Annotated in this window: 49 protein-coding genes (2 of these 49 only partly in view); 37 read left to right on the top strand and 12 right to left on the bottom strand. The window is 40.8% G+C overall.

Translation table 11 applies throughout. The features are described 5' to 3' along the window. The 3 genes in view from F3059_RS03355 to F3059_RS03345 are tightly spaced (at most 55 nt apart) and all read left to right on the top strand, a layout consistent with a single transcriptional unit that may run on beyond the window. On the top strand, positions 1–644 hold the 3' portion of the coding sequence (locus tag F3059_RS03355) for an O-antigen ligase family protein (RefSeq protein WP_151166532.1). 562 nt of this gene lie to the left of the window's left edge; the window shows 644 of its 1206 coding nt (coding positions 563–1206); the start codon falls outside the window, past its left edge; it ends in the stop codon at positions 642–644. Between the two features lie 55 nt (positions 645–699). After that, positions 700–1935 (top strand): DegT/DnrJ/EryC1/StrS family aminotransferase, encoded by a 1236-nt coding sequence (locus F3059_RS03350; RefSeq protein WP_151166531.1) that lies wholly within the window; start codon positions 700–702, stop codon positions 1933–1935. Beyond that, complete coding sequence (locus tag F3059_RS03345; protein WP_151166530.1) at positions 1916–2503, top strand: sugar transferase; 588 nt, start codon at positions 1916–1918, stop codon at positions 2501–2503. Before F3059_RS03350 ends, F3059_RS03345 begins: the two co-directional genes overlap by 20 nt. Here the strand turns inward: F3059_RS03345 and F3059_RS03340 are convergent. Beyond that, positions 2493–3365 carry a transglutaminase-like domain-containing protein gene (locus tag F3059_RS03340; protein ID WP_151166529.1) on the bottom strand — a complete coding sequence of 291 codons (873 nt, stop codon included), beginning with the start codon at positions 3363–3365 and terminating at the stop codon, positions 2493–2495. The genes F3059_RS03345 and F3059_RS03340 overlap by 11 nt on opposite strands. A gap of 81 nt (positions 3366–3446) precedes the next feature. Continuing rightward, on the bottom strand, positions 3447–4343 hold the full coding sequence (locus tag F3059_RS03335; RefSeq protein WP_151166528.1) for a nucleoside phosphorylase: 897 nt from the start codon (positions 4341–4343) through the stop codon (positions 3447–3449). Positions 4344–4413: 70 nt separating this feature from the next. Between F3059_RS03335 and F3059_RS03330 the strand changes: the two genes are divergently transcribed. The 13 genes from F3059_RS03330 (at position 4414) to F3059_RS03270 (ending at position 19978) form a co-directional block, all read left to right on the top strand. Continuing rightward, on the top strand, positions 4414–5661 hold the full coding sequence (locus F3059_RS03330; RefSeq protein WP_151166527.1) for a competence/damage-inducible protein A: 1248 nt from the start codon (positions 4414–4416) through the stop codon (positions 5659–5661). A 61-nt stretch (positions 5662–5722) separates the two neighbouring features. Further along, complete coding sequence (gene rpmB, locus F3059_RS03325; protein WP_151166526.1) at positions 5723–5962, top strand: 50S ribosomal protein L28; 240 nt, start codon at positions 5723–5725, stop codon at positions 5960–5962. Positions 5963–5976: 14 nt separating this feature from the next. Beyond that, the gene (gene rpmG, locus F3059_RS03320; RefSeq protein WP_151166525.1) at positions 5977–6162 is read left to right on the top strand and encodes a 50S ribosomal protein L33; all 186 of its coding nucleotides are present in this window, start codon (positions 5977–5979) and stop codon (positions 6160–6162) included. Positions 6163–6174: 12 nt separating this feature from the next. After that, positions 6175–6327: a DUF4295 domain-containing protein gene (locus F3059_RS03315; RefSeq protein WP_151166524.1), complete on the top strand. Its 153-nt coding sequence runs from the start codon at positions 6175–6177 to the stop codon at positions 6325–6327. Between the two features lie 91 nt (positions 6328–6418). Beyond that, complete coding sequence (ftsY, locus tag F3059_RS03310; protein ID WP_151166523.1) at positions 6419–7384, top strand: signal recognition particle-docking protein FtsY; 966 nt, start codon at positions 6419–6421, stop codon at positions 7382–7384. Beyond that, positions 7384–8697 carry a 30S ribosomal protein S12 methylthiotransferase RimO gene (rimO, locus tag F3059_RS03305; protein WP_151166522.1) on the top strand — a complete coding sequence of 438 codons (1314 nt, stop codon included), beginning with the start codon at positions 7384–7386 and terminating at the stop codon, positions 8695–8697. The genes ftsY and rimO overlap by 1 nt, the downstream gene beginning before the upstream one ends. 134 nt (positions 8698–8831) lie before the next feature. After that, positions 8832–9473 carry a hypothetical protein gene (locus tag F3059_RS03300; protein WP_151166521.1) on the top strand — a complete coding sequence of 214 codons (642 nt, stop codon included), beginning with the start codon at positions 8832–8834 and terminating at the stop codon, positions 9471–9473. Between the two features lie 128 nt (positions 9474–9601). Beyond that, the gene (locus F3059_RS03295) at positions 9602–10093 is read left to right on the top strand and encodes a GbsR/MarR family transcriptional regulator (RefSeq protein WP_151166520.1); all 492 of its coding nucleotides are present in this window, start codon (positions 9602–9604) and stop codon (positions 10091–10093) included. Beyond that, positions 10086–11243 carry an efflux RND transporter periplasmic adaptor subunit gene (locus F3059_RS03290; protein ID WP_151166519.1) on the top strand — a complete coding sequence of 386 codons (1158 nt, stop codon included), beginning with the start codon at positions 10086–10088 and terminating at the stop codon, positions 11241–11243. Before F3059_RS03295 ends, F3059_RS03290 begins: the two co-directional genes overlap by 8 nt. Before the next feature lie 5 nt (positions 11244–11248). Next, positions 11249–14359, top strand: a complete 3111-nt coding sequence (locus F3059_RS03285; RefSeq protein ID WP_151166518.1) for an efflux RND transporter permease subunit — start codon at positions 11249–11251, stop codon at positions 14357–14359. A 9-nt stretch (positions 14360–14368) separates the two neighbouring features. Continuing rightward, on the top strand, positions 14369–15787 hold the full coding sequence (locus F3059_RS03280; protein ID WP_151166517.1) for an efflux transporter outer membrane subunit: 1419 nt from the start codon (positions 14369–14371) through the stop codon (positions 15785–15787). An 88-nt stretch (positions 15788–15875) separates the two neighbouring features. Beyond that, entirely contained in the window at positions 15876–17873 is a 1998-nt protein-coding gene (locus F3059_RS03275; protein WP_151166516.1) for a tetratricopeptide repeat protein, read from the top strand. A gap of 353 nt (positions 17874–18226) precedes the next feature. Further along, positions 18227–19978 carry a tetratricopeptide repeat protein gene (locus F3059_RS03270; RefSeq protein ID WP_151166515.1) on the top strand — a complete coding sequence of 584 codons (1752 nt, stop codon included), beginning with the start codon at positions 18227–18229 and terminating at the stop codon, positions 19976–19978. 12 nt (positions 19979–19990) lie between these two features. Here the strand turns inward: F3059_RS03270 and F3059_RS03265 are convergent, their stop codons facing one another. From F3059_RS03265 to F3059_RS03250, 4 genes are all read right to left on the bottom strand, one after another. Continuing rightward, complete coding sequence (locus tag F3059_RS03265; protein ID WP_151166514.1) at positions 19991–20545, bottom strand: nucleoside 2-deoxyribosyltransferase domain-containing protein; 555 nt, start codon at positions 20543–20545, stop codon at positions 19991–19993. 127 nt (positions 20546–20672) lie between these two features. After that, a complete protein-coding gene (locus F3059_RS03260) occupies positions 20673–21356 on the bottom strand; it encodes an aspartate/glutamate racemase family protein (RefSeq protein ID WP_151166513.1) in 684 nt (227 codons plus the stop codon). 211 nt (positions 21357–21567) lie between these two features. Further along, positions 21568–22878, bottom strand: a complete 1311-nt coding sequence (locus F3059_RS03255; protein ID WP_151166512.1) for a DUF4886 domain-containing protein — start codon at positions 22876–22878, stop codon at positions 21568–21570. Positions 22879–23228: 350 nt separating this feature from the next. Further along, the gene (locus F3059_RS03250) at positions 23229–23762 is read right to left on the bottom strand and encodes a hypothetical protein (protein WP_151166511.1); all 534 of its coding nucleotides are present in this window, start codon (positions 23760–23762) and stop codon (positions 23229–23231) included. Positions 23763–24625: 863 nt separating this feature from the next. Here F3059_RS03250 and F3059_RS03245 point away from each other — a divergent pair. The 4 genes from F3059_RS03245 (at position 24626) to F3059_RS03230 (ending at position 29226) form a co-directional block, all read left to right on the top strand. Next, positions 24626–24832 carry a hypothetical protein gene (locus F3059_RS03245; protein WP_151166510.1) on the top strand — a complete coding sequence of 69 codons (207 nt, stop codon included), beginning with the start codon at positions 24626–24628 and terminating at the stop codon, positions 24830–24832. A gap of 587 nt (positions 24833–25419) precedes the next feature. Further along, positions 25420–26253: a LytR/AlgR family response regulator transcription factor gene (locus F3059_RS03240; protein WP_170265019.1), complete on the top strand. Its 834-nt coding sequence runs from the start codon at positions 25420–25422 to the stop codon at positions 26251–26253. 1067 nt (positions 26254–27320) lie between these two features. After that, positions 27321–27956, top strand: coding sequence for a DUF2306 domain-containing protein (locus F3059_RS03235; protein ID WP_151166508.1), 636 nt, complete (start codon positions 27321–27323; stop codon positions 27954–27956). A gap of 1 nt (position 27957) precedes the next feature. Further along, positions 27958–29226, top strand: coding sequence for a hypothetical protein (locus F3059_RS03230; RefSeq protein WP_151166507.1), 1269 nt, complete (start codon positions 27958–27960; stop codon positions 29224–29226). Here the strand turns inward: F3059_RS03230 and F3059_RS03225 are convergent. Next, entirely contained in the window at positions 29223–30848 is a 1626-nt protein-coding gene (locus F3059_RS03225) for a LuxR family transcriptional regulator (protein WP_151166506.1), read from the bottom strand. The two genes, F3059_RS03230 and F3059_RS03225, sit on opposite strands and share 4 nt — an antisense overlap. A 174-nt stretch (positions 30849–31022) precedes the next feature. On the opposite strand from F3059_RS03225, the gene F3059_RS03220 reads away from it, so the two are divergent. The 6 genes from F3059_RS03220 (at position 31023) to F3059_RS03195 (ending at position 39361) form a co-directional block, all read left to right on the top strand. Continuing rightward, a complete protein-coding gene (locus F3059_RS03220; protein WP_151166505.1) occupies positions 31023–33272 on the top strand; it encodes a T9SS type A sorting domain-containing protein in 2250 nt (749 codons plus the stop codon). A 175-nt stretch (positions 33273–33447) separates the two neighbouring features. Continuing rightward, a complete protein-coding gene (locus tag F3059_RS03215) occupies positions 33448–33936 on the top strand; it encodes a T9SS type A sorting domain-containing protein (RefSeq protein WP_151166504.1) in 489 nt (162 codons plus the stop codon). Positions 33937–34040: 104 nt separating this feature from the next. Further along, positions 34041–35132 (top strand): DUF1566 domain-containing protein, encoded by a 1092-nt coding sequence (locus F3059_RS13770; protein ID WP_151166503.1) that lies wholly within the window; start codon positions 34041–34043, stop codon positions 35130–35132. A 335-nt stretch (positions 35133–35467) separates the two neighbouring features. Continuing rightward, on the top strand, positions 35468–36424 hold the full coding sequence (locus tag F3059_RS03205; protein ID WP_151166502.1) for an NAD(P)H-dependent flavin oxidoreductase: 957 nt from the start codon (positions 35468–35470) through the stop codon (positions 36422–36424). A gap of 38 nt (positions 36425–36462) precedes the next feature. Further along, positions 36463–38532, top strand: coding sequence for a T9SS type B sorting domain-containing protein (locus tag F3059_RS03200; RefSeq protein ID WP_151166501.1), 2070 nt, complete (start codon positions 36463–36465; stop codon positions 38530–38532). A 100-nt stretch (positions 38533–38632) separates the two neighbouring features. Continuing rightward, a complete protein-coding gene (locus tag F3059_RS03195; RefSeq protein WP_151166500.1) occupies positions 38633–39361 on the top strand; it encodes an outer membrane beta-barrel protein in 729 nt (242 codons plus the stop codon). Here F3059_RS03195 and F3059_RS03190 read toward each other — a convergent pair. Continuing rightward, positions 39324–40649, bottom strand: a complete 1326-nt coding sequence (locus tag F3059_RS03190; protein ID WP_170265017.1) for a mechanosensitive ion channel family protein — start codon at positions 40647–40649, stop codon at positions 39324–39326. The two genes, F3059_RS03195 and F3059_RS03190, sit on opposite strands and share 38 nt — an antisense overlap. Positions 40650–40759: 110 nt before the next feature. Here F3059_RS03190 and F3059_RS03185 point away from each other — a divergent pair, with 110 nt between their 5' ends. Genes F3059_RS03185 through F3059_RS03175 form a run of 3 tightly spaced genes read left to right on the top strand, consistent with a single transcriptional unit; the run spans position 40760 to position 44114 of the window. After that, positions 40760–41875, top strand: a complete 1116-nt coding sequence (locus F3059_RS03185) for a vWA domain-containing protein (protein WP_151166498.1) — start codon at positions 40760–40762, stop codon at positions 41873–41875. A 16-nt stretch (positions 41876–41891) separates the two neighbouring features. Further along, positions 41892–43376 (top strand): sigma 54-interacting transcriptional regulator, encoded by a 1485-nt coding sequence (locus tag F3059_RS03180; protein WP_151166497.1) that lies wholly within the window; start codon positions 41892–41894, stop codon positions 43374–43376. 9 nt (positions 43377–43385) lie between these two features. Next, positions 43386–44114: a rhomboid family intramembrane serine protease gene (locus tag F3059_RS03175; RefSeq protein ID WP_151166496.1), complete on the top strand. Its 729-nt coding sequence runs from the start codon at positions 43386–43388 to the stop codon at positions 44112–44114. Here the strand turns inward: F3059_RS03175 and F3059_RS03170 are convergent. The 3 genes from F3059_RS03170 to F3059_RS03160 all read right to left on the bottom strand — a co-directional run bounded on the left by F3059_RS03170 (position 44108) and on the right by F3059_RS03160 (position 49568). Beyond that, complete coding sequence (locus F3059_RS03170; RefSeq protein WP_151166495.1) at positions 44108–47635, bottom strand: PAS domain S-box protein; 3528 nt, start codon at positions 47633–47635, stop codon at positions 44108–44110. The two genes, F3059_RS03175 and F3059_RS03170, sit on opposite strands and share 7 nt — an antisense overlap. A gap of 138 nt (positions 47636–47773) precedes the next feature. Then, complete coding sequence (locus tag F3059_RS03165; RefSeq protein ID WP_151166494.1) at positions 47774–48238, bottom strand: YciI family protein; 465 nt, start codon at positions 48236–48238, stop codon at positions 47774–47776. An 82-nt stretch (positions 48239–48320) separates the two neighbouring features. Continuing rightward, positions 48321–49568, bottom strand: a complete 1248-nt coding sequence (locus tag F3059_RS03160) for an aminotransferase class I/II-fold pyridoxal phosphate-dependent enzyme (RefSeq protein ID WP_223274531.1) — start codon at positions 49566–49568, stop codon at positions 48321–48323. A 161-nt stretch (positions 49569–49729) separates the two neighbouring features. Here F3059_RS03160 and F3059_RS03155 point away from each other — a divergent pair, with 161 nt between their 5' ends. The 6 genes from F3059_RS03155 to F3059_RS03130 all read left to right on the top strand — a co-directional run bounded on the left by F3059_RS03155 (position 49730) and on the right by F3059_RS03130 (position 54488). Beyond that, positions 49730–50548 (top strand): outer membrane protein assembly factor BamD, encoded by an 819-nt coding sequence (locus tag F3059_RS03155; RefSeq protein ID WP_170265015.1) that lies wholly within the window; start codon positions 49730–49732, stop codon positions 50546–50548. Between the two features lie 5 nt (positions 50549–50553). Then, a complete protein-coding gene (locus F3059_RS03150) occupies positions 50554–50889 on the top strand; it encodes a DNA-directed RNA polymerase subunit omega (RefSeq protein WP_151166491.1) in 336 nt (111 codons plus the stop codon). 9 nt (positions 50890–50898) lie between these two features. Beyond that, a complete protein-coding gene (coaBC, locus tag F3059_RS03145) occupies positions 50899–52095 on the top strand; it encodes a bifunctional phosphopantothenoylcysteine decarboxylase/phosphopantothenate--cysteine ligase CoaBC (protein WP_151166490.1) in 1197 nt (398 codons plus the stop codon). Further along, the gene (gene porD, locus F3059_RS03140; protein ID WP_151166489.1) at positions 52076–52981 is read left to right on the top strand and encodes a type IX secretion system protein PorD; all 906 of its coding nucleotides are present in this window, start codon (positions 52076–52078) and stop codon (positions 52979–52981) included. Before coaBC ends, porD begins: the two co-directional genes overlap by 20 nt. A 28-nt stretch (positions 52982–53009) precedes the next feature. Then, positions 53010–53744 (top strand): class I SAM-dependent methyltransferase, encoded by a 735-nt coding sequence (locus F3059_RS03135; protein ID WP_223274529.1) that lies wholly within the window; start codon positions 53010–53012, stop codon positions 53742–53744. Positions 53745–53855: 111 nt separating this feature from the next. Beyond that, positions 53856–54488, top strand: coding sequence for a peroxiredoxin (locus F3059_RS03130; protein WP_151166487.1), 633 nt, complete (start codon positions 53856–53858; stop codon positions 54486–54488). Between the two features lie 76 nt (positions 54489–54564). Here F3059_RS03130 and F3059_RS03125 read toward each other — a convergent pair whose 3' ends face one another. Then, positions 54565–55011 (bottom strand): DUF4625 domain-containing protein, encoded by a 447-nt coding sequence (locus F3059_RS03125; protein ID WP_151166486.1) that lies wholly within the window; start codon positions 55009–55011, stop codon positions 54565–54567. Between the two features lie 85 nt (positions 55012–55096). Between F3059_RS03125 and F3059_RS03120 the strand changes: the two genes are divergently transcribed. Together F3059_RS03120 and F3059_RS03115 are read left to right on the top strand one after the other, a co-directional pair. Next, positions 55097–55510: a Fur family transcriptional regulator gene (locus tag F3059_RS03120; RefSeq protein ID WP_151166485.1), complete on the top strand. Its 414-nt coding sequence runs from the start codon at positions 55097–55099 to the stop codon at positions 55508–55510. After that, positions 55503–57671, top strand: the 5' portion of a protein-coding gene (locus F3059_RS03115) for a TonB-dependent receptor (RefSeq protein WP_151166484.1). It continues 165 nt past the right edge of the window; the window shows 2169 of its 2334 coding nt (coding positions 1–2169); it begins with the start codon at positions 55503–55505; its stop codon lies beyond the right edge, outside the window. The genes F3059_RS03120 and F3059_RS03115 overlap by 8 nt, the downstream gene beginning before the upstream one ends.

The following is a 57671-nucleotide window of genomic DNA, read 5'->3' as shown; positions in this document are numbered from 1 at the left end:
AGCTTCACAATTACTTGATGCTAACTTTTTTGATTATCACAGTTTACCAACTATCCGCAAGGATGGGAATTATCGTGCTAGGCTTTTTGCTAGCTTATGCATTTAGCTATTTAGTATTTCCCCGCATACGGTTCAAAAATCCACTTATAGCACTCACATTAGTAGTAGTTTTTACCGCAGGATTTATAGCCGTTAGCATTAAGTATGTCGATCGGTTTAAGGACGTTACAGAAAATGTAATGAACGAGGAGAGCAGCTCTGGATCCAGGCCATTGTTGTGGAAGTACAGTTGGGAGCTTTTTCAGGAAAAGCCATTGTTAGGTTACGGAACAGGGGATGTAAGCGAGGTGATGAATGATAAATGGGAAAAAGAAAATTTCGATTACGCAGAGGAAAGGCACCTCAATGCACACAACCAGTTTGTTCAATCTGGAGTTGCTTTGGGCCTGCTCGGTTTACTACCCCTCATTGGAATGCTAGTAATCCCGTTATTCAAAGTAAATATTCATTCCAACTTCATCTTCCCGTTATTCGTTTTTATCATAACTATGAGCTGTTTGACAGAAGCTATTTTTGAACGGCAGGATGGAGTCGTTTTTTACGCCATATTTAACGCATTTTTGTACTTCACATACAGCGATTAAAGCACGGTGATTAGAATTGATTAATTTTGTAGCGCTAAAAATAAAAGGAGAGTAAATGATACCATTTTCACCCCCCAGGGTAGATGATAGAATTGTAGAGGAAGTAGTTGACGCATTGAAATCAGGATGGATCACAACCGGCCCAAAAACGAAACTTTTTGAAAAGAGGCTCGCAGAGTTTACCACAGCAAGTAAAATTGTTTGCCTCAACAGTGGTACAGCCGGTATGGAGTTGATGCTTAGCTGGTTTGGCGTTGGAGAAGGGGATGAAGTGATTATACCTTCATACACTTACACAGCAACCGCAAATGCTGTTGTTCACAAAGGAGCAACACCAGTCATGTGTGATGTTGGTGATGACTTCAACATAGATGTCAACAAGATTGAATCACTGATTACCGAACGCACTAAAGTCATTATACCAGTTGATGTTGGCGGAATGCCATGTGATTATGACGAACTCTACTCACTTGTCAGATCCAAAAAAATTCGCTCACTTTTTACACCCAACAATGAGAGGCAGGAACTGCTAGGACGAGTTTTAATTCTGGCTGATGCAGCTCACAGTATTGGAGCTAAATACAAAGGCCAAAACTCTGGAGTTTTAGCCGATGCTTCAGCATTTTCCTTTCACGCAGTAAAAAACCTCACAACTGCTGAGGGTGGCGCACTCGCAGTCAACATGCCAGATAGATTCGATCACGAAAGAATCTACAAAGAGCTAAATGTAAAAGCACTTCACGGGCAAACGAAAGATGCTTTTGCCAAAGTGAAAAAAGGTGGCTGGCGATACGATGTAATTGAGCCCGGTTACAAGTACAACATGACTGATATATTGGCTTCAATTGGATTAGTTGAACTGGAACGATACGAAGAAGATACGCTAGCAAAAAGAAGATACATCTTTGATCGCTACACGAAAGAACTCGGGAAAAACGACTGGGCAATAACGCCAACTTACGAAACCGATGATAAGATTTCAAACTACCATCTTTACATGTTGCGTATCAAAGGTATTACTGAACACGAGCGCAATTTGATCATCTACGAAATCTACGAGCAGGATGTAGCAGTGAACGTTCACTATCAGCCATTACCGATGCTTACCTATTACAAGAAAATGGGCTTTAACGTTGATCATTACCCAAAAGCCTTTGAAAATTATACGCATGAGATTTCACTCCCCGTTTATTACGATTTGAGTGATGAAGATATCGATACAGTCATTAATGCTGTAGTTACTGCGTATGAAAAAGTAATGGAGAAGTCTCGTGCTCAAAAGGCTGTTTGATCTAGTAAGTGCAGGACTCGTCCTCGTTTTGCTATTTCCGGTTCTGACCGTAATAGCTCTCGCAATTGTGTTAGACTCAAAAGGTGGAATTTTTTACCGCCAAACAAGAGTTGGGAAAAACGGCAAAACATTTAGGCTCTACAAGTTCAGAACCATGCGGCCCAATAGCGATAAGCTGCAAATCACCGTTGGTCACCGAGATCCTCGCGTGACCAAAATCGGCTATCTGCTACGCAAGTACAAACTCGATGAATTCCCTCAACTACTCAACATTCTCAAAGGAGAAATGAGCGTTGTGGGACCCAGGCCTGAGGTGCCAAAATATGTTGAGCTATACACGCCAGAACAACGTGAAGTATTATCGGTCAGACCCGGCTTAACGGATTACGCATCGCTCAAATTTGTCGATGAAAGCGAACTGCTTGCTGAAAGCGATAATCCAGAGCAAACTTACAGGGAAGAGATCATGCCGGCTAAGTTGAAACTGGGGCGTGAATATGTTGAAAAGCAGAGTTTCTTCACAGATTTGAAAATCATTTTTCAAACACTCTATCGCATTATCCGATAAGTGTATTCTGCAAAATCTTCAATTCTTCTACTTTCTCAGGATATCCTAGCTTGTTGTAGCTATTGATTAAATTGTTGAGAACTCGATTGACAATAGTTATCGAGTCACACGGATTGAAAAACTGTGAATGATCAGGTAAGTTGATTTGTTGCACAAAATCCTTTAACTCGTCAATTCCAAAGACACTCCCCTTACTAAACGGGTTGATGTAAAACAATACATTTTCCTCGGTAGGATGATCACTTTGAAAAACAGGATCTACATAAGCCACAACAAAATGCCTGGGTAAATTGACTCCGTAGATGGGTAAACCCAGTCGCTGACCAATTAAAATATAAATAATTGAAAGAGAAATAGGATTTCCCTTACAAGTGTCAAGTACGTTATTGAGAAATGAATTTTGCGGAGCGTGATAATTTGAAGTATTACCCTGGAAATTGTGAACATTGAACAACACATGATTCATTATCCGCACATTTTCAAATGCAGTGAGCCTGCTGTTCAATTCAATCCAAATTTCTTTTTTAATCGACTCCACAGCGCGGTCGAGCGACTCAAATGAAAGATCAGGATATTGGTATTTTGCAATCAAATGCATACCCCTCAATAAATCGTGATCATCACTGTCACGCCATTCTCTTATCTCTTTTTTAACGCTGTTGAACTGAATATCGTGGATGAGATCTTCCACGCGAGATTGAAATAAAAGTCCTAGAGATGATTCCTCTTCCCATCGGTTTTCCAGTTCAGGAATTACGCTGGGGCCAAGATCTATCAACTCTTTCCTGATTTGAAAATAAATATTTTCGTCAGGATCTTCGAGTAATTTAATGAGTGCTTCTATGTCAGTCTGTTTATTCAATGATAACAGCAATTAAACTTTGCCCAAAGTTATCCTGAATAACAAGCTCTAATTTCACATGTTTCCGTTACTTTTTCACACTTAGTGTGTTAACTTGTTCAAAACATCAGTAATCATGCGGTCTACAAGCGGATGATAATCCTCAGCAAACTCTTTTGTGGCTCTGTTGGCAATAATCGTACAAACTGTACAAACTTTATGACCCAAAGCCTTGCTGAGGCCGTACAGAGCTGAGGTTTCCATCTCGAAATTGGTGATTTTTTCACCCTTAAAATCAAAACTTCTCAAATGGTCGTGAAATCCGGGATCCCAAATTCCCAGTCTAACATTTCTTCCCTGCGGAGCGTAAAAACCCGGAGCTGTAATCGTATAACCTTTAGTGTTTCCCACAACGAGTTTTTCGGTCAGATCCCTGGACCCGAATCTCGCGTATGGTCTGGCGAGCTTATCGCTCCATTTCATGTGCTTGATGAATGCATCTTCGAGTTCTAACTCACGTGGAGATGAAGAACATTTGTAAAAATTCAACAAACCATCTAAACCTAAAACCGCATCGGTGACAAGTAATGAGCCAACAGGGATATTTTCCTGTAATGCTCCACTGGTTCCCAGTCTAATGATACGAAGCGAACGATGTTCACTCTTTGGAACGCGTTTAGTCAAATCAATATTAACTGCTGCATCTAACTCGTTGAGTACAATGTCTATGTTATCAATACCAATACCGGTAGACAATACGGTGAAACGCTTGTTGCGATAAATCCCCGTTACTGTCTTGAACTCCCGGTTCTGAACGTTAAACTCAATTTCATCAAAGTATTTGGCAATTTCATCAACCCTACCCTGATCACCCACTACAAGCACATCATCAGCAATATTTTCAGGTTTGAGCGCGAGATGGTAAACACTTCCGTCAGGATTGAGGATAAGCTCTGAGTCACCAATCCGATTTGTTGAACTTTCTTCGTTTAATTGCATTCTATTGGTATAATTTAGCGGTTCAAACTTAAGCAATTCATTAACCGAAAACAGAATTTATCTTTGCTACATGTTTGCAGAAATCATAACAATTGGTGACGAAATATTGATCGGGCAGGTAATCGATTCTAATTCAGCCTGGATTGCAAAGCAGCTCAACGCTTTAGGAATAAGAGTACGCCAAATTACCAGCATTTCAGATGACAAAGAGCACATTTTCAACGCGATGAATGAAGCGCGCAAGAATGCTGATTTAATCATCATGACCGGTGGACTGGGACCAACACGAGACGATATTACCAAGAGAACCTTTGCCGATTACTTCAATGATGAACTCATCATGAATGACAGAATTCTCAAAGGAGTAGAGGATTATTTTGCATCAAAGGGCAAAGAAATGCTCGATGTCAACAAATACCAGGCTTTGGTTCCTAGCAGGAGTAAACCGGTTCAAAATAAGAATGGTACTGCCCCGGCAACATGGATGGAAGACAACGGACAGGTATTTATATCTCTTCCCGGAGTTCCTTATGAGATGAAAGCCATGATGAATGATCCGCTACTCAAGTGGATAAAGCAGTATTTCAATACTCCGTTTGTTTACCACCGAACCGTGCTCACTCAGGGAATGGGGGAGAGCAGGATCATGGGACTTATCAGCAAATGGGAAGATAGCCTGGAAGAACATAACATCAAACTGGCTTATTTACCATCTCCCGGAATGGTGAGGCTGAGGTTGAGCGCTACAGGTGACAATCAGAACCGAATTACAACTGCGGTAGATAAGAAAGTCAAAGAGCTCGAGAATCTGATAGGGGATATCATTTTTGGTTATGGTGAAGATACGCTAGAAGGAGTTGTTGGAAAGTTACTGCGTGAAAAAGGAAAAACTTTATCTACAGCGGAGAGCTGCACGGGAGGGTACATTGCCCATTTGATCACGAGTATTTCAGGGAGTAGCGATTATTTCCAGGGATCAATTGTCTCTTACAGCAATGAAGTAAAGCAAAATACTTTGGGTGTTTCATCGAGTGATATAGAAACACATGGTGCAGTTAGCGAAGAAGTAGTTAGACAAATGGCTGAAGGAGCTCGAAAAACGATGCGTACAGATTTTGCCGTTGCCACGAGTGGTGTGGCAGGCCCTAATGGTGGATCTGACCAAAAACCGGTAGGTACAGTTTGGATTGCAGTGTCCAGCAAAAGTGGAACAATAGCTAAAAAATATACATTTGGAAATAACCGCGAACGCAACATCAGACAGTCGGCACTGGCTGCTCTCAATATGTTGAGAAAAGAAATTTTAGCTGATACTTGAAATAACAAGTTAAATTCCCGTATATTTGCAGCCCTGTTTTGGAAAAAGCGAAAAAGAAGTCATGTCAAACATTTGTGAAATAACTGGAAAGCGAGTAATAGTAGGAAACAACGTTTCTCACTCAAACAAGAGAACTCGCAGGGTTTTTAAACCCAACTTACAGGTAAAAAAGTTTTACCACGCTGAAGAAGACCGTTGGGTTACGCTGAAAGTTTCAGCAGCGGGAATTCGCAATATCAACAAAAAAGGCCTTCACGCATGCCTCAAAGAAGCTGCGGAAAAAGGCTACTACAAAGGATAAAGAGGTATTGAGTTATGGCTAAGAAAAAAGGAAATCGCGTACAGGTTATACTTGAGTGCACTGAGCATAAAAACTCAGGCATGCCGGGCACATCGCGTTACATCACTACGAAAAATCGTAAAAACACGCCCGATCGTATGGAGTTGAAAAAGTACAACCCCATCATGAAAAAATACACCGTACATAAAGAAATCAAATAAAACTCCTGAGTTATGGCTAAGAAGACAGTGGCAACACTTGGTAAAGGTGGAGCAAAAGATTTAACAAAAGCAATCAAAACTGTACGCTCTGATAAAACAGGAGCTTACGTTTTTGAAGAAAAGATACTACCTAACAGCGAGGTTAAGGACTTTCTTAACAAGTAAGCTGTTTGTTATAGAATTTGTAAAAGCTCTTCGCAAATCGCGGAGAGCTTTTTTATTTTAATTTTGTGGCCTTAACTAATACAACCTTGATATGGGTTTATTCAATCTATTTTCAAAAGACAAGAAAAAATCACTTGATAAGGGCCTCAAGAAAACAAAAGAGGGCTTTTTCTCAAAACTTACCCGTTCCGTTGCGGGAAAGTCAAAGGTTGATGACGAAGTACTCGATGATCTCGAAGAAATTCTCGTAACATCTGATGTTGGAGTCGATACAACGCTCAAGATTATTGACCGCATTGAAGAGCGTGTTTCCAAAGACAAATACTTTGGAACGGAAGAACTCAATAAAATTCTGCGCGAGGAAATTTCCGGACTTTTAGAAGAAAACAACTCAGGATCTGAAACTGAATTTGTCATTCCACAACAAGATGCACCTTATGTGATAATGGTTGTGGGTGTGAACGGAGTTGGCAAAACCACAACAATCGGTAAACTTGCCTACCAGTTTAAAAAAGCAGGTAAAAAAGTTGTTCTTGGAGCGGCTGATACTTTTAGAGCTGCAGCAATTGATCAATTAAAGATTTGGTCAGAACGCGTGGATGTACCCATCGTCACGCAAAAAATGGGATCTGATCCCGCATCAGTTGCGTTTGATACGCTTCAATCTGCACAGGCACAAGACGCTGATGTCGTGATTATCGATACAGCAGGCCGACTCCACAATAAGGTGAACCTGATGAACGAATTGGGGAAGATCAAAAAAGTAATGAAGAAGGTTATTCCGGATGCTCCTCATGAAGTAATGCTCGTTTTAGATGCTTCTACCGGTCAAAATGCTATTGAGCAGGCTAAGCAGTTTACGCGGGTGACGGAGGTGACAGGAATGGCTCTGACCAAATTAGACGGAACAGCAAAAGGCGGTGTCGTTATCGGAATTTCGGATCTTTTTAAGATTCCGGTACGTTACATCGGTGTAGGAGAACGAATGGAGGATCTACAAGTGTTCAACAAATACGAATTTGTCGATTCTCTATTTGGCGAAGAACAGGAGGCTTAATGAAAACGAAAACACTTAAGAAAAACAAAGTCAATGTAGTCACACTCGGCTGCTCAAAAAACATTTACGACTCAGAGGTCATGATGGGGCAGCTCAAAGCCAACAACTTTGAAGTTGAGCACGAGTCTATGAAAGAGGACTCTGAGATTGTGATCATCAATACTTGCGGTTTTATCGAAAATGCCAAGCAAGAGTCGATCGACTCAATTCTAGCATGGTCTGGAGCGAAAGATCGCGGTGAAGTTTCTAAAGTGTACGTTACAGGATGTCTCTCTCAACGATACAAGCCTCAGTTAGAAAAAGAAATTCCAAATGTAGATGCGTGGTTTGGAACGGCAGAATTGCCACGCTTGCTCAAAACCCTAAAAGCTGATTACAAGCACGAGTTAGTAGGTGAGAGGCTCCTGACAACACCATCACATTACGCATACTTTAAAATTGCCGAAGGCTGCGACAGACCTTGTGCGTTTTGTGCTATCCCGCTCATGCGCGGCAAACACAAATCCACTCCGATTCCTGAGTTGGTCGATCACGCAAAACGCCTCGCAGCTAATGGAACAAAAGAGCTCATGCTCATCGCTCAGGATCTGACCTATTACGGATTGGATATTTACAAAAAACGCAATCTGTCAGAACTCCTCAAGCATCTCAGTGATGTAGAAGGAATTGATTGGATTCGCCTTCATTACGCTTATCCGGCAGGCTTCCCGATGGATATTCTCGATGTAATGAAGGAGCGAGATAATATCTGTAACTACTTGGATATGCCTCTTCAGCATATTTCTGACAACATGCTGAAACGCATGCGCAGACTCATCAGCAAAAAGAAAACGCTGAGATTGATGGATGAAATCCGTCAAAAAAATCCAGAGGTAGCTTTCAGAACCACACTTATTACCGGCTTTCCCGGTGAAACCGATGACGACTTCCAGCAACTCTACGATTGGGTTGAAGAGTCTCGTTTTGACAGATTAGGTGTTTTCCCGTATTCTCACGAGGAAAACACGCATGCTTACACCATGGAAGATGATGTTCCGGAAGAGGTGAAGCACGAACGCGCAGAGGCGATAATGGAACTTCAAAGTGGTATTTCTCACGATCTCAATCAAAAGTTTGTAGGGCAAACGATGAAAGTATTGATCGACAAAGTAGAAGGAGATCATTTTGTTGGTCGCACCGAATACGACTCACCTGAAGTCGATAACGAAGTGCTCATACCCACAGAAGATAACTTTTTACGTGTCGGTGATTTTGCTAACATCAAAATTGATTATGCTGAGCACTATGATCTTTATGGATCGCCTGTTGAATAAAAGATAAGCAATATTTACTATTCTTTTTAAAGTTGCCATTTCACTTTCCTTAACACGGATTAACTTTTGTTGACTTAATGTCAGTAGTTTACAGGTTACTTTAGCAGAGTCAAAACTCAAAACTAACTCATGCTATGAAAAAATTACTGCTCCTTTTTGCAAGCTCAACTCTCGTATTAACATCTTTTGCTCAGGTAAATCCGCTCGCTTACAATCAAAACAAAAATGACAATCCTTTTATCGTTGAAAACCACTCATTTGGTTTAAAAACTGGCTGGATGAGATATCTAAACTACGGGGTATCAGGATTTTGTGAATTTTCACTCGCTAATCGCTGGACGCTTTACAATGAAATATATCTATCGTATGATACTTATTTCCCATTTCGTAAAGACTTTAATAAACTACCTCTTACACCGGGAATCAATATTGAGCCTCGCTGGTATTTCAATATTCAAAAGAGGAGTAATAAGGATAAATGGACAGCAAATAATGCTTCCAACTTTTTAAGTTTCAGACTTAATTATCACCATCGAAACGGTATTATGACTCCCTTTCATGAGGATAATGTGTTATATTCAGGTAATAGTTACGAATTCAATGCACTTTTGATGTTTGGGATGAGAAGGAATCTAACTAAACACATTTTCTTTGAAGGTAATGTTGGCTTGGGCATTCAATACGTCAAAGAAAAAGGAGTAAGCTTCCCAGTTCAAGAAAGCATAACTCCTAATGTACAGTTAGATCTGAGATTTGGTATTAACTGGTCTAAATGATAATCTTACTAGCTGTACCAACATTAAATGTCAATACAATTTAACAAATCATTAAAGATTCCTTTAGTTGACTGGTTCGGTTGTTTCCGAACTAAACGTAGTTTTGCCGCTCAATTGATCATTGAAGCGTGCAAACACAAGAAGAGAAAAGACTGATAGAAGATTTCGGTGTTCACCTTGAGCAGAAGGAAGAGCTATCACCCCTTGCTGCTCGAATTTATGCAACTCTAATACTACAAGTTGGTTACGGAGTTACATTTGATGAATTGGTGAACGACCTGGAAGCGAGCAAAAGTTCAATTTCTACGAATCTCAAAATGCTTTCTCAGCTCAACCTCATTGAGTACACGACAAAATGCGGAGACCGTAAAAAATATTATCGTGTGCCTCATGATCAGGTCTATCGTGTAATAGATCGAAAAATCAGTACGTGGGAAAAAGAACTCTCCCTTCACAAACGTGTTTACAATTACAAAAAGAGTAAAGCTGAACAGCTAAACCCTGATTTTCCTGTTGACCTCAATTTCAATCAACTTTTTATCCAGTACGCTCAATCGATGATTGAAGGGCTCACGAATATCAAACATAAACTTAAGGAAAACTCAATTGAAAATGACTAAGCTAATTCGATTTATAATTCCGGCCATTGCTTCAATAGCGTTCATCTCATGCGGAGGCGAGAATCAACAGCAGGGATCAGGTGTTCCTGAGTATCCTGTGATTGAAGTTTCAACCGGAAATTACACGGGCTTTCAGGATTATCCGGCTAAAATTGAAGGAATTCAAAATATTCAGATCCGAGCCAAGGTTAGCGGCTATATAGCTGAAATACTGGTTGATGAAGGAGAAACTGTAAAGAGCGGTCAGGCACTGTTTCAACTCGAAACGGCTTCTTTATCTCAGGATGCTGAAGCAGCTAAATCGACAATTGAAACGGCTAAAGCTCAGGTGGAAGCAGCACAGCTTGAAGTTGAAAAACTGGAGCCTCTTGTGAAAAAAGAAGTGATCAGTGAGATGCAACTCGCTACGGCAAAAGCAGATCTCAATTCGGCTAAAGCTCAGCTCAAACAAGCTAAAAGTAATTACCAGAGCATCACTGCAAATGTTGGATATGCCAAGATTATAAGTCCGGTTGATGGTGTTGTTGGTAAAATTAATATGCGTGAAGGATCTTTAGTTGGACCGACAACATCTCAGGCGCTGACTACGGTAGCTAATATCAGCAGGGTTTACGCGTATTTTTCGCTCAATGAGCGTGAGTTTTTGGATCTGACCAAAAAACTGGAAGGAACAAACCTAATGGATAAATTAGCACAAATGCCAAAAGTGAAACTGCAACTCGCTGATGGATCTGACTATGAGCACAAAGGAACGATTGATGCCTCAACGGGTAACATCGATCCTGAAACGGGTTCTATTCAGCTCCGCGCTATTTTTGAAAACCCAAATCGCATTTTGCGAAACGGAAGTAGCGGAATTATCAGCTTGCCGCGCGAATACAAAGATGCTATTGCAATTCCAGCGCTTTCAACTTTTGAGCGTCAGGGAAAACGACTCACTTACCTGATCAATGGTGGAGACTCTCTTCGTTCACGACCGATTGAAGTACAAGACGAGGTAGGGAAATATTTCATCATTTCACGCGGACTCAAAGAGGGTGATCGCATTTTGGCTAAAGGTGTAGGCAAGGTACGTTCCGGAGCTCAAATCAAACCGAAAATTGTCCCGATGGACAGTATCGTGAATTCATTTTCAACAGTATTTAAATAATCAGTATGCTCAATAAATTCATTGAAAGACCTGTACTTTCAACCGTAATATCGATTGTTATTGTGATATTAGGTGTGCTGGGGATCAACACGCTTCCGGTGACACAATATCCTGATATTGCTCCGCCAACGGTTCAGGTACGCGCCAATTACCCCGGTGCTAATGCCGAGACGATCCTGGAGAGTGTAATATCACCAATCGAAGAGCAAATCAACGGTGTGGAGGGAATGATGTACATGACTTCCACAGCTAGTAACAATGGATCGGCTGAGATTCAGGTGTTTTTTGAGCAGGGCTACGATCCTGATATTGCTGCAGTTAACGTTCAGAACCGTGTTGCGCGAGCCAATGCTGTTTTGCCGAGTGAGGTGATTCGTTCAGGGGTGATTACCCAAAAGCGTCAGAACTCAGCCTTGATGTACGCAGCCATGTTTTCATCGAGTGATGAATACAACGATACTTACGTTCAAAATTACCTCAAGATTAATGTTGTTCCCGAGTTACAGCGTATCAACGGTGTTGGTGAAGTCAACCTGTTTGGCGGTAAGGAATACTCGATGCGGATTTGGCTGGATCCGACCAAAATGGCAAATTACAACCTCACTCCGGCCGATGTCAATCGTGCTATTCAGGAGCAAAGTAGGGAAGCTGCTCCCGGTGCATTGGGGCAAAATGCAGGAGAGAGTTTTGAGTACGTGATCAAATACAAAGGCCGACTCAAAGAGGCGAAGCAGTACGAGGATATCATTATCAGAGCGAATAATGACGGAAGTTATCTGCGTTTGAAAGATGTGGCCGAAGTCGAGCTGGATGCGTTCTCTTACACTTCAGTTTCACGAGCCGGAGGAAATCCATCAATTTCATTTGGTATTTTCCAAACTCCAGGTTCAAACGCGCAGGAGATCAATAACAAAGTACTTTCAAAGCTCGATGAACTCAAGAAAGATTTTCCTGAAGGACTCGATTATCAAATCAATTACAACACCAATAAATTTCTGGATGCTTCTATCGATAAAGTAGCAGAAACACTTATTGAAGCATTTTTACTCGTCTTTTTGGTCGTTTTCATTTTCCTCCAGGATTTCAGATCTACATTGATTCCGGCTATTGCAGTTCCGGTGTCGATTGTGGGAACATTTTTCTTCCTTCAAATCTTTGGGTTTTCGATGAACCTGCTCACCTTATTTGCACTTATCCTGGCGATCGGTATCGTGGTGGATGATGCTATTGTGGTGGTGGAGGCAGTCCATGCGAAAATGGAGCGCGGAGCCGATAATGCATTGGAAGCCTCAAAAAGTGCGATGAGCGAAATCAGTGGGGCTATTATTTCCATTACACTCGTGATGGCAGCGGTTTTCGTTCCCATTACGTTTATTCAGGGTCCGGCCGGTGTTTTCTACAAACAGTTTGGATTGACGCTCATCATCGCGATTCTCATTTCGGCATTGAATGCCCTTACGTTGAGTCCGGCATTGTGCGCTATTTTCCTCAAACCAAATCACAATAATGGTCAGAACCGAAACTTACTACAGCGTTTCTATTCGAGCTTTAACGTTGCCTTTGAAGCAACGACTCAGCGATACGGAAGAGCTGTGAAAAACCTGCTGAAATACAGATGGATCACAGCAGTGGTTTTGGTTTTAGCCGGTATATTAATCTGGTGGTCGAGCTCGGTGACACCTTCAGGTTTTGTTCCCAGTGAGGACAGAGGTGTCGTGTTCATGAATATGGAACTTCCTCCCGGAACTTCAATGGACCGCACTTTTGCAGCTACGCAAGAGATGTATGATGAAATAGAACAGGTAGATGGTGTCCGTACAGCAACCACAATTGCAGGACGAAACTTCTTTTCGGGAAGTGGTAGCAGTTACGGGATGGGCTTTATTTTGCTCGAAGACTGGGTAAATAGAGATAGCGAAAATGAAAGTCTGGAAGCGATAACCGGTCAGCTTTTCAAGCGGAGCAAAAAAATCAAAGATGCCGATATCATCTTTTTTACACCTCCAAGTATTCCGGGATTCGGAGCATCAGATGGTTTTCAGGTGGAGCTGTTGGATAAGTCTGCCGGGGAGTTGACACAGATGAATGATGTTGCTGAAGAATTTATCGGGAAGTTACGTCAACGAAAGGAAATTGCGTTTGCTTCAAACTCTTTCAGTACAGAGTTTCCTCAGTACGAGCTGAGCGTTGATGCAGCACTTGCCAAGAGAGCAGGAGTGAGCATCGATGACATCCTCAATACTCTCCAGGGATATTACGGTGGAATCTACTCGACAGACTTCAGTAAGTTTGGTAAGCCTTATAAAGTTTACCTTCAATCACTTCCTGAAGACAGGGCGAATAAAGATGCTTTAAAACAGGTTTTTGTGAGAAACGGAAATGGTGAAATGGCTCCGATCGCCTCTTTTGTTGAGCTGAAAAAAATCTACGGTCCGCAAACGATAAACCGATTTAATCTTTTTAATTCAGTTTCCATCAATGGATCATCAGCTCCGGGTTACAGTTCAGGTGATGCGATTAAAGCTGTTGAAGAAGTAGCCGAGTCGTTACCGATTAACTTTGATATTGCTTTTAGCGGTATTACACGAGAAGAGATCAAAAGCCAGGGACAGGCTCCGATCATCATCGGGTTGAGCATTTTGTTCGTGTTCTTTTTCCTCGCAGCACAGTACGAGAGTTACCTGTTGCCTTTTTCTGTACTGTTTTCACTTCCTGTTGGTGTAGCCGGAGCGTATTTCACGACTTACATTGCCGGTTTGGAAAACAACATTTACTTCCAAATCGCGCTCGTGATGTTACTAGGGCTGTTAGCTAAAAATGCAATTCTGATCGTTGAGTTTGCGCGGCAACGCAGGCAACAGGGAATGTCGCTCGCGCAATCGGCAATTGACGGGGCTAAAGTTCGGCTCCGACCAATATTGATGACATCGTTTGCATTTATCCTGGGCTTACTTCCCCTTGTTCTGGCGAACGGTGTGGGAGCAGCAGGAAACAATTCAATCGGTACAGGAGCTGCCGGAGGTATGTTGATTGGAACAATTGTGGGGCTTTTCATCATCCCGGTATTTTACGTGATCTTCCAGTGGTTACACGAAAAGGTTTCATTGAAAAAATAAAGTTTGAGAATGAGAGATCGATATAAAGTTGTGCGTTTACTTCCGGTTCTGACTGTAATGGTTGTTGCAATATTTGGAGTACAGTCCTGTTTTGTGACAAAAAATTACGAGGAACCGAAGGATGAAAAGCAGTTCATGTTCAGGCTGGACAGTCTGCAAAAAGGTGAGGAAGATGCTCTTGGTGAAGTGAAATGGAGAGCGTTTTTCTCAGATCCAATTTTGATAAAACACATCGATAGCGCGCTGGCGAATAATTTCAATAACCAGATTGCGTTGCAGAGTATTGAGGCGGCTGATGCTTATTTCAAACAGAGCAAAATGGGCTTTTTCCCAACTTTACAGGTTGGAGCTGAAGCTCAGAGACAACAGGTGTCTCCAAACTCGCGTTTTGGGGAGTTTTTCAATGAAGTTCTCTACCAGTACGATCTATCGGCATCGTTGTCGTGGGAAGCTGATATTTGGGGAAAGATAGCGAGTCAAAAGCGATCGCGTGAAGCACAGTTTTTACAATCTGTCACAGCCCAGCAAGCGGTTCAAACAAGACTCATTAGCAACGTAGCCAACACGTATTATCAGTTACTGGCCGCTGATCAGCGCAAACAAATTCTGGAAAAAACGATCTCGGTCAGATCCAAAAGCTTGCAAACGATAAGGGACTTAAAGCAGGCAGGGCAAACAACTCAGCTTGCTGTCAATCAATCTGCAGCCCAGGTAGATGAAGCAAAAGCGCTACTGGCAGATGTAGAGCAACAGATTTTCACCCTTGAAAATTCACTTTCAATTTTAAAAGGAAAGCACACCATGTACATCGAGCGGAGTAAGTTGAGCGAGCAGGAGTTTCCTGATGATTTTGTGGTTGGGAAACCTGCTTCAATACTCGCAAACCGACCTGATGTACGAGAAGCAGAACTCGTTTACAGGAGCAGTTTTGAACAGGTTAATGTAGCGAGAGCCTCGATGTATCCCAGTGTTCAATTATCGCTCACTGGCGGATTTCAGTCGCTCGAAACAACGAACTGGATCAGTCCAAACTCATTTTTCACTACGTTGATTGGCGGTATTACGCAGCCTATTTTCATGCGCAGGCAGTTGCTCACTCAGTTGGATGTTTCCAAAACGCAAGCTGAGCAGAATTTTATGGCTTTCAAGCAAACAGTACTAAATGCCGGAATGGAAGTGAACAATGCATTGAAAGATTATGACATTCAGAACCGAAAACTAGAGATACGCAAGAGACAGGAGAATCACCTTACCAATGCTTTGGAAAATGCTGAGGATTTGCTCAAGAACGGCTATGCCAATTACTTGGAAGTATTAAACGTACAGGAATCACTTTTGAATATCCAACTGCAGCGTACAACTACTGAATCTGCTCGTTTGCAATCTGCAACAGAATTATTCAGGGCGCTAGGTGGAGGAGTGGAGTAAAGATTGAATCAGATTTTCTCTTCAAAAGGTGATTATCCTTTGTTTCATTTGTATTTTGTCGGCTATAAAGCATAGCGACAGTTGATAGATGAAACCGAGCCAATCAACAGACTTACTCTTTTTTTTAAAGCCTCATTTAATCTGGATAATTCCGGTTTTTGCGGGCTTGCTTTACGTGAACACGCTCAATCATCAATTTGCGCTGGATGATTATTCTGTGATTGTCAATCATTCATATGTTCAGGATGGTATTGATGGAATAGGTGATATTTTGACGACCAATTATCGGCACGGCCAGGGAGGATTTAATGACGGTCTCTACCGACCATTGAGCCTCGTGAGTTTTGCTTTGGAGAAAGCATTTTTTGGGATGAACCCGAAAGTTTCTCACTTTCTGAATTTGCTTTTTTATGCGCTTGGAGGTCTGTTTCTTTTCAGAGCATTGCGGTTTATTTTCAGATCCTATCCATTGATCATTCCGGTGGGTATTGCCTTGATTTTCCTCGCTCATCCTTTGCATACTGAAGTTGTGGCAAACGTAAAAGGACGTGATGAGCTCTTTGCGTTTTTCGGTTTTGCTTTGTGTCAGTTTAGTTTTTCAAAGCAGATTGAGAAGAGGTCGATCAATTATTTGGTACTGGGGATTGTCGCTTTTTTGTTTGCTCTTTTTTCAAAAGAAAGCGCGGTGACATATTCGTTTATTATCCCGCTGTTGATGTTTCTTCATCCTAAAGTGAGTCTGAAAAAAACTTTGCCTTTTCTTATGATTTTGCTGCCGCTTTCTTTGATCTTTATGTTCTGGCGTAATCACATTATCGATAGCATGCCGAATCCGGTTGATGAAGGAAATTTCAATCTTCTCAACAACCCGATTGCTGCTACGGCAGACTCATCTCTGCGTTGGGGATCTACGTTTCACCTCCAGTTGATTTACCTCAAAAAACTAATTTTTCCGTTCGAACTAATTCACGATTACTCTTACAATCAGATCCCTTTAGTGAAAATGACTTCGTGGCAGGGAATACTCGGACTGTTGGTTTTACTATCGCTTGTTGCCGCCTCGGTTTGGGGTCTGATCAAAAAGAATATTTTGGGAATTTGTGCAGCTATTTACTTGTCGAGCATTCTCGTTGCTTCGCAAATCGCTATGCCAATTGGCGTCCAGTTTGCCGAGCGATTGCTGTTCCTTGCCGTATTGCCGTTTAGCATCGCAGTTGTGATGGTCCTTCACCGATTAATCACAAAAAGCAAGAATCAGTTTTCGGTTAAGGATCAGAAAAAATTAGCTGTGGTGAGTTTGGTTGTGTGCGTTGTTTTCAGTTTTAAAACGATTGGTCGGAACCAGGATTGGAAGAACAATTTAACGCTCTACGGAGCTGATGTGGAGAAGGCGAGTCAAAGTGCGCGGGCTAATTACAATTACGGTACTGAACTTCAGGGACAGGCCTTTCTACTATCAGATGAACAACAAATGCAGCAGACTTTACGAGAGTCAGAGAAATATTTGAAAAAAGCAATCGAGATTTACCCCGATTACATTGATGCGTACAACAACCTGGGGATGACTCTGAAAGGACTGAGAAACTACAGCGAAGCGGCCGATGTCTACCGCGAATGCATTCAGCTCGATCCCGGTTATTCAAAAGGTTACTACAATTTGGGAGCTGTGTATTTTGATTCGGAGCAATACGAAAAGTGCATGATCGTGTTGAAAGAATACGTGAAATTCAAGCCGAATAACAGCCAGGCGTATTTCATCATGGCTCAGGCTGCTGAGGCTCAGCAGGACTTTGAAAAAGCGATTTTATTTGCTAAGCAAAGTTTAGATGTCAACCCCAATCAGCTCGATGTGCTCAACGCTTTGGGAATTCTGTACGGAAAGAGTGGTCAGAGCCAATTAGCAGCCAACACTTTCACGCAAGCTCTTCAAATCAATCCGCAGCGAATCGATATTTGGATGAATCTGGCATTTGCTTATCACAAAATGGGCGATACGCAAAAGGAGATAGAGACTCTCGAAAAAGTTCTGCAAATTCAGCCTCAAAATCAAAATGCTATTAGTCGATTGCAGCAGTTGAAGAGGTGATGTCAAGGTCAAGAATAGTTCTAATAATATTTCTTGATTACTTTTTTTTAGTTGTTAATGGGTAGGAGGTTTGGAGTTGGGAAGTTTGTTGCCAGGCGAATTACCTGGATACTGAGCAAAGCTTTAGCGGAGTCGAAGTAGGAGGGAGTTAGAAGGTTAAGATCAAGGTCAAGATTTTGCCACAAAGTCGCGAAGTACACAAAGAAACTACCTTTGAGACTTAGAGCCTTTGTGGCTAAGTAACAGAAAACATTTTAATCTGTGGAACATAGAGCTATTAGATTAGCTTTCGATTTCCATTACGCAAAGAACGTAATGAAGAAGCCGTAATTAAATTCAACTATTTTTATCACATGAAAAGGAGTAGCACTTTTGAGCGACCCATCGTGGTTTTTGGATTTATGCTCGCGCTGGTTTTTGTGCTTTACGGGAAATCGCTCAGCTACCCGATGGTGCTGGACGACAGCGTGGTGCTCAAAAGTAAATACGTGCAGGAAGGTCTCTCAGCTACTGATGAGATATTCACGAGCGGCTATCTCCAATCTTTCAACAACAAAAGCTTCTCTTACAGACCTTTTACTGTTTTTACTTTCGCTGCTGAGAAGTCGCTTTGTGGTGGGAATTTAACAGCGAGCCGATTTATTCATCTTTTGCTTTATTCGGTTTGTGGGTTCCTGGTTTGGCTGCTTTCCAAAACGTGGTTTCCGAAAAAGAACTGGTGGTTTCACATTCTGTTGGTTGCTCTTTTCATAGCTCATCCCATTCACACGGAGGTAGTGAGCAACCTCAAAAGTAGAGATGAGTTGCTCGTGCTCACTTTTCTGCTAGCTTCGCTCTACACGCTTTTTCAATATTTCAAGAAAGAGCGTTTTTTGCAGTTGATTTTGAGTCTGCTGTGTTTCTTCCTGGCACTTTTGTCCAAAGAAAATGCAGTTACTTTTCTTTTCATCGCACCGGTAACGCTTTATGTTTATGGACAAACAGACCGCAAAAAACTCCTTACTTCAGTCATTTCGATGGTAGTTGTATTCGGGTTGTTTTTCATGGTCAGATCCTCAATCGTGGACAGCAATGCAGGAGGTGAAGTCGTTCATGTTCTCAACAATTCACTGGTAGCGGCAGACACATTCCTCGATCGCATTTCCAGCAGTGCATATTTGTTACTGCTCTATTTTTACAAACTAATTTTTCCGATCAACCTGAGTTGGGATTATTCCTATTCTGTTATTCAGGTTGTACCTTTTTTCACGGCTAAGGGAATCTTTTCGGTTCTGACCGTTATCAGCATAATCCTGGGATCTGTTTACTTGTGTTACCGCAAGAATATTTACGGCTGGGCTGTATTGTCCATCATTATTTCGTTATTGCTCGTGCTGAATTTGTTCATGTTGATCGGAGCCAATTTCGCGGAGCGATTCCTGTTTATGCCATCGCTGTTTTTTATGATGGGACTGTCTGTCGGATTATCACATTTTTTGGCAAACGGGAGATGGAGGCAAGCGGCCACGGCTCTGACCGTAATGGTACTGCTTTTTTATTCTGTGAGAACCTTCACGCGAAATGGTGAGTGGGAGAGTAACGAGACGCTAGTGAAGGCGAGTTTGGAATCGCATGCTGAGAGTACGCGCGTTCAAATGGCGATGGGGACAGCTTTTCGCGAAAAAGCCGAAGCGATGCAACCGTCAGCGCAGCAGTTTGAGCTTTATAAAAAGGGTGTGAGCTACTATGACAAAGCGATTGAGATTTTGCCGAGAAATTTTGAAGCGCTGTACAACAAGGGCGTGATTTTTCAGAAAACGGGTAGGCTAGAGGATGCTAAAAAACTGTTTGAGGAAACGCTCGCCATCGATTCTACCAATACGGGTGCACTGAATAATTTGGGTTTTTACTATTTCAATAAAAGGCGCTATGAAACTGCGCTCAAGTATTTCAAACGAGCCAATGAAATCCACCCAAATAAAGCGCAATTTTTGGGCAACATCGGATCGGCTTATCACAACCTGGGGCAATATGAAATGGCTAAGCAATACTACGAGCGCTCACTCGCCATCGACCCTGATCAGCAAGATGTACAGGCAAATTATTCGCTGTTGCTTGGGCGTTGAATTGCGTCATGCTCATTCTTTAATCGCTCTAACAATGGCGTTGTAAAATGAGTTGGGAATGGCGTCATCAGTATCGGGGTAGTGCCAGGAGATACCGTATTTTTCGCACAGTATTTTGGCCCAGTTGAGTGACTCTGCTCTGTGCGGACTACCCACAATGATTTTTTGGTTTTTGTTTTGAATGGCATTACTCAAAAAGAATCCGAACTCAAACCGTGATGAAGGCCCGATGTTAGCAGGATAACTTCCCGCTTTTTCAGATGTCCAAAAAGTTGGCAGCCAAAACGCTACGACTTTACTTTCCAGCATTTTGTCGTGCTCCCAAAGTGTTTGGTCTTTCTCTGTGTAGTGTTCAGTCATCACGTCATCCCAATAACCTGTTTTGGGCTGTGGAATGATGAGTTGCATCGAGTTGATTTGCTCATCTTCAATTGACTCAAATCGTTTGATGACCTGTCTTCTCCAACCGTTTAGCATTTCTCCATCTTTTGGTGATGGTCCGGCTAAAAACACTGAATTGTGAGCGTTGATTTTTTGGTCAGAGGCAAATAGCGTTTCAATTGTCATACTTGCTCAACAATGAGCAAAGTGGAAAGTTTTGTTAGCTGTAATGGCGAATTTGATCCATAAAAAGGCTGAGTTGGAGGATTGGAATAGTCAATGACAGGACAGGCTCTGACCGAAAATAAATAAATTATCGATCTAATATAAAATCAACCGCCATGTTGACGTGTAAATCTGTAGTAGCCAAAAGGGGCACATCCATTTTATGATCTTTGAAAAGGATTGGCAGCTCCGTGCAGCCTAGAATAATGCCATCGGCACCGTTTTGTACCAGCTGTTCGATTTGCTCTTTGAAGAAATGCAGTGCATCATCAGAAAAGGTGCCTTGCGTCAGTTCTTTGGAAACATAATGATGCGCCTGGTCGATGAATTGATCATCGGGAATGATGGTTTCTATTTGAAAGTTGTTTTTCAATCTGTTTGCAATGAAGCTGCCAGTCATAGTGGGTTTGTTGCCCAATAACCCTAGTTTCTCAAGTCCCAACTGCTGCGCTCTTTTTCCGGTAGCATCAGCAATGTGCAGAATAGGAATTGAAATTTTATCGTGCACGTAATCGTAAACATTGTGCGGAGTATTGGCACAAATGATAATGGCTTCGGCACCGGCCTCTTCCAATTTTTGAGAAGTCTCCAGGTACTTTGCATTGATTTTTTCCCAGTTCTGCTCACGCATGAGCTCGATGTTGAGACTGTGAATTATCAATGGCGGATTGCCCTGACTGCCAATTTCCTCTGCCACTTTTTTATTGATTGAACTGTAGTACTCTACGGTGGAATACCAGGAAGTTCCGCCTATCATTCCAAGGGTTTTCATTATGAATAAGTTGATTTTGGTTTTTGTTTTAACTACGCTTAAGAACTGAAGCGAATTTACTCACTAAAATTGAGAAGGAAAGTGAGGGTTGTTACATTGAGGTATCATGTCAACTTTTCAAATTGCTTTCAACCGAGTAAGCCTCGCATAAGCATTCAACATCAAAATTGAATAGCTAAAGAAAAAAGTATGAGCTCTGAGTTTTTACAGACTACTTTTTCAAAATTTTAAAACTTGCTTTTGATCCTGAAAACTCATCTCTTAAACTGATTATATAAAAACCAGTAGGCAAGTCATATAGTTGGATATTGGTATTTCGTGCTGCATTTACTCTTTGACTAATAACGATTTGACCTAAAGTATTCATCAGCTCGATCTCTAAAGTGCCTTTATTTGTTCCGTTATTTTGAATGACAATTTTGGATGTTGCCGGATTGGGAAAGACTTCAAAGTTTTCATTGAAGTGATACTCAACCCTTTTGGTTGTTGAAATGTTGATGGTTTTTTCTGTAGTATCACGGCTCGAGCAATAATCAGCGATTAGCCTCACGGTGTAGCTACCGTTTGAATTGTAGGTGTGAGTTGGCGTTTTTGCGGTATCAGTATTCCCATCTCCAAAATCCCAGTAATAATTCACCGGAGACCGACTTAGCGATAAATTTGTAAAAGCTACTGAATCGTGAAAGACATTAAAGTTGAAGTCTGCTGTTACCTCATAAGCATCCAGGTTCCATTTGGAATAAGCATCAAAAACGGTAGAGTCTGCCATAGTTTGTAAAGAATTGGCTTCTGAATTACTCAGGTTGCCGGTAAAAGTATTTCCGACAGGGCTCGAGTTCCATAAAGCGGCATGAAAAACACAAGCTGCAAGATAGCTTCCCCTGTAATTGGGATGGCTCTGATCAGATGAATGTAAAACTAAATTGGTGTTTTCGATGATGTTTTTCCATGCAATTCCAACTGGTGCAACACTTGCATTAATAGCCTCAGCTGCTCCTATGTAGGCACTTTCCAGTGAATCCTGCATGTGGCTAAAATCGACAAAGACCGGACTGCAATAATTATCTGGTGAGCATTGTTGTCCGCCATTTTGCCTTCCCCAGGTCATAAACATCATTATTTTGGCACATGGGTTATAATGTGAAATTGAATCTTCGAGGCTTTCAACTGAAGGATACATGTAATTGTACCTGTAGTGATCGATTGTGGGGACCTGACTTTGTTCTTGAAGTATGACAAAGTCCCAGTTTTCAGACTTGATTTTGTGCATTGCTGTAGTGTCGAGCTGTTGTGAAGTATTTTCATTATTAGCAAAATTCCACAGCAAAGTACCTCCGGGAGTATAGCTATCGTAGATAAGTTCTTTATTATCGGCATTTGCCAGATTTGATACCAGTTGAGGCAGGTTGTTGTAAGCTGTATAGCTATTCCCCAAAAACAACACTCTTAGTGTGTCATTTTGAGCAGTACTACCAATTGATAAAAAGGCAAAGAGGACGATTAATAAATTTACTTGTTTCATTTCGAGCTTTTCTAATTTGAGATTTTCTAAAAGAATGTAAAGCTATTCAATTTACTTTAAATTGCTCATTCATAGCATTTAAATAAGATAGGAGTGAATTCATTATAGTGGGTTTATTAAGTAGTATCGCTATAAAAAATCAAGAATGTGCTAAGGGAGTTGCGAACTGTTTCAACCGAGCACGCAAGTGCGAGCTTACGAATTCCTTGAATTAATAAGATTGATTAAGTATATTTAATAGTAAAACGTAAAGACCATGAACTCCTAATGTTCGGTTGATCTTAATTTAGTTCGGAGTATTTTTTTATCGTGTTTTTGCTTTAAGTCAGACCCGTCTATTTTTTTAAGAGTTATTGTATAAAATGACTTTTTAACTCTTCAGACCATTTTACTCGTGGGTCACTTTTATCTGCAATATTATGCCCGTGTCTCCAACAGTCCTGTTTAGTCTTAAAAACTACAGTTGTCCAACTCCCATCATCGACAAACATAGCCCCTGTTACCTCTCCGGTTACCTTATATATGCTGTCTGTAAAGAACTGATTTACTATTTTTTTAGTTCTGTTTCCAACGAATAGCTTTCTGTGAAAAAAAGGTTCATTTTTGAAAACTTTTACTTTGATACTGCCTTTCTTAGTCCATGCTAGAACTCCAAATTTGTAACTACAACCATTTGTTCCCGAAGTATAAGTAACTCCTAATATACTGTCGGAGTTGATTTTGTCGAACTTCTTCTGGAATTTTTCTGCAAATTCACAAGAGGAGTATGAAATAGTATCACAAGAATTCTGAGCTTTTCCTGAAGTAAAGGAAAGCAATGAAATTAGACTGATCACAGAATAGAAAGAGCAGTTTATTAATGGTCTAATTTTCAAGGGTGTCAATCGTAGAGCATTTGCTCGCTAATATAAAGAAATTAGAGTTGTTTGATATTACATCTAGCATTGAACTTCCTCAAGCTCTTTAGATGCATCAAAATCCAATGTTCACCTTTCAGGATTCAAGCTACCATTGGCAAATAAGCCTGAGCATAGCTCACGTCCATGAATCATTATTGTTGTAGGATATCTGTTACTGCACTGTATGACATTGAACTGTAATTCTTCAATGTCAATCTTCTTAAGAAGTTACTGATTGGGAAAGGATAAAAGAGCCCGGCTAAAACGGGTAACCTTACCCGGCTTGAAATAACAGGAATTCACCTTACAGAAAAAATAGCTTTGAATGTTTCCATTTTGCACTCTTGTTAGTTATAACTAGATGAAAGTAGAGAAAACAGCGCGAAATGATATGCTCGCATAACGGCCGTTATTTGACAATAGCTCCAGTACTGGCGCATCTTTGGCGTGTTATTTTAAAGAATAACAGTTTGGCATTTTCTTCCATTAATTTTGGATTAAATGAAAAAAATGAAGAAAAAAGAGATCGTTTGCAGACTTGTGCATATAAACAACATGAAAAATAATTTCAGAATTGGGGATGACTTGGTATATGTCGCTACTTTAGGTTTGCAGAGAAATAATTCAACATTGATATATAGTGTTTTAATATTGAGTGGATAATGGAGAATGATTTTTTAGGAAGTATTAAAAAAGGCATAATTATGATGAGAAACTTGTTTTTCCTAACAATGAGGTGTTTGAAACAGGGGGTAAATGTAAGTTTAATGTGCATAATTACTATGCAAATGGCTTGACTTTGCCTATACCGAGGTTTTACATTTGAAGAACGATTTAAATAAACAAATATGAAGAGACAAATTTTAATGCTCAATGCGGCCAGGCGAGAAAAGAATAGTGCTGTTAACTATAAAATTGGAGGTTCAATGGAGCATTTTGAAACTGCTCTTGATCTTTTAAAAGATCCAGTTGAGTTTGTTTTCCAACTGGTGTTTATTTGCCAGGTTGTGTCGACATCACTCAAAAGTAAAAAGCCTCGCAAGGAGCGAGGCTAAAGAATAGTAATAAATTTCTAACAGAATCCTGGAAGCTGCAACTTCCGGGATTCTAAAACAGTACAAACGTATGAAAAAATATTTTGTGCGCATTAGAGCGCCAACTGTAAGATGATTAGGAACTCCTTTATCATAGTAGTAACAAACATAAGAATATATGACTTCACTTTTCCAGGAACATTCAAGCTCTTCCATGAATCTTGAGTAGGATGTTTTTTGAGGAGTAGCCTATGTTGTTTCTATTCCAAAATAGCAACCTTCATTAACCTTAAGCAAAGTAGCTCTCGCATTGCTCTTTTTTGCAATATAAAGATAGTGTTTGTGAATTGCTATCAGATTATTCGTTAACTCATGTTGGTTGGGCTGGTTGTTCCTTAATAAAGCATGATGCAGTTTATGCTTTATGTTACCTCTATTGATATTCAATACTAAAAGCTTGAGAACGCAATCTATTTAAGTTGATGAAAAACATTCTAAAGTTCAGATTCAAAAAGACTTAATCCATACTTCATCCCCAAAAAGGTTATTCCCCTATATTTGACTCCATGTCCGTTTGGGAAATATTGAACAGACCGTACCCGGTGAGTATGAAGAAGTGGCCCATGATTATTGCAATCAGCATTTTCATCGGGTTGTTTTTGATGGTTTTTGAGCCGTTTGGTTTGCAGTTCATCGAGATGGAGTACAAAGCGCTGTTCTTGTTTGGCTACGGAGTCGTCACGTTTTGTTTCATGGTTCTGAACCTGATCATCATTCCCAAAATATTTCCACGCCATTTTGCTGAAAAAAACTGGACAGTAAAGCGCCACATCATTTGGCTGGTAATCGATGTCGTGATGATTGCCGCGGGGAATTACCTGTACTCTGTTTGGGTCGGGTTTTTCTCCTGGGCCGGTATTGAGGGGTTTCTCATTTTCTTGGGTTTTACGATTCCAATCGGATTGTTCCCGGCTGTCATTACTACGTTCATTCAGCAGAATATCAACCTGAAGAGGAATCTTGCTGGATCTGACGAGATCAACACTTCAATCTCTCACAAAAAGGATCATACGGAGACGAACTCAACGCTGGATCTGACCGCGGGTAATCAGACTTACTCGTTTCATTACGAGCAGATTATTTTTATCGAGTCTGAAGGGAATTACGTCAAAGTGCATTACCGCGATGGGGAAGAGGTGAAACGCGAAATGATCAGGAGCACGATGAAGGGTGTTGAGGATTTGATTTCCAATGAAGTCCTGTTCAGATGTCACCGGGCTTTCATTGTCAACCTCGATTATGTTCAAAAGGTGGAGGGGAATTCACAGGGTTTCACACTCCAACTGGAGTTTTCAAACGATCAGATCCCGGTTTCGCGCAGTTACACGAAGCCTTTTAAAAAGGCGATGATCCGGTTTTCAGATCGGAATGGTTTAGGTTAAGGTTGAGGTTGAGAGAAGTTCTAATGATATTTTGACATAATTGTGCACTTAAGGTGTTAAGGGTTTGGAGGTTTGTGGGTTTGGTGTTTGTTTAGCCAACCAGCCAACCAGCCAACCAGCCAACCAGCCAACCAGCCAACCAGCCAACCAAGATTGAGATCGTTCTAATGATGTTTATGGTTAATTGTTTACTAAAAGATCGCTTGTTTTTTTCATCCCAAAAACCAGAGACGAGAACGTAATTCGAACTACTCCCGATATGACTTTACGAGCTTTTTGGCCTCGGGAACTGACGCGTAGAATTTCAGCAGAGAGAGCGTACATTTTTGCTGTGCCTGAGCTCAGCCTTCGGGTTTTTCAAAAGAAAAACACGTAAAAGGCGTTTGCGAGTTCAGTAAAAATAGAGATCGACTGCTAGAAATTCGAGCGAAGTTTCCGTCAGCCTTGATCTTTCTGTCCTTTTGCATCAAGGCAAAAGGACAACATAAAATATTGATTAATTGCAATCATCAATCTTTTTTCTTGATAAAAAAGATAGAAAAAATCAAGTCTCATCAGAGGCGATTTTTCTCCGCGTCCGCTGCGAAAACCGCAGTCGGATTGTGTGCTCCGCGCTTTGTCTTTTTCGTATGTTGAACCCCCGCAGCAAGTGCGTGGGTCTATGATTTTCTAAGCCTCTGACACTTCGGTCATAGGCAAGAAACTCAAAGACGCGACTACGCACATCCGCTGCATATCGCTGACTGATGAGACGGAACCTACGAATTGAGATTGTGGTTAATTGTTTACTAAAAGATCGCTTGTTTTTTCATCCTAAAAACCTGAGTCAAAAAAAAGGTTCATCACTTCTTGACCTCAGCCTCAACACTAGACCTTAGAGAGTTCTGATGAAAAAATGGTAAGACTGGGTTGTTGATTGTAGTTTGTAACTCATCCCAACTCTTGCATTTCATCAAAAAAACTTTGCTATTGGTCACAAAACCTTGCATTCTATCCCTAAAATACTTAATTTCAGGTAGTTGTGATTAATGTTGTTCATCGAATTGAACACAAAACAATCACGACAAATGGAAACTTTCACCAACATTTCGATCATTATTCACGCTACGTGCGGAGCTATCGCATTGCTCTCTGCTACAATCGCTGTCATTGCGCAAAAAGGGAAAAAACTACACCGCAAATCCGGACTAGTATTTTACTATTCCATGATGGCATGCGGAATCTCAGCATTTCTCATCTCTGTCTTGCCCGGGCACGAAAGTCCGTTCCTTTTCGCGGTAGGCATTTTCAGCCTGTTTTTTGTCCTCACAGGGTATCGTGCGCTCCAATTCAAAAGGAAAAACCACAACCTGATGTTCGATAAAATTATCGCTTACGTGATGATCGTCAGCGGGGTTTTGATGATCACACTGCCACCATTGCTCACCGCCAAAATGGACATCGTTTTAACCGTTTTTGGAGCTGTGGGTATTTACTTCTCCATTCAGGATTTAAGGCTCTTTCAGAACCGAAAGAAGTTGAGAGCCACCTGGCTCAATCAGCATTTAACCCGCATGATGGGAGGTTTCATAGCAGCGGTAACAGCTTTTGTGGTGGTCAATCAAATCCTTCCTGGAGTTGTGGGCTGGCTACTTCCCGGAGCTGTGGGAAGTATCATCATCAGCTATTGGGTGAGGAAAAATGTGAAATCAAAAATTGCCTGATATGAAAACGATTATTTTAGTATTGGTCGGATCACTTTTTTGCCAGTTCCTCACCGCGCAGGTTTACACCGAAAAACAGACCCGTCACCGTTTTGCGCAGTTGAACTTTGGTGCAGATCTCGCAACAAACGTGGGAGGGAAGTCGCATTACCTGACGGGAGGTGATCAGCTCAACGAATTTGACTTCCCGCTGACACATCAACCGAGGCTCATAATTGGCGGAACTCACTTTTGGGGACATGCCGATTTCACGATTTCGTTTCCGTTGTTAAACAGTCGGTTTTCCAAAAACGATCAGGATGTTTATTACCGATCAGGAGTGGAAACAGCGTTCAAATTTTACCCGTGGCGGATTGAGAATAAGTCTTTTCGTCCGTATTTGGGCATTGCGTTATCCACTTATCAATACGAGCAGGATAACAAGAAAAGAGTATGGTCTGACGGACCCAATTTACAGGTAAGCCGTTTTCCTTTACTGGCCGGATTCACATACAACTACGGCAATCAGTTATTTGAGCTGGGTGTCTCATACAATTACGACAATACTGCGGATTACTACTTGAGCGAGATTGAAAGAGCAAGTGTAGAACTGTCGCCTTTTCAGTTGCATCTTTCGTATCGTTACATGTTGGAAACGACTTTGTCGGCAGAGAAGAGTTGGGAATCCGGAAAAACACAGGAAGTCACACAAAAGCTGGCAGAGCGTGGCGATCTGAATAGTTTTTTCGTAGGTGCCGGGTTTTCATCGACTTTTTGGCTGAATGAGAGCAGCTACAACAAAGAAGCTCATCCATACATTGAAAAATACCCGATCAGCAACATGCCCGATTTTGCACTCGGTTACTACCTGCACAAGCCAGATCTCAACTTTACGCTGGCTTACCGGGGTTACGAATCTCAAACCGGTTCATATGGAGTCGATCAAAATGTTTCGCGGAATTCACTCGGACTCGAAGTCACCAAATTCCTGTTCGACTATCACGGATTTGATCCGTTTATCGGTCCGGTTGTGAGTTACGAAAACCTATCCTTCACTGAAAGAGTGAGAGGAGTGGAGAACCACGACATCGAAGATCAAAAATTCGCTTACGGAGTTACATTTGGGTGGGATATTCGGCCAAACAGAATACAGAGTTGGATTTTGCGTACAAACCTGCGGTGGTACCCGAAACTGGATCTTTCCGTGGGCTCTGACCAAAACATTTCATTCGATAACCTGGAATTCAACTTTATACAGCTCATCGTTTTTCCCGAAAGACTGTTGGATTAAACATCGATTTTTTCGATCAAATCCTCGCGCGGTTCAACCTTGAGTTTTCTGCGCAAGCGAGTTTTCGCCTTTTTTACCGAATCAGGAGAGATGTTGAGCACCGAGGCGATTTCTTTGGTGCTCATTTCCACCTTCATGAGTGCGCACAGGCGTTTTTCTTTTGGTGTGAGTTTGGGATTGAGGTCGTCCAGTTTTTTCAGGAATTGAGGGTGTACATCTTCAAAATACACGCTGAATTCCTTCCAGTCCTTGTCAACACTGAACGCATATTTCAGTGCCGATTTAATCCCGTTCAAATCTGATCGAGCCTCACCGGGAACCTTTTTAGACAACTCATTGATCCGATCCTTAAAATCTTCGAGCTGTTTGTTCTTTTGGATAATCCGCAGACCCTCTTTCGTGAGTGCGCGGGATTTCAATTGGAGTTCTGACCGTAATCGCTCTTCCTGCGTGGTTTTCACTTCCAACTCTTTTTGCAGAACCTCGTTCTTTTTGGCTTTCAATTTGCGATCACTGCGCAGCTTAATCGTGATAGCCGCGCCACCGGTAGCAGCCAATACAAAGAGTGAAATGAAAAAGTAGGTCTTGCGCTGCTCACTTTTCTTTTGGGCCTGCAAAAGCGCTATCTCGTTTTCCTTTTCTGTTACTTCAATTTCATTTTCAAGGCTCGCGATTGCTTTTTCCTTTTCAACCGTGTATAGGGAATCTGCAAGTGCGTGATACTTTTTGAGATACTCATTGGCAACCTTGTAATTCCCGGCTTTTTCATGAGCATTTATGATTTTTCTAAAGCTGTGAAATGAGCGGCTTACTTCACCGGCATTGAGATAGGTATCTATTGAAGCAGACCATCTTTCAATTGCCTCATCAACTTTGTTTTCACTATAATTGAGTTCTGCTAAATTACCCATTGCATCGGCCCGTACTAGCGGAGATTTTATTTCTTCAGCGAGATCGACAGCTTTATTGAGGTAATACTTTGAACTGTCAATCCTGTCAGTAATGAGGAATAACCTTCCCATGTTTTGGTAGGCTGCGAGTTGTGATGTTTTATCATCAACCTTCATCGCCCATGAATTGAGCTGTTTAAATGTTTTGAGCGACCGTTCATAGTCACCGTTTTGAGCGAGCAGAATCGCCATATTCCCTTTGCTTTTGATGATGTATTCGGTGTTACCGATCTCCGTAAATATTGCTGTAGCTTTTTCGTAAAAGTCGATTGCTTTTTCACGTTTAACCCTTACAGCGTAAACAAAAGCCAGGTTGAAATACACCTCTCCAATAGCTTCTTTATTATCGTTTTCTTTAAAAATTCGCAGCGCGTGAAACAGGTTCGATAATGCTTTTTCGTGCTCCGTAATTTTTGAATACCTCACACCTTTGAGGTAATGCGTTATACCGGTCAGAACCGAATCGCCCTGTGTCATTCCCGATATTGAATCGATGAGTTGTGCGGCCCGGTCGTAATGACTCGATGCAATTTCACTCTCTATTTTTTTGTTGAGTAGATAGAATTCCGGATGTTCGAGTGAGTCCACCTGGACACACCAGGATTTGGTGACAGTGAGCAGACAAATACTCACCATCAAAAGTAATTTGAATGTGGTCTTTGAAATTTGCATAATGTAGCTGATAGTTTTGATGTCTACTCACCAAAAGTAATAGGAAGCCTTTACAGCAAAGGATAAAACGGTAGAAAATGTAGTGGTGTCCCCCTTTTGTACCCCGTTGATATTTGCGTTGATAAGCTTTGTGAAGGTTATTTGTCAGCAGAAATCAAATTAAAATTGACTCGTATGAAATTCAATTTGTTCAAAGCGCTGAGTTTAATCATCATCATGATTGTATTGACTCAACTCGCATTTTCACAACCAGAATGGAAGAAACTGTCTGGGTTGGACAATACTAACTCACTGACTTCAATCTCGAAATCTGATCATAATGGCAATGTTTTCGCTATAACTCCCGATAGCTGGATTTATCACTCTGCCGATAGCGGTAAGTCCTGGGCACCGTTTCAAACTGCGCTCAGTCACACAAATATTGGCGATGTAAACGCTTCTGATGGATCTGACCGTGTATATGTAGCTACAGGATCTGACGGTATCGCCTGGACAGATGATTTTGGAGCTAACTGGGACAATGATCTCCTCACAGGTGGAGGTGGAACCTCCGGCTTTGGTGCTACAATACTCGATATTGGCGTGAGGGGAAATGATGCTTTCGTCATGACATTTGGCGATCCGTTTAGCAGCAATCCTGACAATGGAATTTTTGTTTGCTCTAACAATGCAAACAGTTTTACACACTTTGACAGCGTGCCTTTCTTCCCACATGGCGGGTTCGCTTTTTACAAAGATTCACTGATATACATAGCTGCAAATGATGGAATTTACCGTACTGAGCAGTCCGCAAACTGGTCAAATGTAGCATTTGCAGGGTTTCCAGTTACAAATTTAGAAGTGGGCGGAGACATGCTTTTTGCAACCGTCCAATACAATACAAATGATGTAGTTTTGTATGAATCTTCAGATTTTGGTGATAACTGGCAACAGATTAACGGTTTGCCGAATAATGCAGTAATCACAGATATGGATTACAGCGAGGAAGATGACATCCTTTTTGCAACAACTGACAAAGGTGTTTTTAGACAGCTTAATGGAAGCTGGGAAAAAATCGATAGTGAAACGAGTGCTTTCAATATCATGGCTCTGGGTGATGAAAAAGCGCTTTTTAGTGGTCAGTATACCAGAGGGGCAAATGTTGGAACAAACAATGATTTTGTATCTTACACAGAAGGCTTCTCACTCGATGCCGACTATTTGGAAATCACTGATAACAGTCAACTGTATTACGGTTCGGTTTACACCGCATTTTTGTCTCAGTTCAACTTTAAAACTCTCGAGTGGACTAATCATTCGGCCTACGATGAACTGCAATTTGAAACGAAAATCAACGATATTGCCGTGGATAGTTCGGGACAGCTAGTCTTGGGCGGAACTCACTTCCTCGCTCGTCTCACTGATGAAGGCAACAACTTTCAGGTGATCGGAACCGATTCAACAGCTCCGCTGGCTCCGGTTTACGGAATACTCAATCCGCAGCAAATCTATGCCGGACAAAACGGAAGTATCTCTATCATCCAGCATCAAACGCAGGATTATGTGGATTTCACACCAGATTTTGGTCAATCATGGAGGAAGCTTTTTGAAAGTGGAGCTAATGGGAACCCAACTGTTTTCAAGTTTAATGACATTATTTCCAATCAGCCCGTTCACTACATTTTTGGACAATCACTTGCAATTCAACCAATGCTCTTGCAATCCAAAGACGATGGAGCAAACTGGAATGAAATATCCCTTCCCGATAGTTTAGCACAAATACACAAGATGGTATTTGACAGAACCGGAGAGAATTTATACGTAGCTGCTGGTCAGAGCCTTTACCGCAGGGATACGATCAGCCAGTCGTGGGATAGTCTCAATTTCTCTTACGGAGCAGCCACAAATGTAGATGTTGAGATAAAGTTTGACCATGAGAACAATCTCTATGTAATGGTCAGATCCACATTTGGCACCATGCAGGGTCAAGGCATTTACTACACAGAGGACAACGGAAACACATTTACGAAAATCGATTACCCTGTTGACGGCAATGGAAACCCCGAACCATTTACAACATTCAGCTTTACGGATGACAACGTGCTCATGACGGTCCGCGACCGCAGAATGGCGAATAGCAACGATAAAGCCGGTGTTTATTACTATTCCGATTCAACTATTTCAATGAGTGGTAAACCAGTGTTAAGTTCTGCTAAGAAGTCTTTTAATGTTTATCCTAATCCGGCCAGTGATTACACGAAGTTGAACTTGCAAGGTTTTCAACCTAACAAAGTAAACCTGATCAGTCAAAAAGGAGAAATGACAACAGTTCCAGTTCGAGGTGATAGAGTAGACCTCACTGGAATGGCAAGCGGTATTTACATTGTACATATTGAGCGTGATGGTGTTCAACACACTTCACGCCTGATGATTGTTAACCACTAATTCATGGCTATCTACGATTAGTTCAACATCACAGGAAGGATCAGTGCTTGAGAGTTTGACCTTTTCTTCACAACGCTGATTCTTCCTTTTTTAATCAATAGCTCAATAATTTTTGCTCGATAAATAAGACTTCTTCAAGGAGATTATGTTTAATAATTTATAAAAATGCAACAATATGAAAAAAAACAAATTTAAACTCATAGTAACGACCGTTACAGGGTTACTATGGGTAGGGCTGGTACATTCTCAGGAATCTGTTAATGTATCTGGAGGAAATGCGTCAGGCGTGGGAGGTTCCGTTGCCTACAGCTTAGGTCAGGTAGTATTTACTACGAATGTTGATACAACAGGAAGTGTAAGTCAGGGCGTTCAGCAAACCTATAATATAAATGAGGTGGGGGTTCAGGAAACTGAATTAAACATTTCACTTTCAGTTTTTCCCAATCCAACAGATGATAAGTTGATTTTGAAAATCAATAAGTACAATAATAATAAACTGTCCTATCAACTTTACGATATGAAGGGGAGGTTATTAATGAATGATCAAATAAGAACTCAAAGAACTCAAATAAATACAACAAGCTTGCCCCCGGCATTGTATTTTATGAATGTTGTGGATCGGGAAAATAGAGAGGTTCAATCTTTTAAAATTGTTAAAAACTAAATAGAATGTTTTTCTCTTTATCATGAGAAAAAAATCAACTCAAATTGCTATGATTCTATAGTATGAATAGATAGATTAATTGAAAAACTTTAAAACCAAAGACTATGAATAATATAATGACAACTTTAGTAGTATTCTTTATGACTGTAAGTGTTTTAATACCACAGATGGTAAATGCTCAATCCCCTGAAAAAATGAGCTACCAGGCTGTAATTAGAGATGGTTCTGACGATCTCGTAACTTCTACAGTGGTTGGAATGCAAATAAGCATTTTACAAGGTTCTCCAAATGGAACAGCCGTTTATGAAGAAACTCAAACTCCAACTACGAATACTAATGGTTTAGTTAGCCTTGAGATAGGAACTGGAACAGTTGTAAGTGGTGATTTCTCTACCATTGACTGGGCAAACGGACCATTCTTTATTAAAACAGAAACGGATCCAAATGGCGGAACGAATTATTCTATAACAGGTACAAGTCAGTTATTAAGTGTGCCTTATGCTTTGCATTCAACAACTGCAGATTCACTTACAGGAGCTGTTACTTATTCAGAAGCTGATCCAGTGTTTGATACATCACTAGCAAGCAGTATTACAGGAGCAGATACTGCTAATTGGAATTCCCCTCATATAGATTCAACCGATATTTCGCAAATGGGATATGTTGCAGGATTAAAAACTTATGAGGTGGGAGATTTTGCACAGGGAGGTATTGTCTTTTGGGTTGACGAAACCGGACAACACGGATTAGTATGTACTATTGAGGATGTTACTTCATCTACCATTAGATGGTATGCAGGTAGTTATGGAATTACCAGGGCAGTGGGTGACGGTGTTTATGGAGGAGAAGATAATACCAATCTAATCATTAATGCTCAAATGGTTTTGGGAGATGATGGAAATGATTATGCTGCTTCTGTTTGTAGTGATTTAGTTGTGACCCACGGAGGAGTAGATTACGGTGATTGGTACCTGCCAACCGTGGAAGAGCTGTTAATGATTGGTCAGAATCGTGTTATTGTCAATGATTCTTCTATCGCGAATGGAGGAACAGCTTTAGTTACCAGTCCTTATTGGAGTTCAAATGAGGTGAATGCAAATGATGCTAAATATGTATTAATAACTCCCGGTGGCACTTCTACCTCTAATACTAATAAGACCGCACCGTTTAATGTGAGAGCCGTAAGGGAATTCTAAACTGTTCGCAACAAGTTTGTATGTAACTAAATAGGGAATGATCCCTCCAATCTTTCTGCTTCCTTCCGAGGGTTCCGGAAGGAAGCTTATTCTTTAGGAATCCACTACGATAAATAAAAAAATATTAAGTCTTATTCTAAAAGAAAGTAGAACTATAAATTTAGATTCTTATTCACCAATTTACTCAAATGCTTTATCTATTTAACAATTGTGAGTGATTTTGCTTTTTAAATAAAGCAAAATGGCTTTATTCTTATCATATGGCTATTATCTAAAAACAATCCTTCACTTTCTCTATTCAACTGCTCTTGCGTAAATTCGCATTCAAAATTTGGATGATGAAGAATCGTATTTGTGAGTTGTTTGATATAGACTATCCTATTATTCAGGCCGGAATGATCTGGTGTTCGCCCTGGCAATTGGCCAGTGAAGTTTCTAACGCTGGAGGGTTGGGGATTATCGGATCAGGATCAATGTATCCTGAAGTGTTGAGAGAGCATGTTGAAAAGTGCAAAAAAGCTACTGATAAACCATTTGCGGTTAACGTTCCGTTGCTCTATCCCAACATTGAGGAACATATTCAAACAATCATCGATTACGAGGTTCCGATCGTTTTTTCATCGGCCGGTAATCCTAAAACCTGGACACCTAAACTCAAGGAGCACGGTATTAAAGTCGTGCATGTTGTGTCGAGTGCGAAGTTTGCTAAAAAGGCTGTTGAAGCTGGCTGTGATGCTGTTGTGGCTGAGGGTTTTGAAGCTGGTGGACACAATGGAAGAGAAGAGACGACAACCATGTGCCTCATTCCGCTCGTGAATGATGCCGTTGACGTACCGGTAATTGCAGCCGGTGGTATTGGATCGGGAGGGTCTATTCTGGCAGCTATGTCACTCGGTGCTGATGCTGTTCAAATCGGTAGCCGATTTGCAGCGAGCAATGAATCATCGGGTCACGAGAATTTCAAAAACAGGATCGTGAGCACGAATGAAGGGGATACGGTTCTGACACTCAAAGAACTCGCACCTGTTAGACTTATCAAAAATGAATTTTACGCTGATGTGATGAAAGCATATGATCGTTGCGCATCAAAAGAGGAGTTGGCAGAAGTACTGGGCAGAGCGAGAGCTAAAAAAGGAATGTTCGAGGGTGATATGGAACAGGGCGAACTCGAAATCGGTCAGGTGAGTGCTCAAATTAAGGATGTATTGCCGGCTAAGAAGATTTTTGAAAACCTCCTCACAGAATACCGCGAAGCGAGAAAGGCGATTTGTGATAAAGTTTTTGACCTTTAATACAACGAATTGCCGGCTGGGTCGTTTAAACCATTGATATGCGCATAGTTTCGGTTCTGACCATTATGTTTTTACTGGCTGGATTTGCTCGCGGAGCTGTTGACCCGCCAGATTTGCGTTGCGTTGCTGTTCAGCCTAACGGTGACGTGGTACTCACGTGGATTGCGCCCAATGATCCGGCAAATGAATTTGTCGAATATGTGGTGGGTGTGAGCAATTCACGAAATGGCACTTATACCGAAACATCTGTTGCCAACCTCGCGACTACGACTTTCACAAATACAAATTCCAATGCTACTACAAACTCTGAGTTTTACTACGTCAAAACGGTTTATGATGATGGCAGCGGAAATGTAGAGGTTTCTAGCGATACGTTTGAAACGATGCTTCCGGTAATATCAAACAAAACCGATACTACGGCTACCATAACGTGGAATCCGCAAATCGTGCCCAATTTATCCAGCAACTCTGGTAATTACGAAGTTTTCAGGAGAATTGGAGGAGGGCCGTGGGTATTGGTCGGAACCACACCTTACGGAACTGAAACTTTTACCGACACGACTTTCAAAGTGTGTTCTGAGGATGTTGCATTTAAAGTGGAAACGCAGGATAATAGCGGATGTAGATCTGTATCAGCTATTGTGGAAGAGTTGTTTGAGGACAACACTTCACCTGATATCCCAATCATGGACAGCGTTACAGTTGATACAGCTACCGGAAATCTCGAACTGACCTGGCAATCTAGCGAGGCAGGAGACACAGATGGTTATCAAATCTTGTACTACGATTATGCGTCATCGGCATGGATTATTATCGATACCGTTTACGGAAAAGCAAACACAACATATATCGATTCTGCAGCATCAGGAAGTGGTGGAACTCAGCAATACGCTATCGCTTCATTTGACACCTGCTACAAAGGAAATCCGGCAACTGCCAATATCAGCGCGGGGAGTGATGCGCACCAATCGATTTTTCTTGAAACTTTCCCTGATTTTTGCGCTGAAGAAGTTCAGTTAGAGTGGTCTCAATACCAGGGCTGGGATGACTTACAGGGATATGCGATTTATTACAGACTCAATAATGGACCGTCAGTCTTTTTGGATTCGGTCCCGGGATCTGACAGTACTTATTTGCACGATAATGTGGATGTGCGGCAAAACTATTGCTACGTGATCGTTGGTTATGCCACAGATCGATCAAAGACGAGTACCTCAAATGTTGCTTGTCCGCAAAGCGCTGCTTCTTTCCAGCCAAATATTCACTATCTGCAAAGAGCAAATGTTGTCAACAGTGATTTTGTTGAGGTTGAGTGTTTAGTCGATACTTCGATTTTTGTGAACTACTACGCTCTGGAACGGGCGATAGACTCCAATGGAACTTTCATTGAAATTGCTCGCGCTCCTTACGATCAGAACCCGGTCCTCGAGTTTGAGGATAGAACAGCACAAGTGAACCAAACCGATTACTGGTACAGGGTTGTAATGTACGATTCGTGCGACTTCCCGATTTCTATTTCAAATTTGGCCAAAACGATATACCTGAACGGAACTTTTGATGAGCAAACTTACAATGCTCAGCTGTCGTGGACTCAGTACATTGGATGGGGAGTGTTGGGCGACTCGCTCGATCACTACGACTTATTTCGCGTGGCGGATAATGCAGCCGGCTCAATGAACCAAACTCTCACTACAGGTGATACGTTGCGCAATTTTGAAGAAAACACAGAGACTTACATCACAGAGGGCAACAGGATTTGCTACATCGTTCGAGCTACCAATCGGGATAGTTTACAGGTTTACTCGAACAGGAAATGTTTTAAATCGAATACAAAAATTTGGGTGCCGAATGCATTTAAGCCAACAGGAATTCATAATCCAGAGTTTAAGCCCACTGTAGCTTTTGGAGGTTTTAGACAGTACAGATTACAGATTTTTAACCGATTTGGAAATCTCATTTTTGAATCGACCAATATTGAAAGAGGTTGGGACGGAACGGGAGAAGACGGAAGTGCGGCTCAGCAGGGAGCTTATGCTTATCGTATCTCGCTCGTCAATCAATCCGGTGATGAAGAAGTGAAAATGGGTAGTGTGATTTTGATTAGGTAAAGTGTTGTAATTCTGTTATTTACATTTAAGGGTTTAATTTGTTTCAACAATTAAAGTATTTTTGGTCTGGTTTCTGCTAATCACTAACAAAAGGATGGATATGCTTAAACGATTGAGTATTTTAGTGATGGTGTTGCTCGCAACTTCTGTTCAGGTATTTGGACAGAACGATGACGAAGATGACGAGAATGAAAATGACGGGCACTTAGATGTTCACATGGGATTAGGATTTCCAGAAGGTGAATTTAAAGAAACCGTTGGTGATCGTGCGTTTTTTGGTGTTGGTGGCGGAATCTATTTTCCGCTCGTTCGCAAATTGACGCTCGAACTCGGTTTAACTTACCATTATTACTGGATGGAAAGGCAGGAAGAGGACTTTCAAAAAGACGATCCACAGTTTGGCGAATACGAAGTTACCTCAGTTGTGAATAGCAACATGATGCCCATTCATGCTAACTTGAGAGTTAGTCCGCTCAAGAATGTGAACAACGCATTTTATCCTTACATCGAGGGAATAGCCGGTTTTAGATTGTTCAATTCCCGCACCCGTATTTCAGTTGATGACTACACTCAGAACCCACCGCCAGATGAAATCGAAAACGAAACGAAAGGCGCCTGGAGTTATGGCTATGCAGGTGGTTTGTCTATTAAATTATCGCGTGTAGTATTTATTGATGGTAGAGTGGAAAAACTCTACGGAACCGAATCCTCCTACATAGATCCTGAATCAATTGAGTACAACGATAACACGCAGGAAGCTACTTACGATAAGGTATCATCCAATACAAACCTTATGACTTACTCTCTTGGGCTTCGTTTCCAGTTTTGACATCTCCATTATGTTGTAATTTGAGAGGTGTGATGTCAGATCCGGCTGGAATTTCAAACAACTCGAGATCAAAGTACTTTACTGAAGCGATTGCGTGATCAAAGATTTCGCCCATTACGTATTCATAGTCAACCCAGGATTTTATCTTGCTAAACCCGTAAATTTCAATAGGAATTCCGTGCTCAGTTGGGTGTAATTGACGAGCCATTAACTTCATATCTTTTCTCATGATAGGGTTTTGTCTGAGGTATTCGAGCAAATATTTGCGAAATATCCCCAGGTTCGTTTGGTTCCGACCATTAATAGCTAAAGATTTATCGATGTTATTTTTCTCATTATGGCTATCGATATCAGCCTGGCGAGTGTCTATATATTTGTTGATGAGTTGAATGCCCTTGAGTTTATCCAAATCGTTTTTTTCGAGAAATCGAACCGTACTTTGTTTGATGTAAATCGCTTTTTGAATTCTACGGCCAGGGCCTTCCTCCATGTTGCGGTAATTGATGAAACTATCGCTTATGAGGGCGTAAGTTGGCACATTCGTGATCGTATTGTCCCAGTTGAGTACTTTTACCGTGTTGAGGTTGATGACAGTTACATTACCATCGGCTCCGTATTTACTCATAACAATCCAATCGCCAACCCTAACCATATCATTGTAAGAGAGCTGAATACTTCCCACAAATCCTAAAATGGTATCCTTAAAAATAAGTAGTAGAACTGCCGATGCAGCACCAAGTGCAGCAAATAGGTTGGTGACAGATTTTTCTGTGAGTTCTGAGAAAATCAAAATGGCGACAACAATCCAGCTCGCAATATTGAGTAATTGGGCTAAACTTTGAATAGGCTTGTCCTTGAATTTATCCTTTGTCAGCAGGTAATCACGACTTCCCTGTAGCAAAGCTTGAATAAACAGGGCAATTACAATGAATAGGTAAATGTCAACAATTTCAGTTAGTGGAGTAATCAAAAAGTCAAAATCATGAAAAACTACCGGAATTACTGCACTCACAAAAATTGCCGGTAACCACTGGCTGATGTACCGCGTAATGTTTCGCTCAATCAGGTGATCATCAAAATTGGTTTTCGATTTATTGGCAAAATGATGTAGGAAATTCACGAGTATCTTGCGTACTATAAAATCGATAAGTAATGCTATAATAATGGTCAGAGCCAGAAGAACCAGCATCTTGACAAAACGCAAGCTGCTACCGGCAACGCCCATTTCCTGAAGAATATTCCCTAACCAATTACCAATTTGATTGCCAAGTTCCTGTGTCTCGTCCATAATCGTACGATTAAATAAAGTGCAACAAAAATACTTTAGCAAAGTTAATAACCTGTGAAGCATTTAATAATCTAGCGGCAGGTTAGTGCAGAATTAATACCTTTTCGTCCATGTTGGGATACCGATTTACACGATATACACCGGAGAAAGATGAACGGAGTCCGTTTGAGAAACTGTTCGATATCTTTATGGAGTTACTCACCTACACATCTGGTGATGTTGACGAAGCGATCGACTGGTTGCGCGAACTCGACAAAGAATACAAACTAACAGATGAAAACTACACGATTGATGACTTCATTGAGGATCTGAAGAAAAAAGGATTCATCGATGACGGGACTGGAAAAAAAGGTCAGGGTCCAGGAAGCGGTTACGGTATGACAGCCAAAAGTGAACAGGTCATCAGGCAGCGTTCACTTGAGCAGATCTTTGGAAAAATGAAACGCTCAAACTCGGCTAATCACCGAACTGGAAAAACCGGCCTGGGAGATGAACCAACACCCGAAACGCGGGACTTCCAATTTGGTGACCGAATCGAGCAAATCGACTTTACCGAAAGCATGCGAAATGCGCAGGTCAACCACGGTGTTAGTGATTTCCACATGACAGAGAACGACCTTGTCGTGAGAGAAAATGAGTACAAAACACAAGCTTCTACAGTGCTCATGATCGACTTGTCGCACAGTATGATATTGTACGGTGAGGATCGAATTACTCCGGCCAAAAAAGTGGCGATGGCTCTTGCAGAAATGATCAGGCGCAAATATCCAAAGGATACTCTCGATATAGTCGTTTTTGGGAATGATGCCTGGCAGGTATCGTTGAAAGATTTGCCATATCTCGAAGTGGGACCTTATCACACGAATACCGTAGCGGGACTCGAACTCTCCATGGATTTGCTGAGGAGACGCAAAAATCCCAACAAACAGATTTTCATGATTACTGATGGTAAACCATCGTGCATCAAAATCAATGGCGAGTATTACAAAAACAGCATGGGACTTGACGAGAGAATTGTCAATAAAACACTCAATCTCGCTGTTCAGTGTCGCAAAGCTAAAATTCCCATTACCACCTTTATGATTGCCCGAGATCCTTATTTACAGGGCTTCATAAGAGAGTTTACTGAAGCCAATAAAGGAAAAGCTTTTTACACCGGCTTGAGCGGATTGGGTGACTTTATATTTGAAGATTACGAAAGAAACAGAAGAAGAAATACACGATAAAACTTCACTGCAAAGAATGAATTACGAAAAGATTAAAACTCTGGGAGATCTCAAAAAAAGTGATTACCAGTCAAAAGATATAAAAACAGAGTTGCGCGATAATTTGATCGCCAAAATGCAAAAAGGAGAGAAGGTATTTGATCATGTGATTGGTTATGACAATACTGTTATTCCAGATATTCAGCGTGCTATTTTGGCTCGGCACAATATCAATTTGCTCGGTTTACGAGGTCAGGCTAAAACGAGTATCGCCAGAGCGATGACCTTGCTTTTAGATGAATACATTCCGGTTGTTGAAGGGGCAGAACTCAACGATGATCCGCTTGAACCTGTTTCGCGCTATGCTCGTGATTTGATCGAAGAAAAAGGAGATAAAACGCCTGTTTCCTGGATGCACCGCAGTGAGCGCTATACAGAGAAGCTTGCAACGCCTGACGTAACCATTACTGATCTTATTGGTGATATTGATCCGATAAAAGCTGCTAACCAAAAGTTGAGCTACAACGATGAACGCGTGATTCATTTTGGGCTGGTTCCCAAGGCTAATCGCGGCATTTTTGTGATCAATGAAATTCCCGATTTACAGGCTAGAATCCAGGTTGCATTGTTCAATATTTTGCAGGAAGGTGACATTCAGATCCGAGGGTTTAAGCTGAGAATCAACCTCGATCTACAATTCGTTTTCACCGCAAACCCAGAGGATTACACGAATCGCGGTTCTATAATTACTCCTCTTAAAGATCGTATTCAGAGCCAGATTATCACGCACTATCCCAAATCAATCGATATCAGTAAACAAATTACGCACCAGGAAGCGCGTATTTTACCCGATCAGGAGAAAAAGGTGTATGTAGCACCAATTCTCCAGGATATGTTGGAGATGATTGCTTTTGAGGCTCGTGAAAGTGAGTTTATCGATCAAAAGTCTGGCGTATCGGCTCGTTTGAGTATTTCGGCTTATGAAGACTTAATCGGATCTGCTGAGCGCAGAGCGATCATCAACAGGGAAAAGAAAACAACTGCTCGTATTGGCGACTTCATAGGTGTAATTCCGGCAATTACAGGAAAAGTGGAGCTCGTTTATGAAGGAGAGCAGGAAGGAGCTATTGGAGTTGCTCACAAATTGATCAATCGGGTTATCAGAAAAGTTTTTCCTCAATACTTCCCTGATCCTGAAATGATCAAACGCAGGAAAGAGGAGAGTCCGTATGCTGAAATAATCAAGTGGTTCGCTAAGAATGACCTCGTTCTCGGCAGTGATCTTAAGGATAAGAAATTCCACGAAAAGCTCGTCTCAGTTCCGGGACTGAAAGAACTCGTTAAAAAGTATCATCCAAAGGCAGATGCTACAGAGCAATTCCTTTTTATGGAACTCATCTTACACGGATTGGCTGAGTATTCTCTCATCAGCAAGAATATTGATGAAGAGGGTATGAGTTTCAAGGACATGATGAATTCGATGTTCTCTTTTGATGATGATGACTTCAACGGAGATCTGTAATTTAGCCGAATGTCAAAGAAAATGACTCCACGTAAGCGGTTGTTCAAAAGTGCCATTTTCCCGGTGATTTTTGTTGCTGTGATGTGGGCTGTTCATTTGATACAGCATTATTCAGGAACAACCTGGGCAGAATATGGAATTTTACCGCGTGACTTTACCGGTTTGCGCGGTATTTTGTTTTCTCCGTTTTTACACGGTAGTTGGAGCCATTTGATCAACAACACCTACCCGATGTTGATTCTTGGAACAGCGGTTTTTTATTTCTACCCCAAAAGTTCGTGGAAAGTAATTATCTACGGTACTTTAATAGGTGGTTTTTGGGTGTGGGTAGGAGCGAGGAGTTCATTTCACATCGGGGCGAGCGGATTGATTTATTCGCTGGCTTTTTTCGTCTTTTTCAGCGGGCTATTCAACAAGAACCGAAACATGATGGGGTTATCACTCATCACTGTTTTCCTCTATGGCGGAATGGTTTGGGGACTTTTGCCAATCGATTACAAGATTAGCTGGGAAGGGCATTTATTTGGTGCTATTATGGGTGTTTTGCTCGCCTGGATTTATCGGAAAGATGGTCCACAGCGCAAAAAATACAGTTGGGACTACGATGGCGATTACAGTCCGATCCCCGAATCAATGTGGCGAGGTGAGGATTTTTCCGGCTCTGACCGTGACAGAGAAGTTCAAAAGGGTGTGAGAGTATCATACCATTACAAACCAAAAGAGGAGAAAGATCAGTAATCGATCGACTCTGTTTTTTTGGTGATATCGCGGGTTAAATCATCGAGTTCGTAAGCAGATTTAGCCAGTACCTCGAGTTGTTCTTTGAGATCAGGGTCGATGGATTTGTACTGTTGTTCGATCAAATCAAGCATTCCCATAATTCTCACGATTGGCGCGCGAATAACGTGTGATTGAATCCATGCAACTTCTTTGAGCGTTTCGTTTTGTTTTTTGATGGCGTACATCTGCTTGCGCGATACTGTTGCATCGAGTGAAGCACCAACTGATCTTATAGCTTCTCCATTTTCATTTCTGAGAATATAAGCTCTATCTAAAATATAGGCTACTTCACCATTGGGTTTGATTATTCGGTACTCTTCATACCAGTAATCTTCGCGCGTATTGTCGAGGACGTGACTAACTGAGTTGTAAACGTGCTCGCGATCATCGGGGTGGATGAGATTAAACCATGAATTGTCGAGCGTAACCTTTTCTGTCGTTTGATAGCCGTATTCTTTTTGATAGCCAAATCCGCGCGAAACTTCGTTTGTTACATGATTCCAGTCCCAAATCATTTCGTTGGTTGACTTCATGGCTAGTTCAAAACGCTCATTACTCAACTTGAGGAGCTCCTCGTATTGTTTATGTTCAGTAATGTCCTGTATAATGCCTTCAATATAAGATGGTTTTCCCTTTTTGTCAGTTACGACTTTCATTTTTTGGTAAACCCACTTAACTTCATTTGTGCTTGTAATTATTCGATGAGTGAACTCATATTCAGATCCGCTATCGGGCTTTTTGAGCATTTTTTCAAACAGGAGCATAAACTCCGGCCTATCATCTACAGGCATGTGCTCCAGGAACAAGTCATGAGTTGGGGTTATAGCATTTATCTCGTAGTCATAAATGCGGTAAACTTCATCTGACCATTCAATTTTTTCCTGATCCAAACTTCTGTTCCAGTACCCCAGATTAGCAATATCCTGCGCGTTTTTGAGCTTTTCAAGTGTTTCCTGCAGTTGTAACCTAACTTTTTGACGAGCAGTAATATCTTTAGCAACAGCATAAACCTGCTTAGAATCTTTATTATAACGAAAGCGCCAATTTAACCATTTCACCTCATTTCCTTTACTGATAAATCTCGCACGTAATTCTATAAGCTCATTTTTTACATTGCTTAGCGCTTCATTGATTTTTACGTAATCTTCTTCATGAGTGAAGTTGCAAATCGATTGGTTGATGACTTCCTGCTGGCTGTATCCCAGTATTTCTTTAAACGCAATATTGGTTTTGCGGAAGTGACCATCTTTACTGGTAATTGCCAAAATATCTGGCGAAAGCTCAAAAAAGCTGTTCAATTCTTCCTGCACCCTTTTTTGGTTGAGGAGAGGCCCTAATTGCTCACTGAGATGACTGAGCATCTTTTGGACGTTTTTCCAGTTGTTTTTTGGTTTATCAGCTAAAAGAATGAATACTCCAAGAAGAGATTTGTTGTGCATAATGGGAACACCAATGCCTGATTTTAAGCCTACTTTTTTGGCAGAGTCTCTTCGAACAAAGTCTTTGTTTTCCCCGAGATTATCCCAAATAACAATTTCCTCATTACACCATTTTTCAACAGTAGTGCTATTATGAAATTCAAATGAAAAGGACTTGATTTTATGAGAATCCTTATGGAATAGCTTACCTGATTTATCTCTCGTGTAAGACTGAGTTAAGTGAATCTCAGCACCATCAGCTGTTAAACTCCAATACTCTGCAACTTGAGTTTTGGAGTAACGAGAAAGTAGTTCGAGCATATCAAAAATGCCTTCGCTAAAATTTGATGCTTTTCCAAGTAATCCTGATAAAGATTGAAGGAGCTTATCTTCAGCCTTTTTTAAGAAAACCGGGGTAATATCTTTAACAGATCCAACAACCCTCGTCACTCGTCCCTTCTTATTTCTGAATAGTCTTGCAGTATCTAACAATTGTTTTGTTGTACCATCAGGAGCTTTTAATTGATAATTGAACGAGACAGTATTGACATTTTTATTTTTAAAGGCTTTTACCTGTTCATTGTGTAATCTGTTCGATTCTGTCTTTGAGAGATGCTTAATCCAAAAGTCACGAGTAATGAGCTTCTTGTTGTTGAGCTTAAAACCGAATATTCGTTTAAATGAATCGCCTGATTGGATGATTTTGTTTTCTGCCACATCCCAGTCATATATGTGCTCGTCAGATACCTGAGCAGCTATTCGGTAACGATCATTCGCTTTTTCGAGTCTTAAAGAATACTCTTTTTCTTTAGTTATATCTCTGGTGTTGACAACAATACCTTTAACAGCTTCGTCATCAGAAAGATTCGTAATAACACTCGATAACCATCTCCAGTTTCCTTTTCCATCTTTGAGCCTGTAGGCCGGTATAGTAGCTCTTTTTTTCTCTTTTAGTACACGTTTTGTGTAGGATTTCACATAGTCGATATCCTCAGGATGAATGAATTCAAAAGCATTTTTACCTACCAACCATCGAGGACTAATATCCAGAATTGACGAAGTCGTATCTCCGGCAAATGTGATTTCACCTTTATCATTAATCATGGTGATAAGATCAGCACCTTCACGAACCATTGCTTTAAACCTGTCCTTACTCAACTGAACAGATTTCATAGCAAGTTGCTTGTCTATAGTTCCTGCAATTGTCGTGGCAAAGGATTTAACCAGTTCAACCTCATCCTTTTTCCAGGTTCTTTCTTCAAAGCATGCGTCAATCCCAATAAAACCGTGAACTCTTTCACCTGAAAATACTGGGTGAATCAATATAGACTTGATGTTTTGTGACTCAAGCAGGCTTTTGAATTCTTTGTCAGAGATTTCAGCAACTTTTTGATCAAATGGTTTTTTGTTAAAGAGCGATTCAACAAAAAAACGGTAAGGTGTTAAATCAAGATTTTGAAGTTCCTCATTGTCAATCTCAGGAGATACACCTTCAATGCACCATTCTGCAGTTTGGGATGAAATGACCTTTTTTTCTCCATCAATTTTTAAATCGAAAAAATAAACCCTGTCTCCATCAATAGTTTTCCCAATTATGGCAAGGCATTTTTGAAGTGCTCTCAACCAGTCTGCATTCAAAATAAATGAGCTATTGACTTCAGCAATAGCATTTAGTAATGCTTTATTTCTTTGAGAAAGAGTGTTTTGAGAAAAGTTTTCTGTAATATCGTTGATGGAGTAAAGACTTGCTTTCTTCCCGTTGAATTCAATCAGTTGTGATTGAACTTTAACGTAGATAGGATCTCCGTTCTTATCCCGATGCTCGAATAACTTTCCGTTCTTTGACTTTGATTCTTCAGGGATTTCTTTGACCTGAATATCGCTTATTTGGAGTTTGTTAAAATCTTTAGCTGAATAACCGTAGAGATCAACGGCTGCTTTATTGGCAAATACAAAGGTCGATCGATCATGATCATAAATCCATATTGGATTAGGGATAAGTTGAAGCATTGACAAATCTCTATTATTGTCAATTACATCCATGAAGCTACTATTTGCCATATAGTTTCAGGGAAGAGTTATTACTAAGTAAAATGGCTTTCATCAGATCAGCAATATATTTATTTTATAAAGATTAAAGGGTATAAAATCATTAAAAAAAGCTCTATTTTAAAAGAATGATTTTTTAGAAAATAAAGCTTACTCTGAAACACTGTTTTTTTCAATTTTATCGTGATAGGGGAGGTATTTTGGTAAGGCTGCAGAACCGTACCACGGATAGTACTCAGCTTTCAATGCTCCTATACTTATTGCCGGATCTGACTGTAACAGTATTTCAGCTTCTTCAACTTTACTCACATTCATAATGAAAATACCGCGCAAATTATTTTCATTTTCTCCCATTGGACCTGCAACAACCATTTTTTTAGCGGTTACCAGTTTTTGAATATTGAGGAGGTGGCCAGCCATTACTTCCTTTCTTTTTTCATCATCTTCAATTTTGGTTTCACCGCTTTTCAGCATCACAAATACATACATTTTCATCCCGTATTCATCAGCTCCCAACTCTTTAGCAAGTGTTGAGTCGTACTGAGAAAAGGTATTTTTAGGAGAAAGGATTAAGGTAGTGGTCAGAACCACAATTATCATAGTCAAATATTTCATAGCAGTACAGAGATTTTTTCATTAAAAAAGGGTTGCAATTTAATGACAACCCTTTATCATAATCAATATGTAAATGAACAACTTAAGATACTAATTCAAAACGATCTTTCGCATATTCATTAGCATCAAGTTTTGCTTTTATTTTCTCAAACTTATCAATAGTGTAAGCTACATCCTCAAGTGTGTGAACAGCTGTTGGTATCAATCTCAGCATGAAAACATCTTTTGGTACAACAGGATATACAACCATTGAACAGAACAACCCGTGGTTTTCACGGAGATCAAAAATGATATTGGCTGCTTCAAATGTTCCACCAGACAAGAAAACAGGAGTTACCGGAGAGTTAGTTCTTCCCAGATTAAATCCTTTTTCCTTGAGGCCGTTCTGTAGCGCGTTAGCTATTTCCCACAGTTTTTCTTTGTGCTGTGGTTCATTGCGCATGATTTCTAATCTCTTTAGTGCACCTTCAACAATTGGGTAAGGAAGAGATTTCGCAAAAATTTGAGAACGCGTGTTGTAACGCAAAAACTCAACGACATTTTCATTTGATGCAACAAATGCACCTATTGAAGAGAACGACTTTGCAAACGTTCCAAAGTAAATATCGATTCCGTCCTGGCAGCCCTGATGAACACCTGTTCCGGCTCCGTTTTCACCCATTGTTCCAATACCGTGAGCATCGTCTACGAAAAGGCGGAAGTCGTACTGTTTTTTGAGTTCAACTATTTCCTTCAACTTACCCTGGTCTCCGGCCATTCCAAAAACACCTTCAGTAATAACGAGAATTCCGCCATCATTTTTTTCAGTGAGTTTGGTAGCGCGTTCAAGGCGAACTTTAAGCGCTTCAATATCATTGTGAGGATAAACAAATCTTTTACCCTGGTGCATTCTCATTCCGTCCATGATGCAGGCGTGCGACTCAGAATCGTAAACGATTACATCATTTCTGTCAACCACAGCATCAATGGCAGAAGCCATTCCCTGATAACCGTAGTTTAATAGAATAGCATCTTCTTTTTGAACGTAATCGGCAAGTTGGCGCTCTAACTCTTCGTGCATGGTTGTGTTACCACTCATGATACGAGCACCCATCGGGTTTCCGAGACCATATTTTTTTGATGACTCAGCATCAACTCTGCGTACTTCAGGATGATTTGAAAGCCCCAGGTAGTTGTTGAGACTCCAAACGAGAACATCTTTCCCGCGGAATTTCATGTTATTAGAGATTTCACCTTCGAGCTTTGGGAAAGTGAAATAACCGTGTGTACTGTTTGAATATTGACCTAGTGGCCCTCTGTTAACCTTTAATTTCTCAAATATATCCACAATTCCTTCGTTTTAGTTCTATTCAATTCACTATGAGAATCAATCGACAAAACTAAGATTAATCCCTCAAAATACAATTCGGGGGTATTTAGGTTTATTAACAGTCGAATGTATAAAGGGTTCGTTTTATTTGTAATGGAAATCACTAATTTTGCGCGATGTTTATGATCAGATCCAAAGCGTTATACATCTTCATTATCTTCATTGCTGTATTGATCAGTGGATGCTCAGAGTACAATAAAGTACTCAAATCCAGTGATATCGAATACAAGTACAACAAAACAATGGAGTATTATAATGAAGGTGAATACTACAAAGCTTACCCTTTGATTGAAGAGTTGATCGCTTTTTACAGAGGGACTGACAGGGCCGAGAAGCTCTATTACATTTATGCATATAGTGATTATTATCTTGAAGACTACTTATTGGCAAGTCATCGCTTTGACAAATTCGTTGAAACGTTTCCTCGATCAGACTATGCCAAAGAGTGCCAGTATATGGCGGCTTACTGCCAGTACAAGATGTCGCCCAATTACAGTTTGGATCAGGATCCGACCAGAAAAGCAATCGACAAATTGCAGCTTTACATCAACGATTACCCAAAGAGCAAACGAGCTGATACGTGTACGCAATTGATCACTGAGCTAGAAACAAAGTTGGAGTACAAGCGCTACAATGCTGCTAAGCAGTACCTCAAAATGGAGGACTACAGGGCTGCATACACTGAGTTTGACAATTTGTTGAGCAATTTTCCTGATACGAAATACAGGGAAGAAGCTTATTTTCTCATATTCAAAGCCAAATACAAATTGGCTGTCAACAGTATTGAAAGCAAAAAAGAAGAAAGAATTGATGCCGCTTTAAAGGCTTATATTACTTTTGTAGATCGGTTTCCCGAGTCAAAAGATATTGTGGAAGCTGAAAAGTGGTACTCTGAATTACAGGAGTTGAAAAGAGAAACCAACGTAGCAAACAAGAGCTAAAGATTATGGATTACAAAAAGACAAATGCCCCAATGACCACTGTAACACGCGATGTTGATAAAATCGGTGATGTTACGGGTAACGTTTACGAAGCACTTTCAGTAGTTGCTAAACGTGCAGATCAAATTGGGCTTGAGATCAAAGATGAATTGAACTCAAAGTTGGAAGAGTTTGCTTCTTCATCAGACAATCTTGAGGAGATTTTTGAAAATCGCGAGCAAATTGAAATCTCAAAATTCTACGAGCGCCTACCTAAGCCAACTGCATTGGCTCTCGAAGAATTCTCAAATGGCGAAACGTATTACAGAAATCCCGCCAAAGAAGCTCAGGAGGAAGATTAAGCCTCTTTTATGAGCCTTCAAAATAAAAAAATTGTTCTCGGTATAACCGGCAGTATAGCGGCCTACAAAGCCGCTATTCTTGTTAGAGGGCTGGTCAAAAAAGGAGCTGATGTAAGAGTTGTAATGACTCCTGATGCTACTCAGTTTATTACTCCATTGACCATTGGAACACTCTCTAAGAATCCTGTTATTTCTTCTTATGTTCAGGATCACGATCAGGGTATTTGGAATAACCATGTAGAACTGGGCATGTGGGGCGATCTATTTTTAATAGCGCCCTGTTCAGCAAATACGCTTGGAAAAATGGTTCAGGGGATTTGCGATAATGTGCTGATGGCAACTTTTCTCAGTGCTAAATGCCCGGTAATGGTTGCTCCCGCAATGGATCTCGATATGTATAGCCACGCTTCGACACAATCGAATTTAGATATTTTGAGAAGTAGAGGTACTGAGGTCATCGAATCAGAAAGTGGTGAGTTAGCCAGCGGGTTGGAAGGACAGGGGAGACTGTCAGAACCGGAGCATATCATTGATCATCTCGAAGACTATTTCCGCACAGCAAACTCGTTAGTTGGTCAGCGTTATCTCGTGACTGCCGGACCTACTTACGAATCACTAGACCCCGTTCGGTTTATCGGTAATCACAGCTCTGGCAAAATGGGAATCGCAATAGCCAATGAAGTAGCTAAAAGAGGTGGGAAAGTGGAGTTGGTTTTAGGACCCTCCAGTATTGAAGTGAAGCACCCTAATATAACTGTTCACCACGTCAACAGTGCTGTTGATATGTACGAAGCGGCTACTAGTCTTTATGATGATTGCCAGGTTGGAATAATGGCCGCTGCAGTATCAGATTACAGACCGAAAGATGTCAGCGATCAAAAAATCAAAAAAGCTGATGATTCCATTACACTTGAGCTAACGAAGAATCCTGATATTGCGGAATCACTGGGAGCTAAAAAGCGATCTGACCAAAAGCTAATAGGCTTTGCAATGGAAACCGAAAACCTGCTTAAAAATGCCAAAAAGAAGCTCACAAAGAAGAATTTTGACCTCATTGTGCTGAATTCGTTAAAAACTGAAGGTGCCGGTTTTAAACACGATACAAATGTTGTTACTTTTATCGGGCAAAATAAAACGCGCGAATTTGAGTTAAAACAAAAAACTGAGATCGCTAAAGACCTTGTCGATGAAATTATTTCGCTCTAAAATTTTTCTCGTTTTCATTATTGGCTTACTGGTTAAAACCGTGAGTGCTCAGGATGTCAATTGCACTGTTGAAGTTGATGCACAGCAAATTTCCAATACTGATAGAACACTTTTTGAATCGCTGGAAAACAACCTTTATGAGTTTGTGAACAACCGTAAATGGACTACGGATAAGTTTAAAGCTCACGAGCGAATTGAGTTCAGTATTTTATTGAGAATTAATGAAGCATCGGGAGATCGATTTAAAGGAAATATTCAAATACAATCTAGAAGGCCGGTTTACGGGTCTTCTTACAGTACTCCATTGATCAACCACAAGGATGATGAGGTCCAGTTTGAGTTTGCCAAGTTTGATGTATTGCAATTCTCAGAGCAGGCAGCTAAGCAAAATAACCTCACAGCAATTTTTGCTTTCTACACTTATTTGGTGATCGGGTTTGATTACGATTCTTTTTCACCTGAGGGAGGTGATAAATATCTCAACAAAGCACTCAACATAGCCAACCAGTTTCAGGGATCTGATATATCGGGATGGGAAGCTTTTAAAAGCCAAACAAATCGTTACTGGATCGCTACAAACTACCTGGATTCTCGCTTTGAAAATCTCAGAACCTGTATGTATGAATACCACAGGCAGGGAATGGATCAAATGATGGATGATCCCACTAAGGCGAGAGAAAATATTTACAAGGCACTTGAAAAGCTACAGCCGATCTACGATAATCTTCCAAATAACATCAATATGCGCCTGTTCTTCAATGCAAAAGCTAATGAAATTGTCAATATTTTTAGTGAAGCTCCGGGTGATGAACAGCGCAAAGTTGTCAACCTCCTGAACAAAATATCTCCGGCAAACTCCAATAAATGGAGTAAGATTTCAGGTTAAGTAAACCACTTACGTACATTTGCGCGCTGTGGAATGGTTTGAAAACTGGTTTGAGACAAGTTACTATCACACTCTGTACAAAAACAGAGATGAAAGTGAAGCGCAAAAATTTATTGAGAGAGTTGTAAAACAGCTCGATCTCAAAACAGGAGCAAAAGTGCTTGACCTGGCATGCGGTCGCGGCAGGCATTCTCAAATTCTCGCTCAGCTCGGCTTTCATGTTACAGGTGCTGATTTGAGCAAGAACAGCATTCAACACGCAAAAACTCATATTTCTGAGGAAGTCGAATTCATCGTTCACGACATGCGAGAGCCTCTCAAAAAATCTTTCGATGCTGTTTTCAATCTCTTCACCAGTTTTGGATATTTCGATCACGTCTCTGACAATCTCAAAGTATTAAAATCTGTACGGTCAGAGCTCAACCCACAAGGCAGCTTCATTCTCGATTTTCTCAATTCACGACATGCCATCGAGACTATGGTTCCGACCGAAGAAAAGCTGATTGACGGATGTCATTTCCATATCAATCGCTATGTGGAGGACGGAATTATTGTCAAAAAAATTAGAGTGATTGACCCCAAAAACAAAGTTGATACCCAATACTTTGAAAAAGTCAATGCGTTTTCATTTGATGATCTTTCAAAAATGTTAGATATGGCAGGATTCAAGGTTGTGGATGTTTGGGGAGATTACAAGCTCAATAAGTTTGAGGAGAAGAGTGCCAGTGAGCGCTGCATCTTTTACTGTCAACCAAAGCTATAATTTGATTTAATGGATTGATAAAAAACTATTAATCATAATTATTTAGCTATTTGGTGTCTCACTTATTACATTTGCAATTGAAAACGAATTACAAATTAAAAACAAATTATAATGGCAGTATTAGTAGGAAAAAAAGCACCTAGTTTCAATTCAGCAGCAGTAATTGACGGAGACGAAATCGTTGAAGATTTTTCTCTCGATCAGTACATCGGTAAAAAGAACGTTGTATTGTTCTTTTACCCAAAAGACTTCACGTTCGTTTGCCCAACTGAATTGCATGCATTTCAGGAGCAATTAAAAGAATTTGAAGATCGTGATACACAAGTTGTAGCAGTATCAACTGATACTGAGCAATCTCACTGGGGATGGTTACAAATGTCAAAAGATGACGGTGGTATCAAAGGAATTACTTACCCGGTAGTTGCTGATACGAATAAAACAATCTCTTACAACTACGATGTTCTAGCTGGTGACTTCTATTACGATGAAGATGATCAACTAGCAACAAGCGGTGAAATGGTAGCTTACCGCGGACTATTCCTTATCGACAAAGAAGGTGTTGTTCGTCACCAATTGGTTAATGACATGCCACTTGGACGTAACGTAAAAGAAGCACTTCGCATGATCGATGCTCTTCAATTCTTCGAAGAAAACGGAGAAGTTTGCCCTGCAAACTGGGAGCAAGGTAAGAGCGGTATGAAAGATACTCACGAAGGCGTTGCTGATTACCTTTCTAAAAACTAATAATTGAAGATTCAATTATAAATTAAAAAGGCCGTTTCAAGCGAAACGGCCTTTTTCTTTTAGAACAATAGCAGGATTATTTTTCAACATGAAAGTCTACTTCAACAAACTCTGACTGGTTTCCTGCTTTATCAAGAGCTGTTACAATGAGGTGATGCATTCCGGTATCAGCATTGGCCGGAATTGTAAGGTGCTCGTGAACATGATACTCACGACCAGATAATTCGAAAATAAACTCCTCATCCCATTTCTCTGCAACTGATGCTCTTTTTCCACCATGACCGTGACCATCACCTGCCCAGTGAATGTCAACTTTCATTTCTGAAAGAGCTTTGTCGTCTACAGCTTCACCTTCAAAGTGAATAGTGTCTCCGGGAGCAAATTCTGAATGCCCTGACGGACTCATCACAGTCACAACTGGTTTTATCGTGTCTGTGTTTTGATTGTTATCGTCATCATCGTCTTTGTTGCAACTGACGAATGCCAAACTAATGGCCATCATAAATAGTGAAACCTTTTTCATAACAAAATTCGTTTTACATTTGTAAATGCAATACTATTGCAAATGCAACTAAATTGCAAAAGTAAATGCAACAAAGTTTCATTATATGGAAGCAACTGAACTTTTAAAGAAACACAATTTACGCAAAACAGCTACCCGAACTGAGGTTTTGAAAGAGTACCTTAGTGCCGGTAAAGCCCTTTCTCATGCTGAGTTAGAGAGTAAGCTGGGAGAACATTTTGATCGTGTTACACTTTACAGAACGCTCAATTCTTTTGAGGAAAAAGGACTTTTGCACAAAGTGTACGATGAAACAGGAACGGTACGTTTTTCGCTGTGTTCTGACCATTGTGATGTTTCCAGTCATGAGGATGATCATGTTCATTTCCACTGCACAAAATGCGGAAACAGTTATTGTCTCGACCTTCCAATTCCTGAAATGAATTTACCAAAGGACCTCATGATCAATGATGTTTACATGGTAGCGAACGGCATTTGTAAGACTTGTCAGCGTGCGTAAAATAGCCTTAACTTTTCTTCTTTTAACCTTTTTCGTTTACGGTCAGAGCCAAACAACATTCAGGCTCTCCGGCACTGTAGTTGACGAACACGGGCACGCTGTGCCAGATGCCTATGTGCAATTGTTAGATACGTTTATGTTATCAGCAACTGATAACAATGGCCGGTTCACTATTAAAGTTCCTGAAGGAACACATGTTTTTAAGATTACAAGCCTGGGATTTCATGATTACGTTGATACCATTGATGTAAGGAGTAATAAGCACATCGAAATTTCACTGACTCATTCTGTCCAAAATATTGATGAAATCATTATTGAGGGACATAAAGCTACTGATCACGATGCTCTTGACAACAAAGAGTTAACGGCTGATTTTTTTGAGCAAAACAGCGGAAACAATTTTGTAGAAACACTAGAAAAGATTCCGGGAATAAATGCTCTAAATACCGGAGTGGGAGTTAGCAAACCGGTTATTCGCGGACTCAGCTTCAACCGTGTTTTGGTGAACAATAATGGAGTCAAGCAAAACGGTCAGCAATGGGGCGCTGATCACGGACTCGAAATCGATCAGTTTGGAGTTGAAAGAGTAGAGGTTGTAAAAGGCCCCAGCTCGTTACTCTATGGATCTGACGGACTTGGAGGTGTTATCAATATTTTACCGGCTCCGGTTCCTCGTGAAGATGTAATTCAGGGTAAAGCGCAAACATTTTATAAATCTAACAACAATACTTTTGGAGCTAGTTCTAAGCTGGCATACAACAATAATGGTGTATTTGTTAGAGGTAGAGTTACTTACAAAACGTTTGGAGACTATCAGGTTCCGGCTGATTCATTCAACTACAACCGATACATACTTCCAATTGCAGAAAGTGAATTAAAAAACACAGCGGGGAATGAGCTTCATTACGGAGGTGAAATAGGATTGCAGCGCGATTGGGGTACAACACGTATTAATGTATCATCTTACAATATGGATATAGGAATGTTTCCCGGCTCAATCGGAATTCCAAGAGCTTACGATTTACAATCTGATGGAGACAGTCGCGATATCGATTTACCGAGGCAAGAGATTCAGCACGATATGGCTACTTTTCAGGGTAACTATTATTTAGGTGAATCGATTTTACGTGTCAAAACAGGAGTACAACAAAACGTGAGGTCTGAGTTTTCAGAACCTCATTCTCATGGGGCTACAACGATTCTTGATTCAAATGCACTCAACCTGGATCTCGTTACTTTTACTTCTCGCCTTGAACTGGAAACATCAATAGGCGAATGGACATCTATAACGGGGTTGAGCACTGAATGGCAGCAGAATAAAATTGATGGGTTCGAATTTTTAATCCCCGAGCACAGAACACAGCGTTTTGGTCTGTTTTCACTGGCAAAACGAAAAGTTAATGAGAGTTTGTTTTTTACCGGTGGATTGCGCTATGATATAGGAAGTGTCAATACAACAGCTCATGAAAGGTTGATCTTGAACTCTGAACGTGACACAATCTATTTTAGTAAAAATGAAGCGCTCGATGAGCAATTTTCCAGTTGGTCTGGGAGCGTAGGTTTGCGGTACGATATTAATTCTAAAAATGAACTGAAGCTGAACATAGGAAAGAGTTTTAGATTCCCTACAGCTGCCGAGTTAGCCAGCGATGGAGTACACCACGGAACTTTTAGACATGAAAAGGGAAGCTCAGATTTATCCAGCGAACACGGCTACCAGTTTGATCTTTCTTTTGAATCTAATCTTCAAAGATGGAAAATCAATGCGTCAACTTACTTTAACTATTTTGAAGATTTCATTTACCTGCGACCATCGAATCGTTTTTCCAGGCTGCCTGAAGGTGATCAATTGTGGGAGTACACTCAGCACGATGCTATTTACACAGGTTACGAGTTGTCCATCCAATACAGGCTAAATGAGCACTTGACATTCAGGCACCAGTCTGCTTATGTTCACAATTACAACCTCGATACTTATTTGCCTCTCCCATTTACTCCGCCATTCAGATTTAGTCATGAAGTTGAGTACGCTACTCAGCTCGGCTCTGACCGTGAAATGAAAATTGGAATTAGACATCAAATAGTTTTTGATCAGAACCGTGTTGATCGCAATGAAAAAGCTACGCCAGGTTATCATGTTACATCTGCATGGGCCGGTTTT

This window comes from Salibacter halophilus, assembly GCF_008806325.1.
GTDB lineage: Bacteria > Bacteroidota > Bacteroidia > Flavobacteriales_G > Salibacteraceae > Salibacter > Salibacter halophilus.
This window is presented reverse-complemented; position numbering and strand designations above follow the sequence as displayed.

Coding starts and splice junctions, on each gene's coding strand:
- F3059_RS03350 (WP_151166531.1), top strand. CDS start 700: ATGATACCATTTTCACCCCCCAGGGTAGATGATAGAATTGTAGAGGAA.
- F3059_RS03335 (WP_151166528.1), bottom strand. CDS start 4,343: ATGCAATTAAACGAAGAAAGTTCAACAAATCGGATTGGTGACTCAGAG.
- F3059_RS03330 (WP_151166527.1), top strand. CDS start 4,414: ATGTTTGCAGAAATCATAACAATTGGTGACGAAATATTGATCGGGCAG.
- rpmB (WP_151166526.1), top strand. CDS start 5,723: ATGTCAAACATTTGTGAAATAACTGGAAAGCGAGTAATAGTAGGAAAC.
- rpmG (WP_151166525.1), top strand. CDS start 5,977: ATGGCTAAGAAAAAAGGAAATCGCGTACAGGTTATACTTGAGTGCACT.
- F3059_RS03315 (WP_151166524.1), top strand. CDS start 6,175: ATGGCTAAGAAGACAGTGGCAACACTTGGTAAAGGTGGAGCAAAAGAT.
- ftsY (WP_151166523.1), top strand. CDS start 6,419: ATGGGTTTATTCAATCTATTTTCAAAAGACAAGAAAAAATCACTTGAT.
- rimO (WP_151166522.1), top strand. CDS start 7,384: ATGAAAACGAAAACACTTAAGAAAAACAAAGTCAATGTAGTCACACTC.
- F3059_RS03300 (WP_151166521.1), top strand. CDS start 8,832: ATGAAAAAATTACTGCTCCTTTTTGCAAGCTCAACTCTCGTATTAACA.
- F3059_RS03290 (WP_151166519.1), top strand. CDS start 10,086: ATGACTAAGCTAATTCGATTTATAATTCCGGCCATTGCTTCAATAGCG.
- F3059_RS03285 (WP_151166518.1), top strand. CDS start 11,249: ATGCTCAATAAATTCATTGAAAGACCTGTACTTTCAACCGTAATATCG.
- F3059_RS03280 (WP_151166517.1), top strand. CDS start 14,369: ATGAGAGATCGATATAAAGTTGTGCGTTTACTTCCGGTTCTGACTGTA.
- F3059_RS03275 (WP_151166516.1), top strand. CDS start 15,876: ATGAAACCGAGCCAATCAACAGACTTACTCTTTTTTTTAAAGCCTCAT.
- F3059_RS03270 (WP_151166515.1), top strand. CDS start 18,227: ATGAAAAGGAGTAGCACTTTTGAGCGACCCATCGTGGTTTTTGGATTT.
- F3059_RS03265 (WP_151166514.1), bottom strand. CDS start 20,545: ATGACAATTGAAACGCTATTTGCCTCTGACCAAAAAATCAACGCTCAC.
- F3059_RS03260 (WP_151166513.1), bottom strand. CDS start 21,356: ATGAAAACCCTTGGAATGATAGGCGGAACTTCCTGGTATTCCACCGTA.
- F3059_RS03255 (WP_151166512.1), bottom strand. CDS start 22,878: ATGAAACAAGTAAATTTATTAATCGTCCTCTTTGCCTTTTTATCAATT.
- F3059_RS03245 (WP_151166510.1), top strand. CDS start 24,626: ATGAAGAGACAAATTTTAATGCTCAATGCGGCCAGGCGAGAAAAGAAT.
- F3059_RS03240 (WP_170265019.1), top strand. CDS start 25,420: ATGAAGAAGTGGCCCATGATTATTGCAATCAGCATTTTCATCGGGTTG.
- F3059_RS03235 (WP_151166508.1), top strand. CDS start 27,321: ATGGAAACTTTCACCAACATTTCGATCATTATTCACGCTACGTGCGGA.
- F3059_RS03230 (WP_151166507.1), top strand. CDS start 27,958: ATGAAAACGATTATTTTAGTATTGGTCGGATCACTTTTTTGCCAGTTC.
- F3059_RS03225 (WP_151166506.1), bottom strand. CDS start 30,848: ATGCAAATTTCAAAGACCACATTCAAATTACTTTTGATGGTGAGTATT.
- F3059_RS03220 (WP_151166505.1), top strand. CDS start 31,023: ATGAAATTCAATTTGTTCAAAGCGCTGAGTTTAATCATCATCATGATT.
- F3059_RS03215 (WP_151166504.1), top strand. CDS start 33,448: ATGAAAAAAAACAAATTTAAACTCATAGTAACGACCGTTACAGGGTTA.
- F3059_RS13770 (WP_151166503.1), top strand. CDS start 34,041: ATGAATAATATAATGACAACTTTAGTAGTATTCTTTATGACTGTAAGT.
- F3059_RS03205 (WP_151166502.1), top strand. CDS start 35,468: ATGATGAAGAATCGTATTTGTGAGTTGTTTGATATAGACTATCCTATT.
- F3059_RS03200 (WP_151166501.1), top strand. CDS start 36,463: ATGCGCATAGTTTCGGTTCTGACCATTATGTTTTTACTGGCTGGATTT.
- F3059_RS03195 (WP_151166500.1), top strand. CDS start 38,633: ATGCTTAAACGATTGAGTATTTTAGTGATGGTGTTGCTCGCAACTTCT.
- F3059_RS03190 (WP_170265017.1), bottom strand. CDS start 40,649: ATGGACGAGACACAGGAACTTGGCAATCAAATTGGTAATTGGTTAGGG.
- F3059_RS03185 (WP_151166498.1), top strand. CDS start 40,760: ATGTTGGGATACCGATTTACACGATATACACCGGAGAAAGATGAACGG.
- F3059_RS03180 (WP_151166497.1), top strand. CDS start 41,892: ATGAATTACGAAAAGATTAAAACTCTGGGAGATCTCAAAAAAAGTGAT.
- F3059_RS03175 (WP_151166496.1), top strand. CDS start 43,386: ATGTCAAAGAAAATGACTCCACGTAAGCGGTTGTTCAAAAGTGCCATT.
- F3059_RS03170 (WP_151166495.1), bottom strand. CDS start 47,635: ATGGCAAATAGTAGCTTCATGGATGTAATTGACAATAATAGAGATTTG.
- F3059_RS03165 (WP_151166494.1), bottom strand. CDS start 48,238: ATGAAATATTTGACTATGATAATTGTGGTTCTGACCACTACCTTAATC.
- F3059_RS03155 (WP_170265015.1), top strand. CDS start 49,730: ATGATCAGATCCAAAGCGTTATACATCTTCATTATCTTCATTGCTGTA.
- F3059_RS03150 (WP_151166491.1), top strand. CDS start 50,554: ATGGATTACAAAAAGACAAATGCCCCAATGACCACTGTAACACGCGAT.
- coaBC (WP_151166490.1), top strand. CDS start 50,899: ATGAGCCTTCAAAATAAAAAAATTGTTCTCGGTATAACCGGCAGTATA.
- porD (WP_151166489.1), top strand. CDS start 52,076: ATGAAATTATTTCGCTCTAAAATTTTTCTCGTTTTCATTATTGGCTTA.
- F3059_RS03130 (WP_151166487.1), top strand. CDS start 53,856: ATGGCAGTATTAGTAGGAAAAAAAGCACCTAGTTTCAATTCAGCAGCA.
- F3059_RS03125 (WP_151166486.1), bottom strand. CDS start 55,011: ATGAAAAAGGTTTCACTATTTATGATGGCCATTAGTTTGGCATTCGTC.
- F3059_RS03120 (WP_151166485.1), top strand. CDS start 55,097: ATGGAAGCAACTGAACTTTTAAAGAAACACAATTTACGCAAAACAGCT.